Genomic DNA, 56,438 nt, shown 5'->3' with positions numbered 1-56,438 from the left:
GCCGTAGACGCAGGCCCGATAGAGGTGGGTGTGGACCAGGTCGTAGCCGCCGGAGCGGATGGTGCGCACCAGGGCGGCCAGCGCCCGCAGCTCGCCCGCGCGGCCGTCCAGGGGCAGGTGGGTGACCGGGATGCCGTCGGCGCGGATGCCGTGAGCGGTTGTGCCCGGTGCGGCGAGGGCGACCACGTCGCAGCGCACGGGCACATGGCGCAGCAGCAGCCGCAGTTGCTGCTCGGCGCCGCCCGCGCCGAGGCGGGAGATGATGTGCAGAACTCTCATCGGGCGACCCCGCCCCGTCCTCCGTCGTGCGGCCGTGGATTCGGTCGCGCGTTTTTCACGCGATCTCCGACCTTGCCAGAGGGCGGGATGTAAATCACGTAAGACGCGCGTTCATGGGCCATCAGGGTGGCTCTTTCGCGGCCCGTCAGCACCCGGTTCACCAGGGGCGCGCCGAAAATCCGATGTGCGCGATACCGACTCATCCGATTGTTACCTTCTCATCTCGCGCGATGACATGACGAATGTGGTCCGTTCGGGTCATCGCGGCGCGACATCCGGCTCCAAGTCAGCCGGTTTTCGAATGAACCCGGTTCCAGACAGCCCGCGGGAGTGCCCATGTCTGCACAGACCCCCGTCAGAGATTCGAAAAACGCACGAGACGCGCGTCGTGGAGTCGCCCCCGCCGCCGCGCGCACCGCCGGGCACGTCCCCGGGCGCGCCGCGGCACCCCCGCACGCGCGCCCCGCCCCGGATGCCGCGCACTCCCGCCCGGCCGCGGTGTACGAGTACGAGCGGTACAGCGAGCTGGCGGGCCCGCTGACCGAGCCGCCCGCCGGCCGCCCGTACCGGGTGCGCAGCCGCAGCCTGCTGGCGCGGGAGCCGCACCGGTTCCGGGCGGCGCTGCTGCTGTGCGGGGCGCCGGTGTGCTCGGCGCTGCTGCTGCTGTGGCTGCTGCGGCCGGACCACTGGGCGGCGCGCCCCTATGTGACGGCGTGGGAGACCGCGGCGGATGTCGTGATGCTGGTGTCGATCGCGCTGATCGAGACGTTCCGGCTGGTCACGGTCGTCTCCAACGCGCACGCGACGCTGATGGCCAGGGATCCGGTGCCGGTGACGGCCGAGCCCGGCACCCGGGTGGCGTTCCTGACCAGTTTCGTGCCCGGCAAGGAGCCGATCGCGATGGTCCGGGCCACGCTGGAGGGCGCGGTGCGCATCCGGCACCAGGGGACGCTGGACGTCTGGCTGCTGGACGAGGGGGACGACGCGGAGGTCAAGGAGCTGTGCGCACGGCTCGGCGTACACCACTTCTCCCGCAGGGGAATCGAGAAGTGGAACCAGCGAGAGGGCGCTTTCCGGGCGAGGACGAAGCACGGGAATTACAACGCCTGGCTGGACGCGCACGGCGACGATTACGAATTCATGGCGTGTGTGGACACCGACCATGTGCCGCTGCCCAACTTCCTGGAGCGCATGCTGGGTTACTTCCGCGATCCGGACGTGTCCTTCGTGGTGGGCCCGCAGGTGTACGGAAACTACGACACCGCCGTCACCAAGGCCGCCGAAAGCCAGCAGTTCCTGTTCCACGCGCTGATCCAGCGGGCCGGGAACGCCTACGGCAGCCCGATGTTCGTGGGCACCAACAACGCGGTGCGGATCAGCGCGCTGCGCTCCATCGGCGGGCTGTACGACTCGATCACCGAGGACATGGCCACCGGCTTCGAGCTGCACCGCCACCGCAACCCGGCCACCGGCAGGAAGTGGCGCTCGGTCTACACCCCGGACGTGCTCGCGGTCGGCGAGGGGCCCAGCTCCTGGACGGACTTCTTCACCCAGCAGATGCGGTGGAGCCGGGGCACCTACGAGACGGTGCTGGGGCAGTTCTGGAAGGCCCCGTTCACGCTGTCGCCGGGGAAGCTGCTCAACTACACGCTGCTGATCACGTACTACCCGATGACGGCGGTCAACTGGGTCCTCTCGGCGCTGTCCTGCACGCTGTTCCTGATGCTGGGCGCGGCCGGGCTCGACATTCCGGCCGAGCTGTGGATGATGCTCTACGGCGACGCCGCCATGCTCCAGATCGGGCTGTACATCTGGAACCGCCGCCACAACGTCTCCCCGCATGAGCCCGAGGGGTCGGGCGGGCTCGCCGGAATGCTGCTCTCCGCGCTGTCCGCGCCGATCTACGCCAAGGCGCTGTTCGACGCGGCGCTGCGGCGGAAGAGCCGGTTCGTGGTCACGCCCAAGGGCGACTCGTCCAGCCCGGACCGGCTCTCCACGTTCCGCATCCATCTGCTGTGGGGCGCCCTCTTCGGCGCCTCGCTCGCGGCCTCGTTCTTCCTGGGGCACACGCACGCGGCGATGCGGGCGTGGGCCGTCCTGGCGCTCGCGCTGTGCCTGGCGCCGGTGGCCATCTGGTACGGCGGGGTGGTGCGGGACCGGCGCCGCCCGGTGGCGGCGCCGGCCGTGCCGACCGCGCGTGCGGACAGCCCGGGCCCGTGCGCCCCGGCGAAGGACGCGGACGCGGTGTGCGCCCTGTGATACCGCCCAGCGGCGTGCCTCAGTGGTGGCCCGGGCCGTGGGCGTTCCGGGCCAGGCCGAGCGCGTACTCGGGCCACCAGCGGCCCGCCGGGGGCCCGCCGTTGCACGTCCCGTCGGATTCGCCGGGCCGCTTGATCCACAGGTACGCGTCCACCAGCCGGTCCCCGGTGCGGGTGCTCGGCGGATGGCCCAGCGCCCGGCCCGGCGGGTTGCACCAGGCCTTCTCCGTGCGGGGCTCGTGCCGGGCCGCGCCGCCGCGCCGCAGCGGGCCGTTGCCGTTGCGGCTGGTGTCGATGACGAAGTGCGCTCCGCCGACCGCGCGGGACAGCCGGTGGCCGTACGCCTTGGTGCGGCCGGTGCGCTGGAAGTTGGCGACGTTCAGGGAGAAGCCGTCCGCCTGCTCGATGCCGCTCTTGAGCAGCGGCGCCATCAGCCGGGCGGGGTTGGTGATCCAGCCCGCGTTCCCGGCGTCCAGGTACACCCGTACGCGGGGCAGCGCGGCGAACGCGGCGACCGCGTCGCGCAGCAGCGCCAGCCGGGGGCCGACCGCGCGGCGGGGCACACAGCGGTCGACGACCTGCGCCACCGCGTCGGGCTCCAGCACGACGATCGCCTCGCGGTCGCCGATGCCGAGGGCGATCTGCTCGATCCACCCGCGGTAGGACGCGCCGTTCGCCGCGCCGCCGGCCGAGTGCCCGCCGCAGTCCCGGTGGGGGATGTTGTAGGCGACCAGCACCGGGGTGGTGCCGGTCCGGGCCGCGGACTCGGTGATCAAGCGCACCCGTTCGCGAGGGGGCTGCGGGCCGAGCCATTCGGCGACCGGCTGCTGTGCGATCCGCCGGATCAGCTCGGCGTCGTTGTTCCTCGCTCCGTTCTTTCCCTCTTCCTCCCGCGCACGGACGTGCCGGGCGGCCGGGCCGTTCGGGTTCACCCAGAGCCCGCTCCGGCGCGGCGGAGGGTCGGACAGCTGGCATCCGCTCAGCGGTGCCACGGCCACGGCACCGCATGCGACGACCGTCAGCAATCGGCGCACAACGGACTTAACCGGATATCTTTCGCGCATGCGAGGCATCATGGCACCGCGTGCCGTCGGTTCAGCGGACGTCGCGTTCGCTGTCGCCGTTCCGGTCGCCGTCGCCGCCGCCCTCCGTACGCGGGTCCTCCGTACGCGGGCCCTCCGTACGCCACAGCGGATGCTCGCGGGCCGCCCACCGCGGGTCGACCCGCCCGGTGCGCATCCCGCGCCGCGCCTCCGGATCGGCGAGCGCCTTACCGATGTGCCCGATCACCACGATGCCGACGGCCAGCGCCAGCCAGTCGTGGACGAACGTGGCGCTGGTGCGCCACATGAGCGGGGCGAGTCCGGTGAACCACATCAGCGATCCGGTGGCCGCCATCACCAGCACCGCGCCCGCGGTCCAGGCGGCGTACACCTTCTGGCCCGCGTTGAACTTGCCCGCCGGGCGCTCCGCCCGGCTGTGGTCGCGGCGCAGCGCGGCCCGCAGCCAGCGGCGGTCGTGCGGTCCGAAGCGGTTGAGGCGGCCCAGGTCGGCCCGGAAGGCGCGGGAGGCGAGACCGAGGAGGGCCGGTACGGGCGTCAGGACGCCGGTCCACTCGTGGACGGTGACCACCAGCGCGCGGCGGCCGACGAGTTCGGCCAGGGCGGGGAGGTACAGACAGGCCGCGCTGACCACGCACGCCCCCAGGAGCGCGGCCGTGGTGCGGTGGATCCAGCGCTCGGCGGACGTGAAGCGGCGCACCCGGCGCTCGGTGGCGGCCGGGGCCGCGGCGGTCTCGGGCAGGGGTGTCTCAGGCAGTGGGGTCATCGTCGCGTCCGTTCGATCTGCCGACCCAGGCGTCCACGTCGTATCCCCGGTCCTCCCAGTAGCCGGGGCGCACCTCGTCGGTGACGGTGATGCCGGACAGCCACTTCGCCGACTTGTAGAAGTACATGGGCGCGACATAGAGCCGGACCGGGCCGCCGTGCGCGTGGCCCAGCGGCTCGTCCCGCATGCGCAGCGCCACCAGGACGTCCGGGCGGCGCGCCTGGTCGAGGGTGAGGCTCTCGGAGTACGCGCCGTCGAAGCAGGTGAACCGGACCGCCCTGGCGCGCGGGCTCACCCCGGCGGCGTCCAGCAGCGTCGACAGCCGCACCCCCTCGAACGGCGTCCCCGGCACCCGCCATCCGGTGACGCACTGGACGTCCCGGACGAGCCGGACCTGCGGGAGCGCGCGCAGCTCGGCGAGCCGGTAGTCGGCGGGCCGGTCGACGAGCCCGCCCACGGTGAGGCGGTAGCTCGTGGCGTCCTTGTGCGGGACGGAGGACGTCACGGAGTAGTACCGGAACCCGCCGCCGTTGGGCAGCAGCCCGGTCACCCCGGTGGGGTCCTTGCCGGACACCGCGCCGAGCGTGTTCTCCAGCCCGCGCTGCGCCCAGGGAGCGACGGCCATGCCGGCGGCGCCGAGGCCGAGCATGCCGAGCAGGATGCGGCGGCCGACGGGTGCGCCGCGCTCGTCGTAGCGCGCGCCGTCCCTGTGCCCGTCGTCGCCGGGGGTTGCGTCCATGTGCTGATGACACCACCGGGCGGGGCGGCGCGCCATCGTCTGTGGGTTTTCGTCAGACTTCCGTCAGGTCTGAACGCCCGGCGCGGTGCGCGGGGAGGTGTTACGACACCGCCTTGGCCGCCGCGCGCCCCGCCGTCCGCCCCGAGAAGAGGCAGCCGCCCAGGAAGGTGCCCTCCAGGGACCGGTAGCCGTGCACGCCCCCGCCGCCGAAGCCCGCCGCCTCGCCCGCCGCGTAGACGCCCGGCAGCGGCTCCCCGCCGTCGGTCAGCACCCGCGACGACAGATCCGTCTCCAGCCCGCCCAGCGTCTTGCGGGTGAGGATGTTCAGCCGCACGGCGATCAGCGGGCCCGCCCCGGGATCGAGGATGCGGTGCGGGGCGGCGGTGCGGATGAGGCGGTCGGCGAGGTACTTACGGGTCCCGCGCAGGGCGGTGATCTGGAGGTCCTTGGTGTAGGGGTTGGCGATCTCGCGGTCCCGGGCGACGATCTCGCGGCGCAGCTCGGCCTCGTCGATGAGCGGGTCCTCGGTCAGTTCGTTCATCCGCCGCACGAGGGCGGGCAGCGAACGCTCGACGATGAAGTCCGCGCCGTGGTCCATGAACGCCTGGACCGGGCCCGGCGCCCCGGCCCGCCCGCGCCCGAGCACATCGCGGACGCTCTTGCCCGTCAGGTCCGGGTTCTGCTCGGAGCCGGAGAGCGCGAACTCCTTCTCGATGATCTTCCGGGTGAGGACGAACCAGGTGTAGTCGTAGCCGGTCCGCATGATGTGTTCGAGGGTGCCGAGGGTGTCGAAGCCGGGGAAGAGCGGGACCGGGAGCCGCCGTCCGCGGGCGTCGAACCAGAGCGACGAGGGGCCGGGCAGGATGCGGATGCCGTGCCGGGGCCAGATCGGGTTCCAGTTCTCGATGCCCTCGGTGTAGTGCCACATCCGGTCGCGGTTGATGAGGCGGCCGCCGGCCGCCTCCGCGACGCCGAGCATCTTGCCGTCCACGTGCGCGGGGACACCGGAGATCATCCGCTCGGGCGGGGAGCCCAGCCGCTCGGGCCAGTTGGCGCGGACGAGGTCGTGGTTGCCGCCGATGCCGCCGGAGGTGATGATCACGGCCTGGGCGCGCAGCTCGAAGGAGCCGGTCACCTCGCGGCTGCTGGCCGTGCCCCGCTCGGCGCGGCTGGGCTCCAGCACCTCGCCGGTGACGGTGTCGACGGCGCCCGCGCTCCGGACAAGCCCGGTGACCCGGTGCCGGAAGCGCAAGGAGACCAGGCCGCGGGCGGCCGCGGCGCGCACCCGGCGCTCGAAGGGGGCGACGACGCCGGGACCGGTGCCCCAGGTGATGTGGAAGCGGGGTACGGAGTTGCCGTGCCCGGTCGCGTCGTAGCCGCCGCGCTCGGCCCAGCCGACGAGGGGGAACAGCCGCAGCCCCTGGGCGTACAGCCAGGACCGCTTCTCGCCCGCCGCGAAGTCCACGTACGCCTCGGCCCAGCGGCGCGGCCAGTGGTCCTCCTCGCGGTCAAAACCGGCCGTGCCGAGCCAGTCCTGCCAGGCGAGTTCGCGGCTGTCGCGGACGCGCAGCCGGCGCTGCTCGGGCGAGTCGACGAGGAAGAGACCGCCGAAGGACCAGTGGGCCTGGCCGCCGAGCGACTGCTCGGGCTCCTGGTCGAGCAGGATGACCTTGCGGCCCGCGTCGGCCAGCTCGGCGGTGGCCGCGAGGCCCGCCAGGCCCGCCCCGACCACGATCACATCCGCGTCGTACGCCATGGTTGGTGGTATCCCGTCCTCGTCAGCCGGTCGACGCCGGTCGTCGGATGCCGATCCTGCCTACCGGCCAGTACGGCGTCAACTGGTCCGGGAGCCAGGGGTGAGAGCGCTTTCCGGACACCGTCACCCTCCAGGCTATAGCTCTCTTGTGCAGCAAAAGGGAACAATCCCTCACCTCTATTGGACAGGGTTCAACCAAAGCGGCATCATCAACGACCATGGCTGACCGCTCCGTTGAGCAACCCGGGCCGCCGTACCAGGCGGACAAGCGCATCGTGAATCCGACACTTGTCACCCCCGGTCCCCAGCCCATCGAGGCCGGTGACTCCCCCGTCACCCCGCACATCCTCCAGGGCGAGATCATCGGCCCCCGGCACGCCCGCCGCCGCCGCATCGATCCGCGGCACAAGGCGGCCGCCGGGGCGATCCTGCTGTCGGCCACCGGCGCCGCCACCGCGCTGTTCATGCTCATGGGCAAGGACGCGCGCCAGGCGCAGGCCGCCCCGGGGCCCGACGCCTCGTCCACCGCCCCCGACCAGCCGGAGCCGAAGGCCGCCGCGTTCGGCGGCTCGGCCGTCGGCGACGAGCCGCTGCGCGGTTCGCGCACCACCGAGCCCGCGGCCCCCGCGCCCGCCGCCAAGCCGGTGACGCGAGCCCCGGCCACCCCCGCCGCCGAGCCCCGCACCCCGTCCTCCGGTCAGCAGACCAAGCCCTCCGCTTCCTGGCCGTCCGGGGCCGAGCAGTGGCGGAAGCGGGCCGAGGCGTGGCGGCAGTGGGCCGAGCAGGCCCGGCAGCAGGCGGAACAGCAGGACGGTCAGGGGCAAGGCGATCAAGGCCAGGGCCAGGGCGGCTGGGGGAACGGCCAGGGGAACGGCGGCTACCCGGGCGGCGGCTCCGGTCCGTACGACCAGGGGCAGGGGCCCGACGGCCAGGGCTCCGGATCCGGCCCGTACGGCGGCGGGCAGGGCGGCCCCTACGGCGGTGGCCCCTCGCGCTGACCCGGGCGCCATCTGCTTGTATGGCCACATGCCTGATCAGGAGCCGCTTTCCGCCGACGAACTGCTGGACATCGTGGACGAGCGGGACCGGGTGATAAGCCAGGCCCGTCGCGGTGACGCCACCGCCCACCGGCTGCGCCACCGATGCGTCTTCGTCCTCGCGCGCGACCCCCAGGGCCGCGTCTTCGTCCACCGCCGCACCGACCGGAAGCTGGTCTTCCCCTCGCTGTACGACATGTTCGTCGGCGGGGTCGTCGCGGCGGGCGAGACCTACGACGAGGCGGCACTGCGGGAGGCGGAGGAGGAACTGGGCGTCCAGGGGCTCCCCGCGCCCGTGCCGCTGTTCTCCTTCCTCTACGACACCCCCGAGCACACCTGGTGGTCCCGGGTCTACGAGGTCCGCTGCGACCTCCCCGTCGCGCCGCAGGCCGACGAGATCGCCTGGCACACCTTCCTCACCGACGAGGAGCTGGAGCGGCGGCTCACCGAGTGGGAGTGGGTCCCGGACGGCGCGGAGGCGTACCGGCGGCTGAAGGAATGGCGCCGCGAGAGGCTCACCCCGTGACCGGAGGCAGACTCGGGGCCGCCGTGGCGGGCGTCCGGCTGTGGTTCGCGCCCGAACGGCTCCGCGAGGAGGGCGACACCCCCGACTACCGCTTCTCGCTCGCCAACGAACGCACCTTCCTGGCCTGGCTGCGCACCGCGATGGCCCTGGTGGGCGGCGGTTTCGCGGTCGACCAGTTCCTGCCGGACACCGGCCGCCCGCTCCGGCTGGCCCTCGCGCTCGTCCTGCTCGCGGGCGGCGCGGTGTGCGCCCTGCGCGCCATCAACCACTGGATCCGCTGCGAGCGGGCCATGCGGCGCGGCGAGGACCTGCCGGTGTCGCGCTTCCCGGTGACGCTGGGGCTGGCCGTCGGGGTGGTCGCGCTGCTGATGGTGATCGTCGTCGCCGTGGGGTGGGGCGGGTGACCCAGTCGGCGCGGGACCCCGGGCTGCAGCCGGAGCGCACCCGGCTGGCGTGGCGGCGTACGACGCTGGCCTGCGCCGTGGCCGCCTCGCTCGCCGGGCGGCAGACCCTGCACGCGGGGCTGGGCCCGCTCTCGGCCCTCGCCCTGTCGCTGGTCGTCCTGTCCTGGCTGGCCTTCCTGGCCGTGGCGCACCGCCGTATCCGCCATCTGGGTGCCTCGCGCCCGCCCCTGCTGACCCCGCGCGCCGCGGCCGCCGCGGTGGTCTGCGTGATGGGCGCGGCGGTGTGCGGTGCGGCGATGCTGCGCTAATCGACCGTGATGACGATCTTGCCGCGGGTGTGGCCCTCCGCGCTGCGCGCCTGCGCCTCCGCCGTCCGCTCCAGCGGGTACGTCGCCGACACCTCGACCCCCAGCGCGCCGCGCTCGGCGAGGTCGGTCAGGTCCTGGAGGTCCTCGGGGTCGGGGTGGACGAAGACATAAGCGCCGCCGGCGCCGAGGACCGCCGGATCGGCGATGGACGCCAGCCGGCCGCCGGGGGCCAGCACCTGAGCGGAGGCGGTGAGGGCGTCGCCGCCGACCAGGTCGAACGCGGCCTGCACCCCGTCGGGGGCGAGTTCCCGCACCCGCTCGGCGAGCCCCTCCCCGTACACGGTCGGCTCGGCGCCCAGCGTCCGCAGATAGTCGTGGTTGTGCTCACCGGCGGTCCCGATGACGCGGGCGCCCAGATGCCGGGCCAGCTGCACCGCCATCGAGCCGACGCCCCCGGCGGCCGCGTGCACCAGCACCGTGTCGCCCTCGCCGACCCGCAGCGCGCCGACCAGCGACTGGTAGGCCGTCAGCCCGGCCAGTGGAATGCCCGCGGCCTGCTCGAAGGTGAGGTTCCGCGGTTTGCGGGCGATCGTGCGCAGGGGCGCGGCCACGTACTCGGCGCAGGTGCCGCGGGACAGGAAGTCCTCGCGCACGTACCCGATCACCTCGTCCCCGGCCCGGAACCCGGTCACCGCCGGTCCGGTCCGTTCCACCACTCCGGCGACGTCCCAGCCCGGGATGACCGGGAAGACGGCGTCCAGGACGGGGTCGAGATATCCGGCCTGCGCCTTCCAGTCGACGGGGTTCACGGCGGCGGCCCTGACCCGGATCAGCACCGAGTCGGGCCCGACCTTGGGGTCCCGGACCTCGCCGAATTCGAGAACCTCGGGACCGCCGTAGCGGCGGTAGCTGATGGCCTTCATGGTGGCTGCTCCTCGCGGTTCCTGGTGTCGCCGGGCGCTTCCCCCTACCGACGCTCCTGCTCGGGAACCGGCACCGCAAGTCCAGCCCGCGCGGGTTCGGGCCGGAACGCGCCCTCGCCCTCCCCGCACCTCGGCAGCGCGAGGAACCGGTGACGGCCGCGCACTGGACTACATACCGACTGGTCGGCATCATGAGGTGGACATGGAGTGAACCCTACGCCGCCCGCCTCCCAGGGAAGAAGAGATTCGATGAACGCAGGCAATCCGCCGGGACTCGATCTGACGCGGCTCCGCGCCCATCTCGACCACGAGCGGCCGGGGCTGGTGGGCGGTCCGCTGAGCGCGGAGCTGATCGAGGGCGGCCGGTCGAATCTCACGTACGCCGTCACCGACGGCGCCTCCCGCTGGGTGGTCCGCCGGCCGCCGCTGGGGCATGTGCTGGCCACCGCCCATGACATGCGGCGCGAACACCGGGTCATCAGCGCGCTGTACCCGACCAGCGTGCCGGTGCCGGAGCCGGTGCTGCTGTGCGAGGACGAGGCGGTGGCCGGGGCGCCGTTCTACGTCATGGAGTTCGTGGAGGGACTTCCGTACCGTACGGCCGAGCAGCTGGCCGCGATCGGTCCGGAGCGCACCCGGGGGGTGGTGCTGTCCCTGGTGGACACCCTCGTCGCGCTGCACTCCGTCGATCCCGCCGAGGTCGGGCTCGGTGACTTCGGGCGGCCGGAGGGCTTCCTGGAGCGGCAGCTGCGGCGCTGGGGCAAGCAGCTGGAGGCCTCGCGCAGCCGTGAGCTGCCCGGCATCGACGAGCTGCACACCCGGCTCGCCAAGACACTGCCCGCCTCCCCCGCGCCCACCGTGGTGCACGGCGACTACCGCCTGGACAACGTCCTGGTGGGTGCCGACGACCGGATCAAGGCGATCCTCGACTGGGAGATGTCCACGCTCGGCGATCCGCTGACCGACCTCGGACTGATCGTGATGTACAGCGAGCACCCCACCCTGGACGACGCACCCATCTCCTCCACCCAGGGCGCCCCCGGCCACCCGGCGACGGACGAGCTGATCCAGCGGTACGCCGAGGGCTCGGGCCGGGACGTCGGCGGCATCGCCTGGTACACCGCCTTCGCCTACTTCAAGCTCGCGGTGATCTTGGAGGGCATCCACTACCGCTTCACCCTCGGACAGACCCTGGGCACGGGCTTCGACCGCATCGGCGCGATCGTCCCGGCCTTCATCGACAACGGCCTCACCACCCTCCAGGAGAACTGAGACACCCCATGGACTTCGCATTCGACGCCCGCACCGAAGAACTCCGCGCCAAGCTCCTGACCTTCATGGACGAGCACGTCTACCCGGCCGAGGCGGTCGTGGGCGAGCAGCGCGCCAAGCTCGGCTCGCCCTGGGAGACCCCGGCCGTCGTGGCGGAGCTGAAGGCCGAGGCCCGCAAGCAGGGGCTGTGGAACCTGTTCCTGCCGGACGCCGAGTACGGGGCGGGGCTGACCAACCTCCAGTACGCCCCGCTCGCCGAGATCACCGGCCGCAGCCCCCAGCTCGCCCCCACCGCCCTCAACTGTGCCGCGCCGGACACCGGCAACATGGAGGTGCTCGCCCAGTTCGGAACTGAGCAGCAGCGCGAGCAGTGGCTGGAGCCGCTGCTCGCGGGCGAGATCCGGTCGGCCTTCGCGATGACCGAGCCGGAGGTGGCCTCGTCCGACGCCACCAACATCGAGACCCGGATCGAGCGGGACGGCGACGATTACGTCATCACCGGGCGCAAGTGGTACATCTCCGGGGCGATGAACCCCGACTGCAAGATCTTCATCGTGATGGGCAAGACCGACCCGGAGGGCGCGGACGTGCGCCGCCAGCAGTCGATGGTGCTGGTGCCGCGCGATACGCCCGGGGTCGAGGTGCGGCGGGCGATGACGGTGTACGGCTACGAGGACCACTACCACGGCGGCCACGCCGAGGTCGTCTTCGACCGGGCCCGGGTCCCGGCCGCGAACCTCGTCGGCGAGGAGGGCGGCGGCTTCGCCATCGCCCAGGCCCGGCTGGGCCCCGGCCGTATCCACCACTGCATGCGGCTGATCGGCATGGCCGAGCGGGCGATCGAGCTGATGTGCCGCCGGGCGGTGGCCCGGCAGGCGTTCGGCAAGGCGCTCGCCCAGCAGGGCCAGGTCCACGAGTGGATCGCGGACGCCCGGGTGGCGGTCGAGCAGCTGCGGCTGCTGGTCCTCAAGACGGCCTGGATGATGGACACGGTGGGCAACCGGGAGGCGCACACCGAGATCCAGGCCATCAAGATCGCCACACCGCGGACGGTGGTGGGGATCCTCGACCAGGCGGTGCAGTTGCACGGCGCGGGCGGGGTCAGCCAGGACTTTCCGCTGGCGGAGCTGTGGGCGGCGGCCCGTACGCTGCGGTTGGCCGACGGGCCGGACGAGGTGCACCAGCGGTCGCTGGCGCGGCGGGAGTTGAAGCGGTACCTGTAGCCACGACGGCGAGCGGAGGGGGCGCCCACGGGGTGGGCGCCCCCTCCGCCGCGTTTCCTTTACGGCCGCAGCGCGCGCAACAGGAGGTCGGCCAGGTGGTCGGCCACCTGCTGCGGGCCGAGGGGGCCGCCGGGGCGGTACCAGGTGCCCAGGTGGTGCACGGAGCCGAAGTGGTAGTCGACCACCAGGTCCGCCGGGGTGTCGGCGGTGAAGACCCCGGTCCGCTGGCCCTCCTCGACGAGCGCGCGGAACCGCTCGTGGTAGCGGCGCCGCTCGGCCCGTACCTGCTTGTACTTCTCCGGGCTCAGCTGGTGCATCGACCGGAAGAAGATCGTGGTGTCGTCGAGGTTCTCGATGGTGGTCACCACGACGTCGGCCGCCGCGTCCCGCAGCCGCCGCTCCACGGGAGCGTCCGCGTCCGCGAAGGCGTCCAGCCGTTCCTGCTGGAGGCGGAGCACCCGGCCGTAGATCTCATGGAGCAGATCGTCCTTGGAGCCGAAGTAGTGGTACAGGGCTCCCTTGGTGACCCCCGCCGCCTCGACGATCTCCTGGACGGACGTCCGGTCGAACCCGCGCTCCGCGAAGAGGCGGGTCGCGGCGGCCAGCAGCCGCCGCGGCACCGGCTGTCCGTCACCGTTCGTCGTTCTGGCCATGGTCGCCACCCGCTTCTCTTTCCGTTCTCATCCTCGCAGTTCTCGTCGGAGGATCTTGCCACTGGTCGTCTTCGGGAGCTCGGGCAGGATGTCGACCTCCCGCGGGTACTTGTACGCGGCGAGCCGGTCCGCGCAGTACGCGGCCAGCTCGTCCGGCGTGGCCTCGGCCCCCGGCCGCAGGCTCACATACGCCTTGACCGTTTCGCCCCGGTAGGGGTGCGGCTTGCCGACGACGGCCGCCTCGCGGACGGCGGGGTGAGTGTAGAGCACGTCCTCGACCTCGCGCGGCCACACCTTGAACCCGGAGGCGTTGATCATGTCCTTCTTGCGGTCGACGACATACAGCCAGCCGCCCTCGTCCATGAAGCCGATGTCCCCGGTGCGCAGTTCGCCGCCGGGCATGCCGGCCTCGGTGGCGTCGGGGCGGCGCCAGTAGCCGGGGACGACCATGGGGCCGCTCACCACGATCTCGCCGGGCTCGCCGAACGGCAGGTCCTTGCCGTCGTCACCGGCGATCCGTACGACGGTGTCCGCGCCGGGCACGCCGACCGCCAGGGTGCCGGAGACCGGGTCGACGGGGGCCCGTACGCCGGGCGGGACGCTGGCGCAGGGGGCGGTGCACTCGGTGAGCCCGTAGCCGTTGTGCAGATACGGGCCGAGGGCCGATTCGAACCGGTCGACCAGCGCGGGCGGCAGCGGGGCGCCGCCGGAGGAGATGATCCGGAAGGACGAGAAGTGGTCACGGGTCGCCCGCGGATGGGCCATCAGCGCCATGAAGGCGGTGGAGGGGCCCACGGTGTACGCGGGGCGGGCTTCCGCGAACGCGTCCAGGACGACGCCGGTCTCGAAGCGGTACGCCAGCGCGAGCGTCCCGGCCCCGGCGAGGCTCGCGCCCAGTTCGCAGACCATGCCGGTGATGTGGAACAGCGGCGCCAGCGCGAAGATCACCGAGCCCGGGGGCAGCTCGTGGAGGAGGTGCTGCCGGTCGGCGTTGTAGGAGACATTGACATGGGTGTTGATGGCGCCCTTGGGGGTGCCGCTGGTCCCGGACGTGTAGCTGATCAGCGCGATGTCGCCGGGCGCGGGCTCGGGGACGGCGGGCGGCCGGGCTCCGGCGCGGGCGGCCGCGAGGAGGTCGTCGGTGTCCTCGGGCACGGGGACGCGCTCGTCGCGCAGCACCCGCTCGTCGTCGCGGGTCTGGAAGTCGTACGCGTCGGCGGTGAGCGCGATGCGCACCGGGGTGCCCGCGGCCGTGGCGCGTATGTACGCCTCCCAGCCGGTGCGGGCGCACACCAGCGCGGTGACCTCGGCGTCGTTCAGGATGTGGGCGAGTTCGGCGCCCTTGTACATGGGGTTGACGGGGACCACGGCCGCGCCCGCCTTCCACGCGCCGAGCAGCGCGATCACGAAGTGCGGGGTGTTCTGCAGCATGATCGCGAGCCGGTCGCCGGGGGCGAAGCCGCGCCCGGCGAGGTGGCCCGCGAGCCCGTCCGACAGCTCGTCCAGCTCCCGGTAGGTGACCCGGCCGTCGAAGTAGCGAAGCGCGGGGTGGTCAGGGGAGTCGCGCACGGCCTCCCGGAAGGCGTGCAGCACGCTCGGGCGCGGGGTGATCGGCCGGCGCTGCTTCTCGGTGAGCTGGGCGAGCCACGGCTGGTCCTGGTACGACGTCATCGGGGCGGCCTCTCTTCGGTCTCTTCCAGAGTGCGCTGGACGCGGTTCATGCCCCGCAGCCACCGCTCGGTGTCGGTGGCGCGGGTGGCGTAGTACTCGGCCACCTCCGGGTGCGGCAGGATCAGGAACCGGTTCTCGGCGATGCCCTTGAGCACGGCCTCGGCGACGTCCTCCGGTTCGATCGCGGTGGGCGCGAGCACCAGGTCTCCGGCGGTTCCGGTGTCCGCCAGCATGTTGGTGCGCACGCCCTGCGGGCACACGGCGTGCACCTGGACACCCCGGTGGCGGTAGGTGACGGAGAGCCATTCGGCGAACGCGAGCGCCGCGTGCTTGGAGACGCTGTACGGCGCCGAGCCGACCATGGTGAGCATCCCGGCCGCGGACACGGTGGACACGAAGCGCCCCTCCCCGCGCTCCAGCCAGTCGGGCAGCAGCGCGCGGGCGGCCCGGACATGGGCCATCACGTTGACGTCCCAGGACTGCGCCCACAGCTCCTCGTCGGCCTCGGGGCCGCCGCCGTGGCCGACGCCCGCGTTGGCGCAGAAGATGTCGATGGCGCCGCCCAGCGCGTCCTGGGCGGCGGGCACCACGCCGGAGGCGTCACCGGGGACCGCGGTGCCGCCGATCTCGGCGGCGACGGCCTCCGCCCCGGCCGCGTCGAGGTCGTTGACGACGACCCGCGCGCCCTCGGCGGCGAAGCGGCGGGCCAGGGCGGCGCCGATGCCGCCTCCCGCCCCGGTGACGACAACTCGCGCTCCACGCACGGTTTCCACGATTGAGACGCTCCTCGGGTGCGGCGCGGCCGTCGGCCCGGATCGGCCCGGCCTCACCGGCAGACTAACCAGTCGGTATGTGGAACGGAAGAGGGCGATCGGCCGACCGGTGGATGACCATCGGGGCGCGGCTCACCGGTCGCGCGGGCTCCGGGGGCGCTGGTCGCCGATGACCCGGCGCCAGCGGGCGTTCTCCCCCGCCAGGGCGTTCCACAGCACGTTGAGCGGATGGTGGTCGTCCTGCGCGGCGCGCTCCCCGGCCCGTACGAAGACCCCGACGAGCACTTCCAGCTCCGGCGCGATGTCATCGGCCAGCCGCAGCGTGCGCAGCCCGGCGCCGGTCCGCAGCCGCCCGTCGGCCACCGCGTCGCCGATCCCCTGGGTGACGAGCACCCCGCCGCGCAGCACGCCCGAGGAGAGCAGTTCGAGGCCGTAACTCACGGTGTCGATCTCGGCCGCGATGTGCAGCTCCTGGCGGTAGCGGCCGCCGAACCAGCCGCGCAGGAAGCCGGGGATGAGGCCGTCGGCGGAGACCGCGAGCGGCACCCCGGGCAGGGCGCTCACCGCGACGGCGGGGTCCGGCAGTTCGCCCGCGCCGAGGTTGGTGACCAGGGACAGGCCGCTGCGCCGCCACTGCATCACCTCGAAGTCCTCCAGCCCGCGGTTCCCGCTCCCGGTGGCCAGCACGCTGCCGCAGACCAGGTCGAGTTCCTTGGAGCCGAGCCGGTGGAGCAGGTCCCGGGTGCGGACGTGCTCGACCTTCAGCTCGACGCCGCGGCTCTCGAAGTCCGCGGTGACCACCTCCACGGCGTTCAGCAGAAAGCCGAGGGTGTAGCGGGTGGAGCCGACGGCCAGCCGGCCGCCGAGCCGGCGGCGGCAGTCGCGCAGTTCGTCCTGCCATCCGTCCAGCGTGCCGCGGGCGAGTTCGGCGAGGCTCTCGCCGGTGGCGGTGAAGAGCACATGCCGGCTGCGGCCCCGTTTGAGGACGAGCGGTTCTCCGCACAGGGTGCCGAAGTTCCGGTTCATCGTGTCGAGCTGTTTTTGAACGCTGGACTGCTCGCGGCCCAGGAGCCGGGCGGCGCCCAGCGCCGTACCGGTCTCATGGACCGCGAGCAGTGTGCGGAGTTGATCCATTGTGGTGTCCAGCAGCGCCGCGGGGTACTGCCACCGATCGCTTGAGGACATTTTCGGTCTTCTGCTCCCCCGTACAAGAAAACGCGTCCTGACGTTTCGAAGCATAGTGCAGCGTCTTCGGCGCTATTCCTGGTCCGGACCTGACAGGCATATTCCGGAATTCACGAGGGAAATCGCGAGAAGCACGGGAACTTCAGAGATGACCGGGCAGGTGTTCAGCGGTGGCGGGCGAACTCCACCACTTGTTGGAAGGTGGGACGGTTCTGCCAGCTGATCTTGTCGTGGGTCAGTCCGCCGACCGTGCGCTGGATGATGGAGTCGGCGCACCACTGGTCGCCCGCCGCGCAGTTGTCGTCGCCGGGGTAGACCTCGGTGGCGGGCTTGGCGGCGGCCTGCTTGAGGCCGGCGAGCAGGGCGTCACGGCAGGCGCCCAGGTCGCCGCCGCCGCAGTACGGCTTGGCGAGCGGCCCCTTGACGTCCTCGCCGAGGACCGCGCGCAGGTCCTTGTCGACGTAGGACCACCAGCCGTACTGGAAGGACGATCCGGCGTGCGAACCGGTCGGCCCGTGGCCCGCCGAGGGCGATTCGTCCACGCTCAGATTGGTGCGCAGCGCGTCGTACAGCTCGCCGCCGAGACCGGGCTTGAACTCGGCCTCGACCAGCAGCGGCCACCAGGCGTCCATGATGCGCACCGCGTCGGCGTGGCCGTAGGTGTGCGAGCCCGCGCTCGTCTCGCGGCGCTGTGCGCCGGCCGCCTGCCAGGACTCCAGCCGCTGCACGGCGGTGGTGAGCGCCGGGTCGTCGATCGGCTTGCTGCGCAGCACCTTCAGCAGCTCGGGCAGCACGTCCTCGCCGCGCAGGTCGGTGACGGCGGCCTCGCCCATCGCCCGGGCGAGCGCGGCGCGGGTCACCCCGCCCTTCTTGACCAGGGCGCGCACCCGGTCGTCGAGGAGGTTGCCGCGGTGCACGGAGCCGTTGCCGAAGCCCGCCGCGCTGTAGTCCTTGGCGAGCTTGTTGTTCCAGCTGATGTAGTAGTCCTGGTCGATGGACTGGGGGTGTTCGGCGGCCGGGGTGTACGCGGCGGTGTTGTCCGCCGGGTCGAAGTCCCGCCACTCGTACGCCTTCTCGGCCTTGACGGGCAGCGAGGGGTCGACGCCATCGGCGCGCCGCATGTTGAGCCCGCTGTTGTAGTAGGCGGCCTGCCGGGAGTCGGCGTAGAACCAGTTGAAGGTGTAGTTGATGTGCTGCGCGGCGCTCTGGAAGGACTTCGCGTCGGTCACGTAGCCCGGGTCGTTGAACATCTGGAAGCCGACGATCGAGTCGGCCTCGTGGCGGTAGGTGGCGCGCAGCGAGGTGTAGGCGACGGGTTTGCCGCCGACCGTGGCGCGATGGGTCACGAGCCCGTACTTGGTGCGGTAGACCTGCATCCGGTAGGAGCCCGCCGCGGTGGAGTCGGCGACGGTGGGCTTCCAGGCGTTGCGCCGCTCCAGCTTGTCCATGGGCAGGCAGTCGCCGTGGTAGCGGTAGTACGTCGCGTCCTTGCCCGGCGTGGAGCCGTCCGGTGAGCACAGCTCGACCGCGTAGGTGTCGGTGACGTCCTGCGCGGAGGTGGTGGCGCTCCACGCGTAGTCCTGGCCGCGCCCGAGCTGGACGTACATCCCGACGCCCGCGAAGGAGGCGCCGCGGGCGCTGATGCCGGGGCCCTGGATCTCCTGGAGCATCAGCAGCTGCGGGGCGAAGTAGCCGGTCTGCGGGCCGAAGACGGCGACGGGGTGGCCGCCGGCGGTGTACTTGCCGGAGACCACGAGCGCGTTGGACATGCCCTTCTTGCGGCTGAACAGGTCACGGGGCAGCACCCCGTCGTCGTAGATGCCGCGCAGCTTGTCGAGCTCGGCGGGCGCCTTGACCGCGGTGCGGTCCTCGGCCTTGGCCGGGGTGGCGCTGCCTTCGCGGTCGTACACCAGCTGTTCGGGGGTGACGGAGCCCGGGTCGGGCATCGCGGTGCCCTTGGGCGTAGCGGGCTTGTCCGCGTACGGGAAGCCCTTGCCGTCGTGGACGGTCAGCACGGCCTCGGGGTCGTTGCGCTGCCGGAAGGACTCCCAGACCCTGGTGCCCTCTTCGAGTCCGTACTTCTGCTGGGCGGCGAGCATCGACAGGGCGCCCTCCACCTCGCCGCCGCCGCCGTTGCCGAAGAGGGCGCCGACGACGGAGGCCAGCGCGATCAGGTCGGTGAGCTTGAACGGCTGGATCTCACCGGCGTTGGTGATCGCGTCGATGTGCCCGGTGAGCACGTACTCGCCGGGGAAGTTACGAGCGTCCTTCGCCTTCTTGGCGTAGGCGTTGATCCCGTCGACGTACGCCTGGGCGTCGGCCAGCGCCTGCTTCCCGCGCTCGCCGCCGGTGGCCAGGATGTAGTCGATCTGCGCCTGGTAGTCCGCCTCGGTGTACGGCGCCTGGCGGAAGAAGTCCTGTTCCAGGCCCTGGTTGGCGGGCGCGCCGCCGGCGAACGAGGTCAGCTCGCCGCGCCCCACGTGGCGGAACAGGTCCATCAGCCACAACCGGTCCTGGGCGGCGGCGTATCCGGCGCCGAATTCGGTGCCCTCGCGGGTGGAGCCCTGGATGTGCGGGACACCGGTCTTCTTGTCCCGGGTGATCGTGACGTCGTCGCGGGGCTTGGTGACCGACTCGACCTGGTCGGCCGGGACGCCGAACGACGAGTCGTTGAAGAAGGTGTTCAGCTTGTCGTCGGTGAGCGTCGGATAGCCCTGGGCCAGGTCGCCGTACGGGCCGAGCTGGTCGGCGCTGTGCGCGGGGTGGGTGCCGAACACCCGGTTGGCGAGGATGTCGGCCAGTGTCGCGTTGCCGGTCGCGCCGGGCGGCAGGATGTCGGAACACTGCCCCCCGCAGTAGTCGGTGGCGGCTTGCGCGGCGGGCGCCGCCTGGGCCTCTTGCGGCAGCGGGGCCGCGAACGTGGCGCCGAGCGCCAATACCGCGGCCGCGGCCACCGCGACACGGGTGAGCCTGCCGGTTCTGAAACGCATATCCGCTCCTCCCGGATGCAGTTGAGGGGGAGGTTACCGGCGGTACAACCACCCCGGAAGATGAGCGGCCGTCAACTTCCTTGTTCCGATTGCTTCGCGAGTTTCTGGAAACACGATGGATCCGGATCGCGCTGCGTTACGTCCATTCGACAACGAGTCGGGTCCGCACTCGCGGAGGTGGTAAGAAGTGGCCGGTTTCAGAGCACTCGCACGAGAGGTTCGCAATCCACGCAGACACGTCACCGCCCGGCGCACCTCGCTGCGCAAATGCCTGGAACGGTTCGCGCCGTACGGGCACCGGGCGACCTGGCACCATCTGTGCGCCAGGACCGGGATCATCCCGGAGGACCGTCAGCCTGAACCCACACGTTTGATCACGGCACTCGAAGAACTCGAGGAGGCCCGCACCCTGTGGCTCGCGTACGAGGCGGACTTCGCCGCCCGGCGCAGGCTGGAGAAACACCACGGCATCCGGCAGCCCAGCGCCGTCGACGACTGGCACCTGCGCACCTGGGGCGGCTGCGACATCATGCCGTGCGAATCGCCCTCGACCCACCCCGACGGCCGCCTCGCCGACGTCCTGCGGCGGCTGATCGTGGCCATGGAAGCGGGCCCGGGATCGGCCTGCCCGGTCTGCGCCCAGGAACGGCTGGTCTGGCGCGAGGACCTGCACCGCTATCCCGCGGCCGGACCGGTCTGCGAGGACTGCGGCATCGTGGTGCCGGTCCCGCTGCTCACCACCGAGGCGCTGGCGGCCTCCCGGCGCGCCGGCCGCGCGACGGTGACGCGGTACGCGGCGGCCTGAGGCCCGGCCCCGGGCCGGGGGCGCGCCCGCCGGGACCTGGCGGGCGCGCCGCGAACAGCGCCCCCAGCCTGTGAGGCCACACACAGCGCGTTGACAGGAGCCTGGCCACCCGAGCATGCTGAGCAGTCGCTTAGCCGCATCGCGAGTCGCCCGGAGGCAGCACACATGGCAGAGCCCAGGATCTTCACCTCGCCCGACGAACTGCGCGCCGCGGTCGGCGAGGAACTCGGCCCCACCGACTGGCTGGAGATCGAGCAGAAGCGGATCGACCAGTTCGCCGAGGCGACCGGCGACCACCAGTGGATCCACGTCGACGCCGAGAAGGCCGCCGCCGGCCCCTTCGGCACGACCATCGCCCACGGCTATCTGACCCTGTCCCTGCTGCCGTACTTCAGCCCGCAGCTGCTGCGCGTCGAGGGCGTGCGGATGGGCGTCAACTACGGCAGCAACAAGGTCCGCTTCCCCTCCCCCGTCCCGGTCGGCTCCCGGCTGCGCGCCACGGGCCGCATCGCCGAGGTGGCGGAGGTGAAGGACGGGATCCAGCTGACGCTCACGGTCACCGTCGAGCGCGAGGGCGGCACCAAACCGGCCTGCGTGGCGGAGACGGTGTCCCGCTTCTACCTCTAGGGAGCGCCTTCTACCTCTCGGGAGCGTCTTCTACCCCTGGGGAGCGTCTTCCGCGCCGACCATGCGCAGCACCAGCCCGGCGTAGAGGTCACCGACCTCGTCGGGGGTGCTGCGCCCGCGCGCGTTGAACCAGCGGGCGACGTCGATGCACAGCGACAGCACCGCCACCGTGGTGCCGCGTACATCCGGCACGTCGAAGTCCCCCATCCGCACCCCGTCCTCGATGATCGAGCGCACCGTCGCGTCCGTGTCCCGGCGCATGGCGATGACCTCGGCGTGGTGCTCCTCGCCGAGCGCGCCCAGCTCGTACTGCACGACCCGCGCGGTCGTATGGTGTTCCGCGTGCCACCGCACGAACCCCCGCACCGCGGCGGCCAGCCGCTCGGCGGGCGTCCCGCCCCCGTCCCGCGCCTCCTCCAGGATGTCCAGAGCGAGCCGGTGGCCGACCTTGCTGATCTGGTAGAGCAGTTCTTCCTTGGTCTTGTAGTGGATGTAGAGGGCGGCCGGGCTCATCCCGGCGCGCCCGGCGATGTCCCGCGTGGTGGTGGCGTGATAGCCCCGCTCGGCGAAGGCGTGCACGGCGGCACTCACCAGCCGCCGGGCCGCGTCCGGCGTAATGTCCCCCCACGCCTCGGCCCGTCCCCCGGCGTTCTTGCGCTCCACGTCCATGGCGGACACCCTACACGGAGGGTGAGCAAGCGCTTAGGGCATGGCTCCCGGGCGGGCGTTAGGATCCCCCGCATGTCATCTCAGGTCCAGGTCAACTACCGGAAGTACGACGGATCTCTGCACTGGAACACGCGCATGCGCAGACTGGGTGAGGACGAGTACGGGGTCTGGCTGGGGCTGCCCGCCCACTCGGTGACGCGCAAGGGGTACGGCCCCGAGGTGCCCGTCGAGTGCGCGCACGTGATCCTCCTCCCGCGCGGGACGTGGTGGACCGCGGTGTTCAACGCCCCGCCGCGCCCGACCGAGGTGTACTGCGACATCACCACTCCGGTGGAGTGGGTCTCCCCGGACGAGGTCACCATGGTCGACCTGGACCTGGACGTGCTGCGGAAGCGGGCCGACGGGGCGACGCTGCTGGTGGACGAGGACGAGTTCGCCGAGCACCAGGTGCGGTACGGGTATCCGGCGGACGTCATCGCGCGGGCGGAGGCGGCGGGGCGGTGGCTGATGGAGGCGGTCGGGGGCGGCGCCGAGCCGTTCGGGCAGGCGTACCGGCCGTGGCTGGCGATGGTGGACGGACAGACGGGTTAGAAGACGACCAGCGCCCGGCCTCCGCGTCCCGCGAGCATCGCGTCGAAGGCCGCCGGGATGCCGTCCAGGCCGATCCGCTCGGTCACCATGGCGGACAGGTCGAGCCGTCCCGCGCGGATGTGGCCGGCGAGGACGGGGAGGTCGCGGGCCGGGTCGCTGTTGCCGTAGACGCAGCCGGAGAGGGTGCGGCCGAAGTAGAACAGCTCCAGCGCCGAGAAGGTGACCTGCTGGTCCTTGCCACCGATGCCGACGACGGTCGTCCGGCCGCCGCGGCGGGTGGCGGACCAGGCGGTGCGGATGGTGTCGGCACGGCCGACGCATTCGATGGCGACGTCGGCGCCGTGGCCGCCGGTGAGGGCGCGGATCCGCTTGGCCGTGGCGGCGTCACGGTCGCCGTCACCGTCACCGGTGAGGACGAACTCGGTCGCGCCCGCCGCCCGGGCCAGTGCCTCCTTCTCCGGTGACACGTCCACCGCGACGATCGCCCCCGCGCCCGCGATGCGTGCCGCCTGGAGCGCGGCGAGGCCGACCCCGCCGGCGCCGAAGACGGCGACGGACTCGCCGGGGCGCACCCGCGCGCTGTGGTGGACGGCGCCGTACCCGGTGAGCACCGCGCACCCCAGCAGCGCGGCGTCGGTGAGCGGTACGCCGTCCGGCAGCGGGAGCACGGCGTGCGCCGGTACGACGGTCTCCTCGGCGAACGCGGCCGTGCCAAGACCCGGGTACAGCGCGCTGCCGTCGGCGGCGAGCGTGGCGTACGGCAGCGCCGCGGCGTCCCCGGCCTTGGCACACAGCCAGGGCTCGCCGAGCCCGCAGTAGTGGCATCCGCCGCAGGACGGTGCCCAGTTGAGGATCACTGCGTCGCCCGGGGCGATCCCCGTCACGCCGTCGCCGACCGCCGTGACGGTGCCCGAGCCCTCGTGGCCGAGGACGGCGGGGACGGGCTGGCGGAGCGTTCCGTCGGACAGCGACAGGTCCGAGTGGCACACCCCGGCCGCGGCGAGCCGCACCCGCACGTGTGCCGGTCCGGGGTCGGGGATGTCGATGTCCTGGACGCGGAGCGGCGTGCGGAGGAAGGGGAGGACGGCGGCGCGGGTCATGGTGTGGGCTCCTCGGGGTCGGTGCGGGCCGGGGTTTCCTGCCCCGGCCCGCCCCTCCCCGAAACCGCGCTGCGCCGCGCCCCGGGCCCGCACCCAGGGCCGCGCGCCGCCGGGAGGGTCGCCGCGCCGGGGGCCCGCCGCAGGGGCCGTACGGCTATCGCCGCCGAGGCGAGCAGCAGCACGCCGAGCATGACGAAGGGGGCGGCGGTGCCCGCGAGCCCGGCGAGCAGTCCGGCCGAGGCGGGCGCGGCGACCTGGCCGAGGCGGTTGCCGGTGAGCCGCAGCGCGAGGGCGGTGCTGCGCGCCTGGTCGGGCGCGGCCTGGACGACGGTGGTCATGGACAGCGGCTGGCCGACGCCGAGGCAGAAGCCGAGCGCGGCGAGCAGCACGCCGAGCGCCCAGGCGGGCACCGGCAGGGCGACGGCCGCGCACAGCAGCCCGGCGCCCAGACAGCTGACGGTCATCAGCACGGTGCGGCCCAGCACCCGGATCATCGGGGTCATCACCAGGCGGCAGGCGACGGTGGCGGCGGCCCGCAGGCTGAGCAGCAGGCCGACGACGGCGGGCGGGATGGCGCGCTGTTCGCCGACGACGGGCAGATAAGCGGTGAGGACATCGGTGGCGGACAGCACGGCGAGGCTGATGAAGATGCCGGAGGCGACCCCGCGGGTGCGCAGGATGCGGAACACCGGCACCCGCCGGGCGGGGGACGCCTCGGCGGGCTCCTTCGCCCATCCCGCCGCTCTGTCGAGGCGATGGTGCTCGATCCGCCACAGCGAGCTGAACGAACAGGCCGCGACGACGGCGGCGACGAAGAGCGCGGCGGCGCTGGTACGGGCCAGCGCGCCGTCGTGGCCGGAGACGAGCTGCCCGGCGGCGATCGGGCCGATCAACTGGCCGAGCGAGGCGCCGACGGTGAAGTGGCCGAAGTTGCGGTCCTGGTCGGCCGGGGCGCTCTGACGGGCGACGAGTGACTGCGCACCGATGACGAATGACAGATGACCAAGTCCCATCACCCCACTCCACGCGGCCATGGCGGTCAGCGAGTCCGCCGTACCGCTGAGCCCGCATCCGGCGGCGATGAGCACCACGCCGACCGGCAGCAGCGGAGCGCACCGGCCGTGGTCGGTGCGCCGCCCGAGCGGTACGGCGGCGAACAGCGGCAGCAGCGCGTAGACGCCCGCGATCACCCCGACCGCGCGGGCGTCGGCGCCCAGCGCGAGAGCCCGGTAGGAGACGGCCGGTCTCGCCATGTTCACCGCCCCCTGCGCGAAGGAGAAGGCGATGACCAGGCGCAGCAGCCAGCCCCTACCGGGCTCCGAAATCGTCACGGTCAGATGATGCCGAACGCCAGTCCGGCGGCCAGCACCACCAGGGAGGTGAGCACCGCCCACTTCACCGTGAACCGGGTGTGGTCGCCGAATTCGACCTTGGCCATGCCGACGAGCACGTAGACGGCGGGGACCAGCGGGCTCGACATGTGCAGGGCCTGGCCGACGAGCGAGGCGCGGGCGATCTCCAGTGCGCCGACGCCGTGGGCGTGACCGGCCTCGGCGAGGATCGGCACGATGCCGAAGTAGAAGCCGTCGTTGGACATGAAGTACGTGAGCGGGATGGACAACAGCCCGGTGACCAGGCCCATCTGCGGGCCCATGGCGTCGGGGACGCCGTCCACCAGCCAGCGGGCCATGTGCTCGACCATGCCGGTGCCGGTGAGGACGCCGGTGAAGACGGCCGCGGCGAAGACCATGCCGGAGACGTTGACGACGTTCTCGGCGTGGGCGGCGATCCGGGCCTTCTGGTCGGCGATGCGCGGGAAGTTGACGGTGAGCGCGACCGCGGCGGCCAGCAGGAAGAGGACCGGGATGTCCAGCGTCTCGGTGATCATCAGGACCAGCAGGGTGACGGTGAGCGCCGCGTTGAACCAGTAGAGCTTGGGGCGCAGGGTGGCGCGGTTCGGGTCGAGGCCCTTGAACTCGTCGTCGCCCTCGGCCGGGCCGCTCGCGGGGGCCTCGGCGTCCGTACCGCCCCCGGCGCCGCCGGTGCGCTTGCCCAGGCTGACGCGCTTGCCCGTGCCCTTGCCGCCCTCGGCTCCGGCTCCCGCACCCGCGCCGACGAGCACCGTCTCCGGGTCGCCCGCGGTGACCTCGTCGAGGGTCAGCACGCCGAGGCGCTTGCGCTCGCGCAGCCCGAGGCCGTACGAGAGGGCGAAGACGAAGAGCAGACCGACCGCGAGGGCGGAGATCATCGGGACGAAGATGTCGCTGGCGTCGACCTTGAGCGCGGCGGCGGCGCGGGCGGTGGGACCGCCCCAGGGAAGCGTGTTCATGACACCGTTGGCCATGGCGGCGACACCGGTCATCACGACCAGGCTCATCTTCAGCTTCCGGTAGAGCGGCACCATGGCCGACACCGTGATCATGAAGGTGGTGGAACCGTCGCCGTCGAGGGAGACGATCGCCGCGAGCACCGCGGTGCCGACCACGACCCGCATCGGGTCCGCTTTGCAGAACCGCAGGATGACGCGGACGATCGGGTCGAAGAGGCCGACGTCGATCATCACCCCGAAGTAGATGATCGCGAACATCAGCATGGCCGCGGTGGGCGCCAGATCCCCGACGCCGTCGAGGACGTAGTCCCCGAGGTGCGCCCCCTTCCCGACGAGGACGCAGAAGAGCGCCGGGATGAGCACCAGCGCGCCCATCGGGGACATCTTTTTCATCATGATCAAAACAAGGAATGTTGCGATCATGACGAAACCGAGGATTGTCAGCATGTGGCTACCTCACGTTCGCCTTTGAACTCCCCCAGATTTGGCGGTCGGGGCGACGTTAGGTGGCGCAACTTGGCGTTAACAAGGTCTTGACGTGTGAGCAATAAGCGCAAAACCCCAGGTCAGTCCCCTTGGGCGGCCGGCGCGGCGTAAGCGTGAGGAAAGCGATGACAGTATCGGGGCATGGCTGAGCAGATCATCGCCGCGTGTGACGGGGCGTCGAAGGGGAACCCCGGGCCCGCGGCCTGGGCATGGGTCATCGCCGGGAACGGAAGCGAGGTGGAGCGCTGGGAGGCCGGCCCCCTGGGCACCGCCACCAACAACGTGGCCGAACTGACCGCGCTGCGGGAGCTGCTGGAGGCCACCGACCCGGCCGCGCCGCTGCAGGTGCGGATGGACTCCCAGTACGCGATGAAGGCCGTCACCACCTGGCTGCCCGGGTGGCGGAGGAAGGGCTGGAAGACCGCCTCCGGCTCACCGGTGGCCAACCGGGACCTCGTGGTGCGCATCGACGAACTACTGGACGGCCGCACCGTCGATTTCGTCTACGTTCCCGCGCACCAGGTCGACGGCGACCCCTTCAACGCCGCCGCGGACGCGGCCGCCAGCCACACGGCCCGCACGCAAGCGGCCGCCGGAACCTCGCTCGGCTCCGCCCTGCCCCCGCCGGAGCCTCAGACGGCCCCCCGATCGGCGAGCCGCGGCCGCCCCTCGCGGCCGCGGGCCGCCCGCTCGGGCGGTGGTTCGATCAAGGCCAAGTTCCCCGGCCGCTGCCGCTGCGGCCAGCCGTACGCCAAGGGCGAGCTCATCGCGAAGAACCCCGACGGCTGGGGCCACCCCGCCTGCGCGACGGGAGCCAAGACGGCCGGATAGGCACCGGGCAGGACGCTAGCTTGATCTTTAAGGCGTGTTGCGAAAGGAGCGCCGTCCGCCCGGAGGGCGGGCCCCGCGGCGTCTGGTGCGTGCGATCGCAAGGCGGAGGGTCGTCCTCGTAGTGGGCTACTCGGACGATCCCGACAACGCAGCGAGCGTGCGTGCCAGGCGTCGCGGGGCAGGCGGGACGTTCGAAACACGCCCTAGTCCAGCACGCGCGCCAGATACGCCCGCAGCAGTTCCTTCGTCTCGGCCACGACCACCGGGTCGCCTTCCGGGTCGACCCGGAAGGCGACCCGGAGCAGGGCGTCGGCCGTCTCGACCGCGAGCAGGAAGGCGACCCGCAGGCGCTCGTCGGCCTCGGCGGTGCCGTCGATGCCGAGGGGTTCGGCGAGAATGGCGCGGAGGCGGTCGGCCACCAGGTGGTTGGGCTGGTCGGGCAGGCCGGTCGCCGGGACCGGCCTGCCGAACTCGACGAGCGCGAAGCCCGGCGCGCCGCGCTTCATCTCCAGGTACTCGTCCACGACGACGTCCATCGCCGCGCGCCAGTCGCCTTCGCCGGGCCCCACCCCGGCCAGCCGGCGGGTGATGCGCGCGGTGTACTCGTCGAGGTTGCGGTGGGCCAGGGCCTCGGCCATCGCCCGTTTGTTGGAGAAGAAGCGGTAGACGGAGCCGATGGGCACCTGGGCGCGTTCGGCTACCGCGCGGGTGCTCAGCTGCTCATAGCTCATCTCGTCGAGCAGCTCGGCGCAGGCGTCGAGGATCCGGCCGAGGCGTTCGGCGCTGCGGCGCTGGACCGGTGGGCGGCGGAGAGGCGGTATGGGCACGCCACCATCCTGCCCGATCATTGACGTAACCCCTCTTCGATTCCTATGGTCGGACAGAGGATTCGTACGTCAGCGTCGGGAGCACGCCATGGGCGAGGGCACGGGGATCGAGCGAGCGCGCAAGGCGGCCGAGGAGCTGGGCCCTTCCTCATGGTCTTCCGGGTTCGGCAATGAGCACAGCAGCGAGGCGGTCCCCGGCGCGCTGCCCGTCGGCCGCAATTCACCCCAGCGCGCCCCGCTCGGGCTGTACGCGGAGCAGCTGAGCGGCACCGCCTTCACCGAGCCCCGCGCCCACAACCGCCGCTCCTGGCTGTACCGCATCCGCCCCTCGGCCGCGCATCCGCGGTTCGTCCGCGTCGACAACGGCACCCTGGGCGGCGCCCCCTTCACCGACTCCACCCCCGACCCCAACCGGCTGCGCTGGGACCCGCTGCCGGAGCCCGCCGCCCCCACCGACTTCCTCTCCGGCCTGTGGACACTGGGCGGCAACGGGGACGCCGCGCAGCGCACCGGCATGGCGATCCACCTCTACGTCGCCAACGCGCCCATGACCGACCGGGTCTTCAGCGACGCGGACGGCGAGCTGCTGATCGTGCCCGAGCGCGGCGGGCTGCTGCTCCGCACCGAGCTGGGGCTGCTGCGCGCCGAGCCGGGCCACGTGGCGCTCATCCCGCGCGGGGTGCGGTTCCGGGTCGAGCCGCTGGACCGTTGCGTCCGCGGATATGTCTGCGAGAACTACGGCCGCCCCTTCGTCCTCCCCGACCTCGGCCCGATCGGCGCCAACGGGCTGGCCAACGCCCGCGACTTCCTGGCCCCGGTCGCCGCGTACGAGGACGTGGAGCGGCCGGTGGAGGTGGTCAGCAAGTTCTGCGGCAACCTGTGGGCCGCGACGTACGACCACTCCCCGCTCGATGTCGTCGCCTGGCACGGCAACCATGTGCCGTACGTCTACGACCTGCGGCGTTTCAACGTCATGGGCACCATCAGCTACGACCACCCCGACCCGTCCATCTTCACGGTGCTCACCTCGCCGTCCGACACCCCCGGGCTCGCGGGCGTCGACTTCGTGGTCTTCGCACCGCGCTGGCTGGTCGGCGAGGACACCTTCCGGCCGCCGTACTTCCACCGCAATGTGATGAGCGAGTACATGGGCCTGATCGAGGGCGCCTACGACGCCAAGACGGCCGGCCCGGGCGGCTTCGTACCGGGCGGCGGCTCGCTGCACAACATGATGTCGGCGCACGGCCCCGACCGCGACACCTTCGAGGCGGCGAGCGCGGCCGAGCTGACGCCCCGGAAGCTGGACGACGGGCTGGCCTTCATGTTCGAGACGCGGTGGCCGGTGACGGCCACCCGGCAGGCGCTGGAGTCGGACCGGCTCCAGGGGGCGTACGACGCGGTGTGGCAGGGTCTGGAGCGCCACTTCCGCGCGTGATGCCGTCAGGCCCGCTGTGACCGTTACCGGAGAGCCGCGTCGTGACCACCTTCGCCCCCGACTCCCTCGCCCTCAACCGCAAGCTGCCGCTGTGGTACCAGGTCTCGCAGTCGCTGCGCGCCTCCATACTCGGCCGCGGGCCCGATGAACCGCTGCGGCTGCCGACCGAGGACCGGCTCGCCGAGCACTACGGCGTCAGCGTCCTCACCATGCGGCAGGCGCTGAAGGAGCTGGAGTCGGAGGGCCTGATCAGCCGCCACCGGCGGCGCGGCACCTTCATCGAACCGAGCGCGCGGCGCGGCACCCCGGTGCGGCTGCTGGGCTCGGTGGACGCGATCGTGGCCCAGCAGTCCGGCGAGCGGACCACGGTGCTGGAGCACGGCCCGGCGCCGGTCCCGGCGGAGCTGGCCGGGTATTTCCCCGGCCTGGAGGAGGCCGCCTCCTACCGCAGGCTGCGCCGGGACGAGCGCGACGACGAGCCCACGAACTGGGCCGAGAACCTGGTGCGCCCCGAACTCGCCGCCCGCATCGACCTCGCCGACCTGGCGCGCTGGCCGATGACGAAGGTGCTGCGGGACGCGGTGGGGGTACGGATCAGCCGCATCACCGACACCGTGGAAGCGCGCCTGGCCGACCCGGAGACCGCCCGCCTCCTCCAGATCCCGCTGCTCAGCCCGATCCTCCACTACACGGGGGTGACGTACGACGACACGGGCCGCGTGGTCGACGTGGCCCGCATCCACTACCGCGGCGACCGCTTCTCGTTCTCGGTGACGGTCCACGCCGACTGACCGCGGCATGCGGCACGGCGGACCGAGCTCCCGAAGACACAGCTACGATGCGTTGGCTGACCGACGTACGTGCCGGGTGAAAGGCGGCAGGGTGACGGCTACCCGAGACGCATCGCCGCTGGCGGATCTCATGCCCTGGTCCGTGCGGCCGCCACGGTTCGGGCGGGGCTGGGTCGTGGGGCCGGACGCGGGGGCGCTGCGGGCCCGCTGGGCGCGGCTGGTCGGCGCCGGGGACGAGGCGGAGCGGGCGGCGCTGTTCCGGCCGAGCCGCGCCCGTACGCTGCACACCTCCGTGAGCCAGCTGCCCGGCCAGGCCACCTCGACCATCCGGCTGGCCCGTGAGGACGGGCCGTGTCCGGAGCCGGTGCGGATCGGGCACGGACCGTTCGACCAGCTGTGGCTGATACCGGATCACCGGCTGCTCGACGCCGCGCGCCCCGAGCTGTGGCGGGTCGCGGACGATCGGCAGATCCACGTGGTGGAGGCGGGCGGGCCCGGCCCCGACCCGGCGCTGACCTTCTCGGCGCTGCTGCCGGACGGCCACTCTCCCGCCGGGCGCCCCGGGCGCATCCGCCCGCTGTACCGCCGCCCCGGCGGACGCGAGCCCAATCTCGCGCCGGGGCTGCTCGAACACCTCGGTGAGCGGCTCGGGCGGCCGGTCGCCGCCGAGGACTTCCTCGCCTGGGCCGCCGCCGCGCACCGGGGCGCGCCGTGCGCCGTACCGCTGACCGCCGATCCCGAGACCTGGGAGACGGGCGTGGAGCTGGGCCGCCGTGCGCTGTGGCTGCATACGCGCGGGGCGCACAGTGGTGAGCGCCCGCGCATGCCGGGTGGCCAGCGCCCGTATGTGCGCGCCGCGCTGCCCGAGCGCGGAATGCCGGACACGATCGGTTACGACCCGGACGAGGCGGCCCTGCGTCTGGGCGCGGGGCGCGTCTCCCCCGTACCGCGGGCCGCGTGGGAGGCGCACGCGGGCGGGGTGCGGGTGCTGGAGGCATGGTTCGGGCGGCGTACGGCGCCTGCCGAGCCGGGCACGCTGGAAGCGGTCGGCGCACCGGCCGGGTGGCCACGGGCCTGGACGTCCGAGCTGCTGGAGCTGATCACCGTGCTGGCGCTGCTCGCCGAGCTGCGCCGGGACCGGGAGGCGCTGGCCGACCGGGTGGACGGAGGGCCGCTGGTCGGGCCGGAGGAGCTGCGCGCCGCCGGGGTGCTGCCGGTGCCCGCCGCGGCCCGCCGCCCGGCGTCGGTGCTGGATCACCAGGAGGAGGGGCCCGAGGGCCAGTTCGCGCTGCTGTGACCACCGCTACGACGCGGGGCGCCGCGCATCCCGGGAAGCCGGCGGGGTGCCGTGCCTCACAGCACGGAGCACCGGCTGGAGCGGGCCGGTGCGTTCCGGTGCCTGCCCGGGACGCGGATGCGCCGGGGCGCGCGGGTGTGACGCGCCTGGCAGGGGCGGTCGGGCGCGGTGGGTCGGGCGCGGTGGGTCAGGCGTGGTTGCCGAACAGCGAACGCCGCAGCCGGCGCAGCGGCGCGAACAGCGACACCCGGGCGCCCCGGCTGTTCTTCGCGCGTGCGTGATCGCGCGCGATCAGCTCCTGCATCAGCACCGTCGCGCCCTCGGCCTCCCGCTCGGGGACGGCCGGGCCGCCCAGCACCGCGAGATGGCGGTCGAGGCGCGCGCTGGACGCTCCGCTCCCGCAATGAATGGCAGGCACTCGAGGCCTGCTGCGTACCGTTATCTGCTCCATTGTCACTCCCCACCCGTACGAGGGCACCCGCCCCGGGCAGAGTAACCCTACCTCCCCGAGCCGTCACCCGCGCATCCCCGGTCGCTGATTCACCACCACGTCAAGGGTGTTGACGCTCATACAGTGAAGATCGGCCCCGGTGGGAGCCCCTTTGCGTTTCGTGACAAATTACAGAACGCGCCAAGCCATTCGGCCCTCCGCCCCGAATAGCCGCATGAAGGAACATCCGGCAAGGTGCGAAGGACCGACACGATGACCGCATTCACCAGGAGCCTGGCCGGGCTCGTCTGCTGCTCGCTGGCCGCGGGCGGGCTCACGGCCGTCGGCGTGGCGGCGCTGCGGCCGCAGACAGCCGAAGCCTCCAGCCACCGCGAGGCGCCGCTGATCTCGGGGCAGCCGCAGTACGACGCGACGGACGTGTACGCGTTCCAAAGCCCCGATAAGCCGGACAGGACCACCCTGATCACGAACTTCCTGCCGTTCCAGGACCCGGCCGGCGGCCCGAACTTCTACAAGTTCGGCACGGACGCCCGATACGACCTGCACATCGACAACGACGGCGACGGCCAGGGCGATCTGCTCTTCCGCTGGACGTTCAAGGACCATCTGAAGAACGGGGACACGTTCCTCTACAACACCGGCCCGGTCGACTCGCTCGACGACCCGGACCTCAACTTCACCCAGAGCTATGACCTCGAGGTCTTCAAGCTGAAGAACCAGCGGGCCGTCGCCCGGGCCAAGCTCGCCGACGACCTGCCGGTCGCCCCGTCGAACGTCGGCAAGGCGTCCATGCCGGACTACAAGAAGCTCCGCGACCAGGCGGTGCAGGAGATCGGCTACAGCGGCGGCTCGACCAGCTTCGCCGGTCAGGCCGACGACCCCTTCTTCGCCGATCTGCGGGTCTTCGACCTGCTCTACGGCGGCGACATGTCCGAGATCGGCAACGACACCCTCAAGGGATACAACGTCCAGTCCCTCGCCCTGGAGGTGCCGACCAAGGCGCTGGTCGAGTCCAAGGACCAGCCGGTGATCGGCGTGTGGTCCACCGTCCACCGCAAGACCGCGCGCGGCGGCTGGGCGCAGGTCTCCCGGCTCGGCAACCCGCTGGTCAACGAGGTCGTCATCCCGCGCAAGGACAAGGACAAGTTCAACGCCTCGGCGCCGTGGGACGACGCGCAGTTCGCCGGCTCCGTCAAGGACCCCGAGCTGCCCAAGCTGATCGAGCAGATCTACAAGATCGAGGCCCCGGACACCCCCCGTGACGACCTCGTGCAGGTCTTCCTCACCGGTGTGCCCAAGCTCAACCAGCCGCCGCACGTCCGACCCTCGGAGATGCTGCGGCTCAACACCTCCGTCGCGCCCGCCAAGGACCCCAAGCGGCTGGGCGTGCTCGACGGTGACAACGCCGGGTTCCCCAACGGGCGGCGGCCGCTCGACGACGTCCTGGACATCTCGCTGCAGGCCGTGGAGGGCGAGCTGCTGGGCAAGAAGAACGACCTGGGCGACGCGGTCGACAAGAACGACCAGGAGTTCTACGGCGCCTTCCCGTTCCTCGCGCTGCCCAGCTCCGGTTCGGACGCCAAGGCCGTCTCGAAGAGCGCCGGTTCGTCCCTGCTGGAGGGCGGCTCGGGCCTCGGTGGGTCCTCCGAGGACACGATGATGCTCGCCGGGTCCGCGGCGGCCGGCGGTGGCGCCGTACTGCTGCTGGGGCTCGGCCTGCTCTGGATGCGCAAGTCGCGCCGCCCCGCCCGCGCGCGCCGGCGCTGACCGGCGCCCGCCGCCACTCACACCACCCCGCGGGCGCGGTCCCGCCCCCATCGCACGCTCCCAGCCGTGTGGACCGCGCCCCCTCTCCACCGTCCCGGCGAAAGGCAGCTGTCACCCATGGCTCTCCGGCCACCCCTCCCCCGCACGGTCCGCACGGCGGCCGTCGTCTGCACCCTCGCGGTGGGTCTGACCGCCGCCTCGTCCGTACTCGACGGGACGCCGGGCGACCGGCCCGCCGGACCGGTGTCGCTGAGCGCCGCCGGGGCGCCGGCAGCGCTCCAGCAGGTCTCGGCGGACGGCCTCGCAGGCCGGATCAGCGCCCTGCAGAAGCATCTGCGCGCCCAGCCGAAGGACGCCTCCGGCTGGTCCGGGCTGGGTGCCGCCTACATCGAACAGGCCCGCGGCACCGGCGACCCCACCCGCTATCCGCAGGCGGAGAAGACCTTCGCCCGCTCGCTCGCCGTCCAGCCGCGCGACAACGACGAGGCGCTCGCCGGGCGCGCCTCCCTCGCCGCCGCCCGGCACGACTTCACGAGCGCGCTGCGGGACGCCGACAAGGCGCTGAAGATCAACTCCTACGGCCAGGCGGCGATGGCCGTCCGGATCGACGCCCTGGTGGAGCTGGGCCGCTACAAGGACGCCCACGCCGCCGCCGAGCACGCCGACGCGGTGCGGCCCGGCATCCCCGTCTTCACCCGGCTCGCCTACGTCATGGAGCTGCGCGGCGATCCGAAGGGGGCGCGCGAGGTCCTGGAGCGCGCGCGGGAGTCCGCGACCTCGCCCAGCGACATCGCCTACGTCTCCACCTCGATCGGCCAACTCGCCTGGGGCCAGGGCCGGTACGACACCGCGCGGCGCGCCTTCGGCACCGCCCTGCGCTCCGTACCCGGCTATCTCCCGGCCCTGGAGTACCGCGGCCGCACGGCGGTCGCGCAGGGCCGTGTGAGCGCCGGTATACGCGATCTCGAGGAGGTCGTACGGCGCTCTCCACTGCCCGCCCAGCTGGCCGCGCTGGGCGAGGCGTACGAGGCGCGTGGTGACGCGGCGAAGGCGAAGCAGCAGTACGCGGTGGTCGACACCTGGATCACCCTGGCCCGCGCGAACGGGGTGGCGACCGACCTCGACAGCGCCCTCGTCGCGGCCGACCACGGCGACGTCAAGGAGGCCCTGAAGGCGGCCCGCGCCGAATGGGGCCGGCGGCGGACGGTGCACACCGCCGACGCGCTGGCCTGGGCGCTGCACCGCAACGGCAAGGACCGCGAGGCCCTGGACGCCGCCGAGCGGGCGGCCGGACCGGGCTACCGCAATGCGGCGTTCCTCTACCACCGGGGCATGATCGAGAAGTCCCTGGGCGATGAGAAGGCCGCCCGTGGCCACCTCGCCGACGCCCTCGATCTCAACCCGGGGTTCTCGCCGACGGGCGCTCGTGACGCGAAGGCGGCGCTGAAGCGGCTGGGTGGTGCGCGATGACCTCTCCCCGCCCCGCCCCTTCCCGGTCCGGGGGCAAGACCCCGGCCGCCCACGACGGCGGCTCCGCCCCCACACCCCCACCGGGGCCCGGGCCCCGGCCCCCGGCCCGGCGGCGCTCGCGGCGGCTCGCGGCGGCCGGCGTGCTGGCGGGAGCCGTGGCGGCGGTGCTGGTGCCCGCCGGGAGCGCCGAGGCGCATCCGCTCGGCAACTTCACCGTCAACCGCTACGACGGCCTGGTCATCGCGCGGGACGCCGTCCGCGTCGACCACGTCGAGGACCTGGCCGAGATCCCGTCCGCGCAGGCGAAGGCACAGATCGACCGGAACGGCGACGACGCGCTCTCCCGGAGCGAGCTGGCCGCCTGGGCCGAGACCCGCTGCGCGACCGCCGCGGACAAGGCCCGGCTGACCGTCGACGGCCGCGAGACCGACGTACGCGTCCAGCGCGCCGCGGCCCGCGACCGGCCCGGCCAGGCCGGGCTGCCCACGCTGCGGGTGAGCTGCCGGCTGACGGCGAAGCTGACGCCCGCGCGCGAGGCGGCCATCGGCTACCGCCCCCACGACGTCGGCACCGGCCCCGGCTGGCGCGAGCTGACGGCCCGGGGCGACCGGATGACGCTCACCGAATCCACCGCCCCCGCCCGTTCGGTCTCCCACCGGCTGACCAGCTACCCCAAGGGCCAGCTCTCCTCGCCGCTGGACCAGCGCACGGCCACCCTCCGGGTGGAGCCGGGCGGCCCTGCGCTCGCCGCGACGACCCCGGCGTCCGACCGGGACGACGCGGTGGGTTCGTCGGTGCTGCCGCGCGGCGCGGACCGCTGGACGCAGGCGCTCACCTCGATGGTGGCGCGGCACGACATCACTTTCGGTTTCGCGCTCACCGCCTTCGGCATCGCGGTCCTGCTGGGCGCGATGCACGCGCTCGCCCCGGGCCACGGGAAGACGATGATGGCGGCGGCCGCCGCGGCCGGCGGGCGCAGCGCGCTGCGCGATGTGCTGGCGCTGGGCGCGTCGGTGACGGTCACCCACACGATGGGGGTGTTCGCCCTGGGGCTGCTGGTGACGGCGGGTTCGGCGGCCGCGCCCTCGGTGATCTCCTGGCTGGGCATCGCGAGCGGGGCGCTGGTCGCGCTGACGGGCGCGGGGCTGCTGCGCAAGGCGGTGCGCAGACATCGGCATGTGAAGGCCCACCAGCACGAACACCACCACCATGACCATGATCATGGGCATACGCACGACCACCCGCACGGGCACACGCACGCCCACGACCACACCCACGACCACGGGGACGGCCACACCCACACCCATGAGCTGCGCCCCACCCTCCGCGGCACCCTCCTGATGGGCTTCGCGGGCGGCATGGTCCCCAGCCCCTCCGCCGTCGTCGTGCTCGTCGGCGCGGCCGCGCTCGGCCAGGCGTGGTTCGGGGTCGTGCTGGTGGTGGCGTACGGGATCGGGCTGGCGCTGACCCTCACGGCGGCCGGGTTCACGGCGGTACGCGTGGGCCAGGAGGCGGCCGAACGGCTGATGGCCCGCCGGGAGCGGGCGGGCCGGGGCCACAGGCTCCTGGGCGTGCTGCACCGCGCGTCGCCGTTCGGGACGGCCGCCGTCGTCCTCGCGCTCGGCTGCGGATTGGTGCTCAGGGGGGCGGCAACAACGCTCGGTTGAGGTACATTCAGCCCGAATTGCTCGGTTGGGGGGGAGGGCTCGGCCATGAGCGAAGAGGGTTTCGGCCGACGGGGTGAGCAGCTGGCCGGGGGGCGTTACCGCCTCCTCGGCGAACTGGGCCGCGGCGGCATGGGCGTGGTGTGGCGGGCGTACGACGATGCGCTGGGCCGCGAAGTGGCCATCAAGGAGGTGCGGGCCCCGGCCGGGCTCGGCGACCGCGACACCGACCGGCTGTACGCCCGGCTGGAACGGGAGGGCCGGGCGGCGGCGCGGCTCTCGCACCGCAACGTGGTCACGGTGTACGACGTGGCGATGGAGGGCGGCCGCCCGTGGATCGTCATGGAGCTGGTGCGCGGACTGTCCTTCGCGGACGTGCTGGAGGCGGAGGGCTCGGTGCCGCCCGCGCGGGCCGCGTCCGTGGGCGCCGAGGTGCTGGCGGCGCTGCGGGCCGCGCACGCGGTGGGCGTTCCGCACCGGGCCGTGAAGCCCGGCAACGTCCTGCTGGGGAACGACGGCCGTGTGGTGCTCTCCGACTTCGGGATCACCCTGGTGGAGGGCGACGCGGCGGTGACGCCGGCCGGGGAGCTGATCGGCTCGCCGGAATTCCTCGCCCCGGAGCGGGCGCTCGGGCAGCCGCCGGGCCCGGAGGCGGATCTGTGGTCGCTGGGCGTGATGCTGTACGCGGCGGTGGAGGGCTTCTCGCCGTTCCGGCAGGACACGCCGCTGTCGACGCTGCGGGCCGTGGTGGACGCGTCGTTACCGCCGCCCCGCTGGGCCGGGCCGCTGAGGCCCGTACTGGAGGGGCTGTTGCGGAAGGACCCGCGGCAGCGGACGCCGGCCGCGGAGGCGGAGCGGCAACTGCGACTGGTGGCCGCGGGCGGCACGCCCGGCGGCGTACGGCCGCCATCGGACACCGGCCGCACGGCACCCACGGCACCCACGCGGCCGCCGGTGACGTCCGCCCCGTCGAGCGGCTGTCCGGCCGCTCCCACCCCCGCCGGACCCGCCGGTCCCGTCGGTCCCGCGGACGATCAGCCCCGGCCGGAGTATCCCCGGCGGGCGGTGGCCGCGGTCGCGGCGGGAGCGCTGCTGGGCGTGCTGGCGCTGGCCGGGCTGACCTGGGCGCTGCTGGACGACGACGGCCAGGACGGCAAGAACCGCGGCACCGGCGGTGGCACGGCCGTCACCGGCACGCACCGTACGGACGCCACCGGGAACACCCCCCGCACCGCGACCACCATCACGGTCGTCATCAGGGCCGAGCGCGACACCTACGGGGGAGCCTGCCCGCCGCCGCCCGACAAGGCGCCCTCGTTCACCGCCACGCTCACCGTGAACCACGCTCCCGCGACGGTCGAATACCGCTGGATCACCGGCAGCGGCCGGGTCTCGGACGGCGGCTGGAAGTCGGCCCGCTTCGACGGCGGCCACACGGCACACACCGTGCGCCACACCGAGCCGTCGTATCAGGCGGGCGGCCGCCACGAGGACTGGATCGCCGTGGAGACGAAGGGCCCGGAGGGCGTGACGTCCTCGCACGTCGGCTTCACCACGACGTGCGAGGAGGCCCCGGCGGACGGGGCCTCCTCCGATGCGCGGATCAGCCGGATCAAGCAGCGGAGGTGAACACGGGGAGGTAGCCACCCAACTGGCCGGCGGCGGTCGGGTGGTAGGACTCCTCGATGGGGAGGGTGACGCTGTTCAGCCAGGCGCTGCCGGAGCAGATCTCATGGCCGGTGAAGGTCGTGGTGACGTCGCCGAAGGTGAAGCCGTGGTCGGCGGCGCGCTTGGCGGTCTCGGAGTTGAGGAGGTCGGCGGCGTTGTTGATGGCGGTGCGCGATGCCTCGCTGAGGCCCAGGAGGCAGGAGCCGTTCAGCTGGTAGAAGCGCGGGTAGCCGAGGACGACGACATGGGCGGACGGGGCCTTGGCGCTGATGGCGTCGTACACCTGGTCGAGCTTGCCGGGCAGGGTGCTCTGGGCATACGTACGGGCGTTGGCCACGGCGGTGAGACAGGCGCTCTCGCCCTGCAGCGCACAGGTGGTCATCACGCTCGCGAACCCGGCGTCGTTGCCGCCTATGCTGATGCTGACCAGCCCGGTCGAGGAGTTGAGCGGTCCGAGCTGACCGCTGAGCACATCGCCGGTCTTGGCGCCCGAGCAGGCGGTGAAGGCGAAGCTGGAGGGGGAGTGGGCGGCGGCCCAGAGCGCGGGGTACGCCTTGGTGCTGCGCTTGCAGGCGCCGCTGGCGCTGTCGTAGCTGCCCGCGCCGACCCCGGACGAGTAGGAGTCGCCGAGCGCCACATAGGCGGGCCCGGCGCTCTGCCCGGTGGCGTGGGCGGCGCCGGCCCCGGTGAGGACGAGGACGGCGCCGACGACGAACGACCCTAAGGCCGCCGTGAGTCTGGACAGTTTCATTCGAATCTCCCTAGCAGGATCACTCCTGTGCCGATGTGAGGCGCGACTGCCCCGAAACGGGGCCGTCGCGTTCGAAACCGTCAATCACGCCACCGTGCGGAGATCGGCGGTGTGACATGACTACGTCATGCCGCCGAAAATCATGATCTATGCGTGGAACTGTCCAAAAACTTTCGTTCACTCAAAAAGGTGAATCCTGCGCGCAGTCCCCGCGAACACCCCATTCCGGTGGGCTTCTTCGGAACGGCTTGGTAAACGGCCGTAAACCCCGGTGCGCCGACGCCCCTCGTGCTGGATCATGGGGCCGGGTGCGCCGACCGCCGCACCGGACCGCTCGCTCAGGAGGCAGACCCTGCCCGCTACACCCGCCGAACAGTCCCTTCCGATCCGGCTGAACGTCGATGACAGTGATTCGCCGTCGGATGTCGTCGACGCGCTCTTTCTCGGCCGGTTCGCGACCGGAGAGCAGCCGTATGCCCGCAGCCACTCCGTCGACCGGGTGAAGTCGGGCGCCACGCTGCTGCCGCCCGCCGCGACCGTGCTGCGCGCGGCCCGCGACGACGACCGCAGCGCCACGCTCGCCGAGGGCGACGGCTGGACCCTGCTGGTGTCCCGATGGAACCGGGGCGCGGACGTGACGGTGACCGCCGTCCGGGACGACCTCGCCGAAACGGTGCTGCGGCAGACGGTCGACGGCGCCGAGGACGAGCCCGAGCCGCAGCCGGAGAACGTGTCGATGGGCTTCTGGTACGTCTCACCGCGCCGCGGCCCGCACCGCACCACCCGTCAGATCGCGGCCGGGACCTGGGGGGAGATCCGCGACAACTACACGGCGCCGGTCGCCGAGGCCATGGACGGGCTGATGAAGGTCACCCCGGACGACATCGCGGGCCGCCTCCTGCTGCTGCACGGCCCGCCCGGCACCGGCAAGACCTCCGCGCTGCGCACCCTCGCCCGCTCCTGGCGCGACTGGTGCCAGGTGGACTGCGTCCTGGACCCGGAGCGCCTGTTCACCGACGTCGGCTATCTGATGGACATCGCCATCGGCGAGGACGACGGCTCGGCCAAGGGCCGCTGGCGGCTGCTGCTCCTGGAGGACTGCGACGAGCTGATCCGCGGCGAGGCCAAGCACACCGCGGGCCAGGCGCTGTCCCGGCTGCTCAACCTGACGGACGGTCTGCTGGGCCAGGGGCGCAACGTCCTGGTCGGGGTGACCACCAACGAGGACCTGGAGCGGCTGCACCCGGCGGTGGTCCGCCCCGGCCGCTGCCTCGCCCGCATCGAGGTCGGCAAGCTGAACCGCAAGGAGGCGGTCAACTGGCTCGGCACGGAGGAGGGCATCGGCCGGGACGGCGCGACGCTCGCGGAGCTGTTCGCGCTGCGCCGCGGCACCCGCCCCGCCTCGGTCCCCCTCCAGCCGGGCGAGACGGACGCGGGGCTGTACCTGTAGCCCCCGTAGCCCCCGTCCGGCTTATCCGTACAGCTCCCGCAGCCGCACCGACAGGCAGGTCACACAGCCCTCCATCTTCTCGAACTCGCCGATGTCCACCGGCACCGGCTCATACCCGAGGTCGGCGAAGAGCGCCGCGCTGCGCGGCGCGCTCGCCGCCATCAGCAGCCTGCCGCCGCCCAGCAGCACCACATGCGCGCCCGACTCCTCGGGCACCGGGAGGAAGCGCGGAAAGACGGCCGGGGCGTCGACGAGCGGCGGATACCCGATCACGGTCCCGTCCGGCAGCGCCGTGACCGCCGACTTCAGGTGCAGCACCTTGCTGACCGGTACGGCCACCACCCGCGCCCCCAACGGCTCGAACGCGGCACGCACCTGCCGCACCCCCTCGCCGTTCGTGCGGCCGCCGCGCCCGACGTACACCGTGTCGCCGATCTTCAGCACATCGCCGCCCTCCAGCGTCCCCGGCTCCCGCACCCGGTTGACCGAGCAGCCGAGCGCGGTCACGGCGGCCTCGGCGGCCGCGGTCTCCGGACGGCGGGACTCCGCACCCGGGCGCGAGATCAGCGCGACGTTCCGGTAGAGGACCATCGTGTCCTCGACGAAGACCCCGTCCGGGCACGCGTCGACCGGATCCGCCTCCACCGTCTCCCAGCCGTGCGTCCGCAGGACGGCGACGTACGCCTCCCACTGCCGCAGCGCGAGCGCGGCGTCGACCGGCTTGCGGTCGATGTGCGTGACGAGCCCGTCGGCGAGACGCGGGCTCGGGCGGCGGACCAGGGCGATGCGGCTGGTGGTCATGGCTTCCCCTCTTCTCGGGTCACTCACCGTACGCCGCCCGCAGCGCCTCCTCGACGGCGGCGAGCGCCGCCGCGCGGTCCAGGCCGAGCCGCCGGGCCCGCTGGGCGTACGTCTGCGCCGCCTCGGCCGCCCGGCGCCCGGCCGCGTCCCCGGCCGCCGCGACGAACGTGCCGTGGCGGCCACGGGTCTCGATCACCCCGTCCGACTCCAGCGCGCGGTACGCCTTGGCGACGGTGTTCGCCGCCAGCCCCAGCTCCTCGGCGAAGCCGCGTACGGTCGGCAGCTTGTAGCCCACGGGCAGCCGCCCGGACCGGGCCTGCTCGGCGATCTGCGCGCGGATCTGCTCGAAGGGGGCGGTCGCCGCGTCGGGGTCGATGGTGATCTGCAAGGCCACGGGGGCTCCTGGGGGTGCGTACAGGCTTTGTCGCACCCATTGTGTGCCGCCCCGGGCCCGTCCGGAAATGCGCGTCGGCGACATGCGGAGGCGGGCCGGGCGGGCGGGCCGTCGCCGAGGCGGACGGCCGGGTGGTGGGCTGCGCCGGGCGCGTGCGGCGGGGTGCGCCGAGGCGTTCACGGGCAACGACAGCGAGAACGGCCCGATGCCGGCGATCAACGCCCGGCTCGGCTACGCCGTGGCCTCAGTGGAGCGGCGTTGCGTGCGCCGACCGCGCCCCTGAGCGGTCACCGCACCGGCCGCCGGCCCGACGCCTCCAGCACCACCAGCCGGTCCGGGCCGTCCGGGGCGAACGCGATGGCGTCCCCCGGTTCGTGCCAGTGCACGGCGAACCGCTCCCCCGCCCGGTACGCCTCCACGCCCGCCCTGCAGTACGCCACCATGTCCTCCGGCAGGGCGTCCAGCGCGAACCACCCGATCTCCGAGCACTTGTCGGGCTCCCGGTTCACCGGCTGCGGCGCGCCGTCCGCCGGCTCCGCCTCGAAGAACCAGCCCGTACGGGCCGCGCCGGTGGGCGACTTGTGCTGCATGACGAGGGCCACCCGCACCTCGTCCGGGGTGAGCCGGACGCCGATCTCCTCGGCCGCCTCGCGGATCACCGCGGTCCGCACGTCCTCTCCGTCCTCCACGTGGCCGGACGGCGCGTGCAGCAGCCCGTCCGCGTATCCCGTGCCCGCGCGGCGCGCGAGCAGGATCTCGCCGCCGCGCCGCAGCAGCAGATGGACGTCGACGATCTCGGCGTGCCGCCGGGGCGGGGCGAGGTGCGCGCGCAGCACATAGCGCTCGTCGCGCACCGGCCGCCCCCACAGCTCCGTGTCCGCCGCCAGCTGTTCGACATGCGTACGGGACGCCAGCGGCTCGACCATGCGCAGCAGGTCACCGGCCGTCAGCCCGACCGGGTCCGACTCGCCCCACCGCCCCTCGACCAGCACCAGCGCCCCGCCCGGCCGCAGCAGCCGGGCCCACCGCCGCAGCACCGCCTCCTGATCCGGCAGCAGCCACAGCAGATGGCGCGCCAGGACGACGTCGAAGCCGCCCTCCCCCACCGGCGGCGCCGCCGCGTCCCCGACGAGCACGGTGGCGTCCGTGCCGGCGAGCTTGGCGCGGGCGCGCTCGGCCATCCGGGGCGACCGGTCGACGCCCGTCACCCGGTGGCCCTGCTCGGCCGCGAGGCGGGCCAGGCTGCCCGTGCCGCAGCCGAGGTCGAGCACATCGCAGGGGTGCTCGGGCAGCCAGTCGCGCAATCGCCGGGCCCATGCCTCCCGCACGGCCGGATCGCGCAGCCCGTGATCGGGCTCGTCGTCGAATCCGGCCGCGGCGGCGTCCCAGTAGTCGGCGGTGTGGTCCACGGTCCTGTGATCGGCGGTCGCTCCCTCAGCACACATACGGCGCATCGTCGCACCCGCCACCGACACAACGCCCGCTGCCGACCGCCGGATCGACGCACACGCTGACAGCGCCCGGCGCGCGGGGGACCATGGGGGCATGTCCTCGTCGCCGCACGCCGCCCTCGCCTCGTCGTTCAACGCCGTCGCCGCGCAGTACGCGTCGGCCCGCCCCGGGTATCCGGCCGCGCTGTTCGAGGCGGTGGAGGAGGTCACGGGCCGGGCGCTGGCCGGGGCGGAGGTGCTGGACGTGGGGGCGGGCACGGGCATCGCGACCCGGCTGCTGGCCGCGCGCGGCGCGCGCGTCACCGCCGTCGAGCCGGGCGAGGGCATGGCGGCGCAGCTGCGCGCCGTCGCCCCGGACGTCCCGCTCGTACGGGGCGACGGCGACGCCCTGCCCTTCCGCGACGGGGCCGCCGACCTGATCACCTACGCCCAGTCCTGGCACTGGACCGATCCGCGGCACTCCGTCCCCGAGGCGCTGCGGGTGCTGCGCCCCGGCGGGGCGCTGGCGATGTGGTGGAACCAGCCGGACCTCGACGTCCCCTGGGTGGCGCGGCAGGAGGAGCGGCTTGCCGCCCGCTGCCCGGCCCACCGGCCGCCGGGTTTCCCGGGCACCGTGGCCGGGCGGCTCGCGCCGTTCGGGGTGCGGACGACGGGCCGCAGGGTCCGCTGGTCGCGGAGCATCACCGTCGAGGGCCGGTTGCGTTCCCTGAGCAGCCACTCCTATCTGGCGGTGCTGGACGCCGGGGAGGCCGAGGCGGTGCTGGACGCGGAGCGCGCGGAGCTGCTCGCGCTGTTCCCGGACGGGCTGCTCACCGAGCCGTACGTCGTGGATCTCGTCGTGGGGTGGGGCGCCGCGGCGGGCTGAACCAGCCGGGATACGTCGGCGGCGGGTGTCTTGACGACGGAAATGTTAGCGGTAACACTCCCCTCGTGGACACTGCGGACCAGCACACGGGCCAGGCCCCATCCCCTCCCGGACCACCGCTGTTCAGCCGGGCCGCGGTGGTCGCGTCGTGCGCCGGCTTCATCCTCATCGGCGCGCTGCAGGCCCTCTACGGCCCGGCGATCCCCGCCTTCCGCGACGACCACGGGCTGTCGCCGTCGGCCGCCGGACTGGCCCTGAGCGCGCACTTCGTCGGCGGCGTCGCGGGGGTCCTCGGCTTCGACCGGCTCTTCGGCCGGGTCGGCAACCGCACGCTGCTCGGCTCCTCGTATCTGCTCATGGCGGGCGGCGCGGCCGGGTTCGCGCTGGCCCCCCACTGGCCGCTCGCGCTGGCTCTGGCGCTGGTCGCGGGGCTCGGCTTCGGCGGTATCGACTACGGGCTCAACCAGCTGTTCGCGATCGGCTTCGGGCGGCGCAGCGCCGCCATGCTCAACGTCCTCAACGCCCATTTCGGCATCGGCGCGATCCTCGGCCCGGCCCTCATCGGCCTGGTCGGGGCCGAGCACTACACCGTGGTGTTCCTGGGCTTCGCCGCGCTGAACTTGCCGTTGGCGCTGTGCCTGACCGGGGTGCGGGACAAGGCACCGGCGCGCGGCGGCGCCGGGGCGGACACCGCCGGCGAGGGCGCCCGTCACCGCGGCCTCGTCACGGTCCTGGGCGCGTTCGTGCTGCTGTACGTCCTCCATGTCGGCGTCGAGTCCGGGGTCGGGGGCTGGGAGCCCACGCATCTGGAGACGGTCGGGTACGGCGCGACCGCCGCCGCCTCCGCGACCTCCGTGTACTGGCTGATGATGACCGCCGGCCGCTTCCTGGCCGTCCCGCTCGCGCTGCGCCGGCCCGCCCCGGTGATCATCGCGGTCAGCTGTGCGGGCATGACCGTCTGTCTGCTGCTCGCCACGATCCCGGCCGCGGCCCCGTACGCGTACGCGGGCGTCGGCCTGTTCATCGCGCCGGTCTTCCCCACCGGTCTGCCCTGGCTGGCCCAGGCGGCGCCGCGCGCCCGCCGGGCGGGGGCGCTGGTGATCGCCGCCTCGATGGTCGGCGGGGTGGCCGCGGGGCCCGTGCTCGGCAAGGCGATCGAACTGTCGGGCATCCGTGCCGTACCGCTCGTCCTGGGCGGCGTATCGGCCGTCTGCCTGATCACCACCGGCTGGCTGATCCGCGCCACGTCCTCGTCCGTATCCCCTGCGAACACCACTCCCGCCGCACCCGCTCCCGCCCGTGCGGCCGAAAGGACTTCCGGCACATGCCCGCCCTGACGCTCACCCATGACGGCTTCCAGCTCCACGGCAAGCCCTTCCGGATCCTCTCCGGCGGCTTCCACTACTTCCGCACCCACCCCGACCAGTGGGCCGACCGGCTGCGCAAGGCCCGGCTGCTGGGGCTCAACACGGTCGAGACGTACGTCCCCTGGAATCTGCACCAGCCCACCCCGGACGGCCCGCTCGACCTCGACGGCCTGCTCGACCTCCCCCGATTCCTGGAACTGGCCCAAGCCGAGGGGCTGTACGTGCTGCTGCGCCCCGGCCCGTACATCTGCGCCGAGTGGGAGGGTGGCGGGCTGCCCTTCTGGCTGACGGCGGATGCGAACATCCGGCAGCGCAGCAGCGATCCGCGCTTCACCGGCGCCGTGGACGCGTACCTCGATCTGCTGCTGCCGCCGCTCGCCCCGTACATGGCGGCGTCCGGCGGCCCGGTCATCGCGGTCCAGGTGGAGAACGAGTACGGCGCGTACGGCGAGAACCGCGCCTATCTCGCGCATCTGGCCGACGCCCTGCGCAAACGCGGCGTCGAGGAGCTGCTGTTCACCTGCGACCAGGCCGACAAGGCCATGCTGGCGGCCGGAAGCCTGCCCGGGGTGCTCTCCACCGGCACCTTCGGCAGCCGGGTCGGCGAGGCGCTGGAGACGCTGCGCGCCCACCAGGAGAGCGGGCCGCTGATGTGCTCGGAGTTCTGGATCGGCTGGTTCGACCACTGGGGCGAGCCGCACCATGTGCGGGCGGCGGACGACGCGGCCGCCGATCTGGACGCGCTGCTGTCGGCGGGCGCGTCGGTGAACATCTACATGTTCCACGGCGGCACCAACTTCGCCTTCACCAGCGGCGCGAACCACGACCACGCCTACGCTCCCGCCGTCACCTCCTACGACTACGACGCGGTGCTGACCGAATGCGGTGACCCGGGCCCCAAGTACGCGGCGTTCCGCGAGGTCATCGCCCGTCACACGGCCGTACCGGACGAACCGCTTCCAAAGCCGTCGCCCAAGCTGCCGCCCGCCGAGGTCCGGCTGACCGCCTCGGCGAACGCCCTGGTCTGCGCCGAGTTCCTGTCCCCGGCGGAGCACTTCACCGATCCGCCCGCCATGGAGGCGCTGGGCCAGGGGTACGGTTTTGTCCTCTACGGCACCGAGCTGCCCGCCATCGGTGACCATGTGCTGCACTTCACGGGCGGGGTCGGCGACCGGGCGCAGGTGTTCGTGAACGGCGCCCCGGCCGGTGTCATCGAGCGCGAGCGCCACGAGGACAGCCTGCACATACGCAGCCCCGAATACGGTGCCCGGCTGGACGTCCTGGTCGAGAACATGGGCCGCGCCAACTACGGCCCCCGCATCGGCGACCCCAAGGGCATCACCGGCCCGGTCACCCTCGACGGCGAGCCGCTGGAGAACTGGACCTGCCACCGCCTCCCCCTGGACGAGCTTCCCGCCCTGCCCTTGCGCACCACGGACACCCCGGTCGCGGGCCCGGGCTTCCACCGCGGCACCTTCACGGTGGACACCCCCGCCGACGCGTATCTCGCCCTGCCGGGCTGGACCAAGGGGGTGGCCTGGGTCAACGGATTCAGCCTGGGCCGCTACTGGTCGCGCGGCCCGCAGCGGCGGCTGTACGTGCCGTGGCCGGTCCTGAAGGCGGGCGAGAACGAGCTGACCCTGCTGGAGCTACAGTCGGCGACGACCCGGGTGGCACACCTCGTCGACGCACCGGACCTGGGCTGGACCGCGAGGGACTGACCCCGAAAGCCCCGGGCGCGGGCGGCGGCCCGCACCCGGGGTGCACGCACACCAAGGAGCCGAAACCACATGGCGGAGCCACACCGCGCCCCCACCAGGCGCCGCCGCCCCACCACCGGCGGCAAGGTGGTCATGGCGGATGTCGCCCGGCTGGCCGGGGTCTCCGGCCAGACCGTCTCCCGCGTCCTCAACGACCACCCCCGGGTCCGTGCCGAGACCCGCGAACGCGTCCGCGCCGCCATGCGCGAGCTGGGCTACCGCCCCACGGCCAGCGCCCGCACCCTGGCCAGCGGCCGCAGCCGCACCCTCGGCGTGATCTCCTTCGACGCGGCCCGCTTCGGCCCGGCCGCCACGCTCGCCGGGATCAACGAGGCGGCGCAGGCGGCCGGTTACCTCGTCAGCACGATCGCCCTCACCGCCGCCGACCAGGCCGACGTCACCGGCGCGGTGGACCGCCTGCTCGGCCAGGGCGCGGACGGCATCATCGCCATCGCGCCCCAGCGCTCGGTCGGCCAGGCCCTGGTCGAGGCGGAGCACGGCGTCCCCATGGTCACCCTGGACAAGAGCTTCGGCGCGCACATCCCGGTCGTCGCGGGCGACTCCGCCTCCGGCGCCCGCCAGGCCACCGAACACCTCCTCGGCCTCGGCCACCGCACCGTCCGCCACATCGCGGGCCCCACCGGCTGGATCGCCGCCGAGGCCCGCGTCGACGGCTGGCGCGCCGCCCTCCACGCCGCGGGCGCCGAGGTCCACGAGCCGCTGCCGGGCGACTGGAGCGCGGACTCCGGCTACGACCTGGGCCGCCGCGTCGCCCGGCAGCCGGGCCTGACCGCGCTGTTCGTCTCCAACGACCAGATGGCCGTCGGCGTCCTGCGCGCCCTCCACGAGGCGGGCCGCCGGGTCCCCGAGGACGTCAGCGTGGTCGGCTACGACGACATCCCCGAAGCCGCCCATCTGCTTCCGCCGCTCACCACGGTCCGCACCGACTTCACCGAGATCGGCCGCCGCTGCCTGACCCTGATGCTCGACCAGCTCGACCGCTCCCCGGAGCCCGATGTGCGCGTGACCATCCCCACCGAGCTGGTCGTCCGCCACAGCACGGGCCCCGCCCGCGCGTAGCGCTCGGCGAGGTCGCCGACGGCCTCCCCGGCATCGGCCGGCGGAACACCGTTCCGGCGCACATCCATGGCATCCGTCGTCGCCACGTCCGCGGACGGCTGACGTCAGGTCATCCGCCCAGGTAGTGGAAGCCCGGCTTCGGGTGCATGAGGAAGTCGTGGTGCGAGATGTTCCAGGCGTACGCGCCCGCCAGCGCGAAGGCGACGCGGTCGCCGGCCCGTAGCTCGGCGACCGGGACGCCGCGGGCCAGGACGTCCTTGGGGGTGCACAGCTGACCGGCCAGGGTGACCGGTTCGTCGCGGGCGGCGGGGCGGGGCCAGTCCCGGTCCCAGTCGGCGGTGGGGAGCACCTGGAAGGGGTGGTCGTGCTGTTTGGCGGCCGGGGTGCGCAGGTGGTGGGTGCCGCCGCGGAGGACCGCGAACGCCTCGCCGCGGCTGTGCTTGAGGTCCAGCACCTCCGTGACATACCAGCCGCAGTAGGCGGTCAGCGCCCGGCCCGGCTCGATCCGCAGGGTCAGGCCGGGGTGCCGGCCGGCGACATCGGCCAGGCCCTCGCCGTACGCCTTCCAGTCGAAGCGGGTGCCGGGGCGGGTGTAGTCGACGCCCATGCCGCCGCCCACATTGACCTCGGTGAGGTCCAGGCCGTGGCGGGCGGACAGCGCGCGAGTCCAGTCGGCGATCCGGGCGGCCACGGCGGTCTGGGCGGGGGCGTCGAGGCCGCTCGCGAGGTGGGCGTGGATGCCGCGCAGCCGGAGCGGGCCGTCCGGGGTGAGGAGCGGCAGGCAGTCTTCGACCCGGTCGGGGTCGAGGCCGAAGGGGCTGGGGCGGCCGCCCATGGCGAGCGCCGCGCCGCCCAGCGCCGCCTCGGTCAGGGGGAGGTTGACGCGGAGCAGGACGTCCACGGGGCGGTCGCCCGCGAGGGACGCCAGCAGCCGCAGTTCGTGCTCGCTCTCCACATGGAACCGCTCCGCCCCCAGCTCCAGCGCCCGCCGCAGCTCCGCCTCCGTCTTGCCCGGTCCGCCGAAGGCGAGCGGCCGCTGGGGCACGGCCTCGCGGACGTGCGCCAACTCGCCGCCCGAGGCGACCTCGTAGCCGGTGACGTACGGGGCGAGGCTGCGCAGGACCGGCGGTGCCGGGTTGGCCTTCGCCGCGTAGTACAGCTCGATGTCCGGCGGGAGCGCGGCCCGGATCTCCCGGGCGTGGTCGGCGAGGGCGGTGAGGTCGTAGACGTACGCGGGGAGGTCGTCCCCGCTCAGGTGCCCGGCGAGGGCGGCGACGGGGGCGGTGGTCGGCAGGGTGTTCAACGGGCGCTCCCGGGGGCGTTGACGCGGGCCGCCTCGGACAGCAGGTCGGAGGCGAGCGGGCTGGCGATACGGACGTAACCGGCGTCGCGGTCGGCCTTGCGGCCCCAGCGGGTCAGCAGGTTGGCCTTGGCGGGCAGGGGGACGCCCGCCACCAGGGCGCGCAGCGCGGGCGGGTCGTCGTGGGCCGCGGAGCGGGCCCACAGGACGCGGCGGACCGCCGACCACAGGCCGGGCTCCAGGCGGGGGTGGCGGTCGGCGAGCGCGGCGACCATCTCGGCGAGGTGGTTGACCAGCAGGCAGTACACCACCCTCTCCCAGCCGCGCTCACGCCCGTACGTCATGGGGCGGGCCACCGCCTCGGGCAGCGCGGCGAGCGCGGCGGCGTGGTGGCCGGGGACCAGCTTGGTGCCCTCCAGGTCGCGGAAGAGCACCTGGCGCGGGGTGCCGGCGCTGTCCACGCCGATGACCACGTTCTGCAGATGCGGTTCGAGGACCACGCCGTGGTCGAACCAGGCGGCCAGGACGGGCGGTACGAGGAGGTCGAGATACGCCTGCCACCAGGCGAGCGCGTGCTCGGGCCCGGTGCCGCCGAGGAGGTGGGAGAGCTGGGCGCCGCTCGTCGGGTACTCGTCGGCGACGGCCGCCGCCAGCAGCCCGGTCAGCCCCGGCCGCAGCCGGGCGGCCAGCCCCTCGCGGACGATCACGCCGAAGCCCTCGGTCAGGTGGCGGTCGTCGAGGTCGAGGGTGCGGTAGCCGGGCTCGCGCAGCAGGTCGGCGCCGGGGAAGCGGGCGGCGAGGTCGGCGGCGACGGGCTCCAGCAGCCGGGTGAGGGCGACGGCGCCGGACAGCTCGTAGTCGGCGTTCTTGCGGAGGCAGTTGGTGATGCGCACGTTCAGGCTGAACTTGAGGAAGTCCCGGCCGTCGTAGAGCGTGCGGACCGAGGCGGTCGGCGCGAAGTCCGGTCCGCCGGGCCCCAGGTCGAGAACGTCGCCGCGGTCGAGCGCCGCCCGCAGTACCCGGTGCTCGCGGAGCATCGCGTACTGCCAGGGGTGGGCGGGCAGCAGCCGGTAGCCGTCCGGGACCGGCCGCTGGCGGTCCAGCGGCGCCAGGGCCCCGGCGTACGCGGTCTCCTCCCGTACGCACTCCCGGCGCACGGCGAGGTGGTGCAGCGGGAAACGGGCGCCGGCCTCGGGCGCGAACAGCGACCAGGAGGCGGGGCTTCCGGTGCGGGCCTTGGGGGTGGGGTGGAAGCGGTGGCCGAAGAAGAGGGACTGCTCGGAGGCCAGATAGGCGTCCGGGGCCGGGCCCTGTGTGGCCTTCTCCCGCGCCTCCAGGGCCGCCCGCCCCTCCAGGGCGGCCGTCATGCCCGCGTGGCTGGAGGCGACCTGCGCCAGGAACTCGTCGTTCCGGACCCCGGTGCGCAGGTGGAGTTCCCGGTGGATGCGCTCGGCCAGGCCGCGCCAGGAGACCTCCGCCCAGGTGCCGTCGCGCTGTTCGCTGACCGGTCCGGTGAACCGGTGCGCGCCGATCAGCGACGTACGGCGCAGCCCCACCCGCAGCAGGACCCCGCTGCGGGGCAGCCGCAGCCGCAGCCGGCCGTCGGCCACGACGGTCTGGTGTTCCGGTCCCGACACCTCGCGCAGCAGACAGTTGAGCAGGGTGTGGGCGGTCGCGTGGTCGGCGGAGACCAATGGTGTGGTGGGCGAGGAGGTCGTTGGCATGGAGCGGCTCCAGCGGGTGCGGAGAGGCGGGAGGCGGAGGGATCAGGGGGTGGGGAGCGCGGCCGTCATCTGCCGCGCCCCCGCAGGAGGTAGTTGGGCCCGGTCACGTAGTGCTTGTTGACGTCGGCGGCGCCCGACCGGGCCTTGGTGAACAGCGTGCCCGCGGTCACCATCGCCTTGACCGGCAGCCGGTCCGCCTCCAGCACCCGGGCGCGCAGCAGGGCGGCGGCCGCCCCGGGGCGGGCCGCGCCGAGCCGGTCGACGGCCTCGGTCAGCCGGTCGCGCACCTGCCGCAGCAGCACGTCCAGGGGCGCGCGGCCGAGGGCGGCCAGTTCGAAGGCGAGCGCGGCGGCGCACAGATGGACGGTGATGGTGGTGAACACGTCCGCCACCGGGCCGTCGCCGCCGGTCAGGATGCGGCGGTCGTCGAATCCGCACAGGTCCGCGGCGTCGGCCCCGCCGATCATCGCGGCGAGCCGTACGGCGTGGACGCGCGGCCCGTCGTGGTCCTTGATCAGCAGCCGCAGCCGTGGGGCGGCGGCCGGGGCGCCGGTGTCGTCGAAGACGAGGGAGGTGTTCTGCTGATGCGATTCCAGGGCGATGCCGTAGGCGAAGAGGGTGGTGTGGAAGTCGAAGAGGAGGGTGAGGTACGCGTCGAACAGGGCGAGCAGGTTCCCGCCGTAGTGGCGCTCGGCGAGCGCGTCCGCCACCAGCCCGCCGTCCGGGGTGCGGGCCAGCAGCCCGGCCAGCGGCACGACCTGGGTGTTCTCCAGCCCCGGCGGATAGCGGCGGATCAGCGTGGCCAGCAGCTCGTGCCCGGCGTGGAGGTGGGTCGTCTCGTCGGCGGGCAGCACGGTGTCCGCGAACCGCGGCTCGCGCGCGATCACCGCCTCCACCAGGCGCTGCGCCACCTCGCCGTCGACGAGCGTGCCCGGTTTGACGGTCCGCCGGTTGCGCAGCCCCAGGGTCGCGGTGGTGAGCGGCAGCTTGAGGTGGGTCAGCGGATCGTCGGTGACGGCGACGGTCCGCATCGACAGCGTGGGCCGCACCTCCAGCCACGGCCGCTCGGCGAGCCGCGCCCGCCCGCGCAGCCCGGCCGCGTCGAGGGCGGCGTCGAGGGGACGGCCGGCGGTGAGCGGATGCACGGGGAACGCGAGGTGGTCGGCGTCGAGCCGCCCGGGCAGCCCCAGCTCCCCCGGCCTCGGCCACCACGCGGGCAGCCGCCCCGGATCGCCGCCGACCGCCGCGCGCGGGAGCGCGAGCCAGCGCAGCGCGAAGCCGGGCGCGAACTCGGGGGCGTGGGCGCGCAGGGCGTCCTCGCCGAACACGGACCGGCCGCGGCTGGTCGGGTAGACGGGGTGGTCGCGGAAGGCGGCCAGCGTGTCGTACGCGACGGCCCCGCCCATCCCGGCCCACTCCCCGGTCTCCCCGTACCGCGCGGTCAGCTGCCGGACGACGCCGGGCCGGATGCGGTGGTGCAGCCGGATGGCGTCCAGCGCCTGGTGGCACTCGTCGACGAAGGCGTCGTACAACTCCCGGTCCTCGTCCGCCACGACCTCCCGCAACCGCCCGAGCACGGCCTTGAGCCCCCGCAGCACGACGCCCCCGGCCGGGGGCCACGGCTGCTCGTGCTCCAGGGTTACCGGCCGGCGGGCGCGGATTTCGCACTGGAAGCCTTCCGGTTCCACCGGCAGCAGCACGCTTCCGCCCTCCCTCAGCACGATGCGCAGCCGGTCGCCGTCGGGGCGGCGCACGGTGCGGGCGCCGCTGCGCAGCCGGTACGCGTCCTCCCGGAGCAGGGTGTCGAGCACCCGGCCGAGAAGTTCCTCCTCCGCGTCTTCCCCCTCCGTAGGGCTCATGACGCGATCTCCCAGCGGTGGGCGGCCAGGAACTCCGTCACGGCCGCGTCGATCCGGCGCTGGTCGGTGCCGGTCGCGCGCAGGACGCCGAGGAAGTCGCGGTTGGTGCGGTAGAGGGGGTGTTCCTCGCCGATGTCGCGCAGCGGGCGGTAGTCGAGCCGTACGCCGTCGCGTTCGGTCAGGCTCGCCGCCGGGGCGGCGACAAGGCGGCCGGGGCGGTCGGCCGTGACGTACTCCATGCGGACCCGGCCGTCCGTGCGGGCGCCGAGGTCGGCCGGGAGCGGTTCGCCGAGGTGGGTGCGGAGGATGTGCTCGAAGAGCGGGATGCCGAGGAGTTCCGCGAGCACCAGGTCGCACTGGTCGCCGATGGCGCGGTAGTTGACCTCGATGAGGCGGGCCCGGTCGCCCTGGACGACGTATTCCGTGTGGCAGGCGCCGAATCCCACGCCCAGCGCCCGGAGCTGGGCCAGCACCTGATCGGTGTGGGGCTGCGGGGGCGGGGCGGGCAGGAGGCGCAGCCGTTCCTCGATGAAGTGCGGGGGTGGGGAGATGTCGGTGCGGAAGGCGCCGAGGACGTGGAGGGTGTGGCCGTCGCCGAGGGTTTCGAGGGTGCGCAGTTCGCCGTCCAGGTACTCCTCGATCACCAGCGCCGCGCCGGGCCGGTGGGCGCGTATGCCATGGCAGCCGCGGACGAGTGCGGCCGTGTCGGCGACGAGGACGACGTCCTCGCTGGCCACGCCCTCGCGCGGCTTGACGACGCAGGGGAAGGGCGCGTCGAGGGCGGCGAGGGTGGACGGGTCGTCGCCGGTGCCGAGTTCGGTGGACCAGAGGGTGTCGGCACCGGCCGCGGCGAGGGCGCGGCGCAGCTCGGCCTTGTTCTTGGTGCGGAGGGCGGCGCGCCAGTCCTTGCCGGGGAGGCCGAAGTAGGCGGCTGCGAGGGCGGCCTGGGTCTGGAGGTGGTCGCTGTTGGTGAAGACCGCTCGGGGCCGCCGTCCGTCGGGGGCGGCGGCGATCCGGCTGATGACCTCGCGGAAGTCCCGTACGTCGCAGGGCGCGATGTCGAGCGTGGCGGGGAGCCGCCCGCCGCGGGCCGCGTGGCGGGCGTACGCGCGCTCGTGCGCCTCGGGCTGGTCCGTGAGGAGGGTGACGGCGAGTCCGAGGCGGGCGGCGGCGGGGAGGAAGCCTTCGGTGACGGAGTCGGTGGGGTTGAGGGCGAGCAGGTGGATCGGCGCGGGGTGGGCAGGGGTGGGGGACGGCCGGGGTGCCGTGTCGAGATCATTCTCGTTCACGAGCCGAGATTAGGTTAGGCATGCCTAAGACTGCCAATTCGGCTGCCGAGTACGCCCGTTTGGCCCTGTTGCGCCGTCAACTCGACACCCCGATCCGGCGGTGCCGGGCCCGGCGGGCGGCGAGCCGCTCCTCGCGGTCCTGGGCGCGCAGGGCGGCGAGTTCGGCGCCGAGGATGTGCCCGAGACGCTCCAGGAACCCCTCCCCGTCGCCCTCCTCCACGACGCGGTCGACGATGCCGCCCGCCAGCAGGTCGGCGGAGCGCACCCCCTGCCGGTCGGCGACCTCGTACGCCCGCTCGGTGGTGCGGTGGAGGATGGCCGACGCGCCCTCGGGGGGCAGCGGCGACAGCCAGGCGTGCCGCGCCGCCACGACCCGGTCGGCGGGCAGCAGCGCGAGCGCGGCCCCGCCCGCGCCCTGGCCGAGCAGCAGGCAGAGGGTGGGCGCGGGCAGCGTCACCATGTCCGCGAGACACCGGGCGATCTCCCCCGCCAGTCCACCCTCCTCGGCCTCGCGGCTGAGCGCCGCCCCGGCGGTGTCGATGACGGTGAGCAGCGGCAGCCCCAGCTCGGCCGCGATGCGCATCCCGCGCCGGGCGGTACGCAGTCCGGCGGGCCCGAGCGGCTGGTCCTGGGCCGAGGCGCGCCCACCACCGCCCCGCCGCCCGCCCCGGTTGTGCCCGAGCACCACGCAGGGCACGCCGCCGACCCGCGCGAGGGCGAGCAGCAGCCCGGGGTCGTGCTCCCCGGCGCCCGTCCCGCTGAGCGGGCTCACATCCTGCGCGGCGACCCGCAGCAGATCCCGCACCCCGGGCCGGTCCCCGCGCCGCGAGGCCCGGATCGACTCCTCGGTCGAGGGCCCCACCGCCGTGGCTCCCCCGCTCCCGGCGCCGGGCCCGGCCGCGCCGTCCGCGGACGTCCCGGCGCCCCGCCCCACCGGGGGTTCGGCGGCTGGCCGAAAACCATCCCCCGAGGGCCGGGGCGGCGGGCCCTGGTCTTTGCACAGGACCCGCAGCACCCTCGCCGCCACCTCCGCGAGGCGGCTCGTCGGGAGCACCGCGTCGATCAGGCCGTGGTTCATCAGGTTCTCGGCGACCTGCACGCCCGCCGGGAACTCCTCGCCGTACAGGGCCTCGTGCACCCGCGGGCCCATGAAGCCGATGAGGGCGCCCGGTTCGGCGGCGGTGACGTGGCCCAGGGAGCCCCAGGAGGCGAGGACGCCGCCGGTGGTGGGGTGGCGTACATGCACCAGGTACGGCAGGCCCGCGGTCTTGTGGTCCGTTATCGCCGCCGCCACCTTCACCATCTGCAGGAAGGCGACCGTGCCCTCCTGCATGCGGGTCCCGCCCGAGGCGGGGGCGGCCAGCAGCGGGAGCCGTTCCGCGGTGGCGCGCTCGACGGCGCGGACCAGCCGCTCCCCCGCCGCGACCCCGATCGAGCCGGCGAGGAAGCGGAATTCGCAGGCCACATAGGCCACGCGGCGCCCGTCGAGGCGCCCCTCGCCCGTGATCACCGATTCGTCGAGCCCGGTGCGCTCGCGGGCCCGCTCCAGGTCGGCCCGGTAGTCGGGATCGGCGGTCGTGATCTCGACCGGCTCGTCCCAGCCGCGCCGGCTGCCGGGGTCGAGGAGGGTCTCGACCAGGTCGATGGCGGACATGCGGGCGCCCGCGCGGGGATGGTTTCCGGTCATGCCTGACACCTTCCACCCACCCGGCACA

Annotated in this window: 49 protein-coding genes (1 of these 49 cut by a window edge); 23 read left to right on the top strand and 26 right to left on the bottom strand. The window is 73.4% G+C overall.

The window, feature by feature from the left end; translation table 11 throughout:
* On the bottom strand, window positions 1-279 hold the start of the coding sequence (locus tag ASC60_RS21170; RefSeq protein WP_055553309.1) for a glycosyltransferase. The gene continues 921 nt to the left of window position 1, outside the view; 279 of the gene's 1,200 nt are visible here — the first part of the coding sequence; the start codon lies at window positions 277-279; the stop codon falls past the left edge of the window.
* A gap of 336 nt (window positions 280-615) precedes the next feature.
* Between ASC60_RS21170 and ASC60_RS21165 the strand changes: the two genes are divergently transcribed.
* On the top strand, window positions 616-2,538 hold the full coding sequence (locus tag ASC60_RS21165) for a glycosyltransferase family 2 protein (RefSeq protein WP_055553307.1): 1,923 nt from the start codon (window positions 616-618) through the stop codon (window positions 2,536-2,538).
* Between the two features lie 19 nt (window positions 2,539-2,557).
* On the opposite strand, the gene ASC60_RS21160 is transcribed toward ASC60_RS21165, so the two are convergent.
* From ASC60_RS21160 to ASC60_RS21145, 4 genes are all read right to left on the bottom strand, one after another.
* Window positions 2,558-3,601, bottom strand: coding sequence for a glycoside hydrolase family 6 protein (locus ASC60_RS21160; RefSeq protein ID WP_055553306.1), 1,044 nt, complete (start codon window positions 3,599-3,601; stop codon window positions 2,558-2,560).
* Window positions 3,602-3,632: 31 nt separating this feature from the next.
* Entirely contained in the window at window positions 3,633-4,364 is a 732-nt protein-coding gene (locus ASC60_RS21155) for a cytochrome b/b6 domain-containing protein (RefSeq protein ID WP_055553304.1), read from the bottom strand.
* Entirely contained in the window at window positions 4,348-5,103 is a 756-nt protein-coding gene (locus tag ASC60_RS21150; protein ID WP_055553302.1) for a molybdopterin-dependent oxidoreductase, read from the bottom strand. The genes ASC60_RS21155 and ASC60_RS21150 overlap by 17 nt, the downstream gene beginning before the upstream one ends.
* Before the next feature lie 100 nt (window positions 5,104-5,203).
* Window positions 5,204-6,859, bottom strand: a complete 1,656-nt coding sequence (locus ASC60_RS21145; RefSeq protein ID WP_055553300.1) for an FAD-binding dehydrogenase — start codon at window positions 6,857-6,859, stop codon at window positions 5,204-5,206.
* A 218-nt stretch (window positions 6,860-7,077) separates the two neighbouring features.
* Here ASC60_RS21145 and ASC60_RS21140 point away from each other — a divergent pair, with 218 nt between their 5' ends.
* From ASC60_RS21140 to ASC60_RS21125, 4 genes are read left to right on the top strand one after another with little or no spacing between them, the layout of a single operon-like run.
* Complete coding sequence (locus ASC60_RS21140; protein ID WP_055553298.1) at window positions 7,078-7,857, top strand: hypothetical protein; 780 nt, start codon at window positions 7,078-7,080, stop codon at window positions 7,855-7,857.
* 28 nt (window positions 7,858-7,885) lie between these two features.
* Window positions 7,886-8,422: an NUDIX domain-containing protein gene (locus tag ASC60_RS21135; RefSeq protein ID WP_055553296.1), complete on the top strand. Its 537-nt coding sequence runs from the start codon at window positions 7,886-7,888 to the stop codon at window positions 8,420-8,422.
* Window positions 8,395-8,826, top strand: coding sequence for a DUF202 domain-containing protein (locus ASC60_RS21130; RefSeq protein WP_055553294.1), 432 nt, complete (start codon window positions 8,395-8,397; stop codon window positions 8,824-8,826). Before ASC60_RS21135 ends, ASC60_RS21130 begins: the two co-directional genes overlap by 28 nt.
* Window positions 8,814-9,134, top strand: coding sequence for a DUF202 domain-containing protein (locus ASC60_RS21125; RefSeq protein WP_107097132.1), 321 nt, complete (start codon window positions 8,814-8,816; stop codon window positions 9,132-9,134). The genes ASC60_RS21130 and ASC60_RS21125 overlap by 13 nt, the downstream gene beginning before the upstream one ends.
* On the opposite strand, the gene ASC60_RS21120 is transcribed toward ASC60_RS21125, so the two are convergent.
* The gene (locus ASC60_RS21120; protein WP_055553292.1) at window positions 9,131-10,057 is read right to left on the bottom strand and encodes an NADP-dependent oxidoreductase; all 927 of its coding nucleotides are present in this window, start codon (window positions 10,055-10,057) and stop codon (window positions 9,131-9,133) included. The two genes, ASC60_RS21125 and ASC60_RS21120, sit on opposite strands and share 4 nt — an antisense overlap.
* 249 nt (window positions 10,058-10,306) lie before the next feature.
* On the opposite strand from ASC60_RS21120, the gene ASC60_RS21115 reads away from it, so the two are divergent.
* Window positions 10,307-11,329, top strand: a complete 1,023-nt coding sequence (locus tag ASC60_RS21115) for a phosphotransferase family protein (protein ID WP_055553290.1) — start codon at window positions 10,307-10,309, stop codon at window positions 11,327-11,329.
* Window positions 11,330-11,337: 8 nt separating this feature from the next.
* Window positions 11,338-12,552, top strand: coding sequence for an acyl-CoA dehydrogenase family protein (locus tag ASC60_RS21110; protein WP_055553288.1), 1,215 nt, complete (start codon window positions 11,338-11,340; stop codon window positions 12,550-12,552).
* A gap of 59 nt (window positions 12,553-12,611) precedes the next feature.
* Here ASC60_RS21110 and ASC60_RS21105 read toward each other — a convergent pair whose 3' ends face one another.
* The 5 genes from ASC60_RS21105 to ASC60_RS21085 all read right to left on the bottom strand — a co-directional run bounded on the left by ASC60_RS21105 (window position 12,612) and on the right by ASC60_RS21085 (window position 19,824).
* Window positions 12,612-13,214 carry a TetR/AcrR family transcriptional regulator gene (locus tag ASC60_RS21105; RefSeq protein ID WP_079038517.1) on the bottom strand — a complete coding sequence of 201 codons (603 nt, stop codon included), beginning with the start codon at window positions 13,212-13,214 and terminating at the stop codon, window positions 12,612-12,614.
* Between the two features lie 18 nt (window positions 13,215-13,232).
* Window positions 13,233-14,876, bottom strand: a complete 1,644-nt coding sequence (locus tag ASC60_RS21100) for a class I adenylate-forming enzyme family protein (protein WP_055553286.1) — start codon at window positions 14,874-14,876, stop codon at window positions 13,233-13,235.
* Window positions 14,873-15,649 carry an SDR family oxidoreductase gene (locus ASC60_RS21095; RefSeq protein WP_055553284.1) on the bottom strand — a complete coding sequence of 259 codons (777 nt, stop codon included), beginning with the start codon at window positions 15,647-15,649 and terminating at the stop codon, window positions 14,873-14,875. Before ASC60_RS21095 ends, ASC60_RS21100 begins: the two co-directional genes overlap by 4 nt.
* Window positions 15,650-15,781: 132 nt before the next feature.
* On the bottom strand, window positions 15,782-16,834 hold the full coding sequence (locus tag ASC60_RS21090) for a LysR family transcriptional regulator (RefSeq protein ID WP_055553282.1): 1,053 nt from the start codon (window positions 16,832-16,834) through the stop codon (window positions 15,782-15,784).
* A 164-nt stretch (window positions 16,835-16,998) separates the two neighbouring features.
* Window positions 16,999-19,824, bottom strand: a complete 2,826-nt coding sequence (locus ASC60_RS21085) for a penicillin acylase family protein (RefSeq protein WP_055553280.1) — start codon at window positions 19,822-19,824, stop codon at window positions 16,999-17,001.
* Window positions 19,825-20,011: 187 nt separating this feature from the next.
* On the opposite strand from ASC60_RS21085, the gene ASC60_RS21080 reads away from it, so the two are divergent.
* Both ASC60_RS21080 and ASC60_RS21075 read left to right on the top strand, forming a co-directional pair.
* The gene (locus ASC60_RS21080) at window positions 20,012-20,629 is read left to right on the top strand and encodes a hypothetical protein (RefSeq protein ID WP_055553278.1); all 618 of its coding nucleotides are present in this window, start codon (window positions 20,012-20,014) and stop codon (window positions 20,627-20,629) included.
* A 165-nt stretch (window positions 20,630-20,794) separates the two neighbouring features.
* Window positions 20,795-21,256, top strand: a complete 462-nt coding sequence (locus tag ASC60_RS21075; RefSeq protein WP_055553276.1) for a MaoC family dehydratase — start codon at window positions 20,795-20,797, stop codon at window positions 21,254-21,256.
* A gap of 30 nt (window positions 21,257-21,286) precedes the next feature.
* Here ASC60_RS21075 and ASC60_RS21070 read toward each other — a convergent pair whose 3' ends face one another.
* Complete coding sequence (locus tag ASC60_RS21070) at window positions 21,287-21,925, bottom strand: TetR/AcrR family transcriptional regulator (protein ID WP_055553274.1); 639 nt, start codon at window positions 21,923-21,925, stop codon at window positions 21,287-21,289.
* Between the two features lie 72 nt (window positions 21,926-21,997).
* Here ASC60_RS21070 and ASC60_RS21065 point away from each other — a divergent pair, with 72 nt between their 5' ends.
* Complete coding sequence (locus tag ASC60_RS21065; protein WP_055553272.1) at window positions 21,998-22,516, top strand: DUF402 domain-containing protein; 519 nt, start codon at window positions 21,998-22,000, stop codon at window positions 22,514-22,516.
* On the opposite strand, the gene ASC60_RS21060 is transcribed toward ASC60_RS21065, so the two are convergent.
* The 3 genes from ASC60_RS21060 to ASC60_RS21050 form a co-directional block, all read right to left on the bottom strand.
* Entirely contained in the window at window positions 22,513-23,616 is a 1,104-nt protein-coding gene (locus ASC60_RS21060; RefSeq protein ID WP_055553270.1) for a Zn-dependent alcohol dehydrogenase, read from the bottom strand. The genes ASC60_RS21065 and ASC60_RS21060 overlap by 4 nt on opposite strands.
* Window positions 23,613-24,869 (bottom strand): MFS transporter, encoded by a 1,257-nt coding sequence (locus tag ASC60_RS21055; protein WP_370592951.1) that lies wholly within the window; start codon window positions 24,867-24,869, stop codon window positions 23,613-23,615. Before ASC60_RS21055 ends, ASC60_RS21060 begins: the two co-directional genes overlap by 4 nt.
* A gap of 80 nt (window positions 24,870-24,949) precedes the next feature.
* A complete protein-coding gene (locus tag ASC60_RS21050) occupies window positions 24,950-26,392 on the bottom strand; it encodes a CitMHS family transporter (protein WP_055553267.1) in 1,443 nt (480 codons plus the stop codon).
* A 180-nt stretch (window positions 26,393-26,572) separates the two neighbouring features.
* Between ASC60_RS21050 and ASC60_RS21045 the strand changes: the two genes are divergently transcribed.
* Window positions 26,573-27,262: a ribonuclease H gene (locus tag ASC60_RS21045; RefSeq protein WP_055553265.1), complete on the top strand. Its 690-nt coding sequence runs from the start codon at window positions 26,573-26,575 to the stop codon at window positions 27,260-27,262.
* Window positions 27,263-27,465: 203 nt separating this feature from the next.
* Here the strand turns inward: ASC60_RS21045 and ASC60_RS21040 are convergent, their stop codons facing one another.
* Complete coding sequence (locus tag ASC60_RS21040; RefSeq protein WP_055553264.1) at window positions 27,466-28,110, bottom strand: TetR/AcrR family transcriptional regulator; 645 nt, start codon at window positions 28,108-28,110, stop codon at window positions 27,466-27,468.
* A gap of 67 nt (window positions 28,111-28,177) precedes the next feature.
* On the opposite strand from ASC60_RS21040, the gene hmgA reads away from it, so the two are divergent.
* The 3 genes from hmgA (at window position 28,178) to ASC60_RS21025 (ending at window position 31,612) form a co-directional block, all read left to right on the top strand.
* Window positions 28,178-29,524 (top strand): homogentisate 1,2-dioxygenase, encoded by a 1,347-nt coding sequence (gene hmgA / locus ASC60_RS21035; protein ID WP_055553262.1) that lies wholly within the window; start codon window positions 28,178-28,180, stop codon window positions 29,522-29,524.
* Between the two features lie 41 nt (window positions 29,525-29,565).
* Complete coding sequence (locus ASC60_RS21030) at window positions 29,566-30,315, top strand: GntR family transcriptional regulator (protein ID WP_055553260.1); 750 nt, start codon at window positions 29,566-29,568, stop codon at window positions 30,313-30,315.
* A gap of 91 nt (window positions 30,316-30,406) precedes the next feature.
* The gene (locus ASC60_RS21025; RefSeq protein WP_370592950.1) at window positions 30,407-31,612 is read left to right on the top strand and encodes a type ISP restriction/modification enzyme; all 1,206 of its coding nucleotides are present in this window, start codon (window positions 30,407-30,409) and stop codon (window positions 31,610-31,612) included.
* A gap of 187 nt (window positions 31,613-31,799) precedes the next feature.
* Here the strand turns inward: ASC60_RS21025 and ASC60_RS21020 are convergent, their stop codons facing one another.
* Window positions 31,800-32,063, bottom strand: coding sequence for a hypothetical protein (locus ASC60_RS21020; RefSeq protein ID WP_055553256.1), 264 nt, complete (start codon window positions 32,061-32,063; stop codon window positions 31,800-31,802).
* 252 nt (window positions 32,064-32,315) lie between these two features.
* Here ASC60_RS21020 and ASC60_RS21015 point away from each other — a divergent pair, with 252 nt between their 5' ends.
* The 4 genes from ASC60_RS21015 to ASC60_RS21000 all read left to right on the top strand — a co-directional run bounded on the left by ASC60_RS21015 (window position 32,316) and on the right by ASC60_RS21000 (window position 38,593).
* The gene (locus ASC60_RS21015) at window positions 32,316-33,830 is read left to right on the top strand and encodes a DUF4331 domain-containing protein (protein WP_055553254.1); all 1,515 of its coding nucleotides are present in this window, start codon (window positions 32,316-32,318) and stop codon (window positions 33,828-33,830) included.
* Between the two features lie 117 nt (window positions 33,831-33,947).
* Window positions 33,948-35,300, top strand: a complete 1,353-nt coding sequence (locus tag ASC60_RS21010) for a lipopolysaccharide assembly protein LapB (RefSeq protein ID WP_055553253.1) — start codon at window positions 33,948-33,950, stop codon at window positions 35,298-35,300.
* Window positions 35,297-36,967: a nickel transporter gene (locus ASC60_RS21005; RefSeq protein ID WP_079038515.1), complete on the top strand. Its 1,671-nt coding sequence runs from the start codon at window positions 35,297-35,299 to the stop codon at window positions 36,965-36,967. The genes ASC60_RS21010 and ASC60_RS21005 overlap by 4 nt, the downstream gene beginning before the upstream one ends.
* Window positions 36,968-37,012: 45 nt before the next feature.
* A complete protein-coding gene (locus ASC60_RS21000; RefSeq protein WP_055553252.1) occupies window positions 37,013-38,593 on the top strand; it encodes a serine/threonine-protein kinase in 1,581 nt (526 codons plus the stop codon).
* Here ASC60_RS21000 and ASC60_RS20995 read toward each other — a convergent pair.
* Window positions 38,577-39,383, bottom strand: coding sequence for an SGNH/GDSL hydrolase family protein (locus ASC60_RS20995; RefSeq protein ID WP_055553251.1), 807 nt, complete (start codon window positions 39,381-39,383; stop codon window positions 38,577-38,579). The two genes, ASC60_RS21000 and ASC60_RS20995, sit on opposite strands and share 17 nt — an antisense overlap.
* 298 nt (window positions 39,384-39,681) lie before the next feature.
* Here ASC60_RS20995 and ASC60_RS20990 point away from each other — a divergent pair, with 298 nt between their 5' ends.
* Complete coding sequence (locus tag ASC60_RS20990) at window positions 39,682-40,833, top strand: DUF5925 domain-containing protein (RefSeq protein WP_370592949.1); 1,152 nt, start codon at window positions 39,682-39,684, stop codon at window positions 40,831-40,833.
* Between the two features lie 21 nt (window positions 40,834-40,854).
* On the opposite strand, the gene ddaH is transcribed toward ASC60_RS20990, so the two are convergent.
* From ddaH to ASC60_RS20975, 3 genes are all read right to left on the bottom strand, one after another.
* Window positions 40,855-41,634: a dimethylargininase gene (ddaH, locus tag ASC60_RS20985; protein WP_055553250.1), complete on the bottom strand. Its 780-nt coding sequence runs from the start codon at window positions 41,632-41,634 to the stop codon at window positions 40,855-40,857.
* 19 nt (window positions 41,635-41,653) lie between these two features.
* Window positions 41,654-42,028 carry a GntR family transcriptional regulator gene (locus tag ASC60_RS20980; protein ID WP_055553249.1) on the bottom strand — a complete coding sequence of 125 codons (375 nt, stop codon included), beginning with the start codon at window positions 42,026-42,028 and terminating at the stop codon, window positions 41,654-41,656.
* Window positions 42,029-42,315: 287 nt separating this feature from the next.
* Entirely contained in the window at window positions 42,316-43,473 is a 1,158-nt protein-coding gene (locus tag ASC60_RS20975; RefSeq protein WP_055553247.1) for a methyltransferase domain-containing protein, read from the bottom strand.
* Between the two features lie 100 nt (window positions 43,474-43,573).
* On the opposite strand from ASC60_RS20975, the gene ASC60_RS20970 reads away from it, so the two are divergent.
* The 4 genes from ASC60_RS20970 (at window position 43,574) to ASC60_RS20955 (ending at window position 48,551) form a co-directional block, all read left to right on the top strand.
* On the top strand, window positions 43,574-44,344 hold the full coding sequence (locus ASC60_RS20970; RefSeq protein WP_055553245.1) for a class I SAM-dependent methyltransferase: 771 nt from the start codon (window positions 43,574-43,576) through the stop codon (window positions 44,342-44,344).
* A 65-nt stretch (window positions 44,345-44,409) separates the two neighbouring features.
* A complete protein-coding gene (locus ASC60_RS20965) occupies window positions 44,410-45,681 on the top strand; it encodes a sugar MFS transporter (protein ID WP_055553244.1) in 1,272 nt (423 codons plus the stop codon).
* On the top strand, window positions 45,669-47,432 hold the full coding sequence (locus tag ASC60_RS20960; protein WP_055553242.1) for a beta-galactosidase: 1,764 nt from the start codon (window positions 45,669-45,671) through the stop codon (window positions 47,430-47,432). Before ASC60_RS20965 ends, ASC60_RS20960 begins: the two co-directional genes overlap by 13 nt.
* 69 nt (window positions 47,433-47,501) lie before the next feature.
* Window positions 47,502-48,551 (top strand): LacI family DNA-binding transcriptional regulator, encoded by a 1,050-nt coding sequence (locus tag ASC60_RS20955; RefSeq protein WP_055553239.1) that lies wholly within the window; start codon window positions 47,502-47,504, stop codon window positions 48,549-48,551.
* 109 nt (window positions 48,552-48,660) lie between these two features.
* Here the strand turns inward: ASC60_RS20955 and ASC60_RS20950 are convergent, their stop codons facing one another.
* The 5 genes from ASC60_RS20950 to ASC60_RS20930 form a co-directional block, all read right to left on the bottom strand.
* Window positions 48,661-49,854 carry a type III PLP-dependent enzyme gene (locus ASC60_RS20950; RefSeq protein ID WP_055553238.1) on the bottom strand — a complete coding sequence of 398 codons (1,194 nt, stop codon included), beginning with the start codon at window positions 49,852-49,854 and terminating at the stop codon, window positions 48,661-48,663.
* On the bottom strand, window positions 49,851-51,575 hold the full coding sequence (locus ASC60_RS20945; protein ID WP_055553236.1) for an IucA/IucC family siderophore biosynthesis protein: 1,725 nt from the start codon (window positions 51,573-51,575) through the stop codon (window positions 49,851-49,853). The genes ASC60_RS20950 and ASC60_RS20945 overlap by 4 nt, the downstream gene beginning before the upstream one ends.
* 65 nt (window positions 51,576-51,640) lie before the next feature.
* The gene (locus ASC60_RS20940) at window positions 51,641-53,434 is read right to left on the bottom strand and encodes an IucA/IucC family protein (protein ID WP_055553234.1); all 1,794 of its coding nucleotides are present in this window, start codon (window positions 53,432-53,434) and stop codon (window positions 51,641-51,643) included.
* Window positions 53,431-54,660, bottom strand: coding sequence for an acetyl-CoA carboxylase biotin carboxylase subunit family protein (locus tag ASC60_RS20935; protein ID WP_055553567.1), 1,230 nt, complete (start codon window positions 54,658-54,660; stop codon window positions 53,431-53,433). The genes ASC60_RS20940 and ASC60_RS20935 overlap by 4 nt, the downstream gene beginning before the upstream one ends.
* A gap of 139 nt (window positions 54,661-54,799) precedes the next feature.
* Window positions 54,800-56,410, bottom strand: coding sequence for a carboxyl transferase domain-containing protein (locus ASC60_RS20930; protein WP_055553233.1), 1,611 nt, complete (start codon window positions 56,408-56,410; stop codon window positions 54,800-54,802).
* Window positions 56,411-56,438: the final 28 nt, after the last annotated feature.

The organism is Streptomyces sp. NBRC 110028, from assembly GCF_001417735.1.
Classification (GTDB): Bacteria; Actinomycetota; Actinomycetes; order Streptomycetales; family Streptomycetaceae; genus Streptomyces.
The sequence above is the reverse complement of the archived record's forward strand: the minus strand, read 5'-3'. Positions and strand labels throughout refer to the sequence as shown.

Coding starts and splice junctions, on each gene's coding strand:
- ASC60_RS21000 (WP_055553252.1), top strand. CDS start 37,013: ATGAGCGAAGAGGGTTTCGGCCGACGGGGTGAGCAGCTGGCCGGGGGG.
- ASC60_RS21155 (WP_055553304.1), bottom strand. CDS start 4,364: ATGACCCCACTGCCTGAGACACCCCTGCCCGAGACCGCCGCGGCCCCG.
- ASC60_RS21060 (WP_055553270.1), bottom strand. CDS start 23,616: ATGACCCGCGCCGCCGTCCTCCCCTTCCTCCGCACGCCGCTCCGCGTC.
- ASC60_RS21070 (WP_055553274.1), bottom strand. CDS start 21,925: ATGGACGTGGAGCGCAAGAACGCCGGGGGACGGGCCGAGGCGTGGGGG.
- ASC60_RS21050 (WP_055553267.1), bottom strand. CDS start 26,392: ATGCTGACAATCCTCGGTTTCGTCATGATCGCAACATTCCTTGTTTTG.
- ASC60_RS21160 (WP_055553306.1), bottom strand. CDS start 3,601: ATGCGCGAAAGATATCCGGTTAAGTCCGTTGTGCGCCGATTGCTGACG.
- ASC60_RS21120 (WP_055553292.1), bottom strand. CDS start 10,057: ATGAAGGCCATCAGCTACCGCCGCTACGGCGGTCCCGAGGTTCTCGAA.
- hmgA (WP_055553262.1), top strand. CDS start 28,178: ATGGGCGAGGGCACGGGGATCGAGCGAGCGCGCAAGGCGGCCGAGGAG.
- ASC60_RS21055 (WP_370592951.1), bottom strand. CDS start 24,869: ATGGCGAGACCGGCCGTCTCCTACCGGGCTCTCGCGCTGGGCGCCGAC.
- ASC60_RS21015 (WP_055553254.1), top strand. CDS start 32,316: ATGACCGCATTCACCAGGAGCCTGGCCGGGCTCGTCTGCTGCTCGCTG.
- ASC60_RS21020 (WP_055553256.1), bottom strand. CDS start 32,063: ATGGAGCAGATAACGGTACGCAGCAGGCCTCGAGTGCCTGCCATTCAT.
- ASC60_RS21090 (WP_055553282.1), bottom strand. CDS start 16,834: ATGTCCTCAAGCGATCGGTGGCAGTACCCCGCGGCGCTGCTGGACACC.
- ASC60_RS20975 (WP_055553247.1), bottom strand. CDS start 43,473: ATGTGTGCTGAGGGAGCGACCGCCGATCACAGGACCGTGGACCACACC.
- ASC60_RS20930 (WP_055553233.1), bottom strand. CDS start 56,410: ATGACCGGAAACCATCCCCGCGCGGGCGCCCGCATGTCCGCCATCGAC.
- ASC60_RS21150 (WP_055553302.1), bottom strand. CDS start 5,103: ATGGACGCAACCCCCGGCGACGACGGGCACAGGGACGGCGCGCGCTAC.
- ASC60_RS20970 (WP_055553245.1), top strand. CDS start 43,574: ATGTCCTCGTCGCCGCACGCCGCCCTCGCCTCGTCGTTCAACGCCGTC.
- ASC60_RS21145 (WP_055553300.1), bottom strand. CDS start 6,859: ATGGCGTACGACGCGGATGTGATCGTGGTCGGGGCGGGCCTGGCGGGC.
- ASC60_RS20940 (WP_055553234.1), bottom strand. CDS start 53,434: ATGAGCCCTACGGAGGGGGAAGACGCGGAGGAGGAACTTCTCGGCCGG.
- ASC60_RS21045 (WP_055553265.1), top strand. CDS start 26,573: ATGGCTGAGCAGATCATCGCCGCGTGTGACGGGGCGTCGAAGGGGAAC.
- ASC60_RS21100 (WP_055553286.1), bottom strand. CDS start 14,876: ATGACGTCGTACCAGGACCAGCCGTGGCTCGCCCAGCTCACCGAGAAG.
- ddaH (WP_055553250.1), bottom strand. CDS start 41,634: ATGACCACCAGCCGCATCGCCCTGGTCCGCCGCCCGAGCCCGCGTCTC.
- ASC60_RS20945 (WP_055553236.1), bottom strand. CDS start 51,575: ATGCCAACGACCTCCTCGCCCACCACACCATTGGTCTCCGCCGACCAC.
- ASC60_RS21140 (WP_055553298.1), top strand. CDS start 7,078: ATGGCTGACCGCTCCGTTGAGCAACCCGGGCCGCCGTACCAGGCGGAC.
- ASC60_RS21115 (WP_055553290.1), top strand. CDS start 10,307: ATGAACGCAGGCAATCCGCCGGGACTCGATCTGACGCGGCTCCGCGCC.
- ASC60_RS21110 (WP_055553288.1), top strand. CDS start 11,338: ATGGACTTCGCATTCGACGCCCGCACCGAAGAACTCCGCGCCAAGCTC.
- ASC60_RS21130 (WP_055553294.1), top strand. CDS start 8,395: ATGGCGCCGCGAGAGGCTCACCCCGTGACCGGAGGCAGACTCGGGGCC.
- ASC60_RS20990 (WP_370592949.1), top strand. CDS start 39,682: ATGGGGCCGGGTGCGCCGACCGCCGCACCGGACCGCTCGCTCAGGAGG.
- ASC60_RS21135 (WP_055553296.1), top strand. CDS start 7,886: ATGCCTGATCAGGAGCCGCTTTCCGCCGACGAACTGCTGGACATCGTG.
- ASC60_RS21165 (WP_055553307.1), top strand. CDS start 616: ATGTCTGCACAGACCCCCGTCAGAGATTCGAAAAACGCACGAGACGCG.
- ASC60_RS20995 (WP_055553251.1), bottom strand. CDS start 39,383: ATGAAACTGTCCAGACTCACGGCGGCCTTAGGGTCGTTCGTCGTCGGC.
- ASC60_RS20955 (WP_055553239.1), top strand. CDS start 47,502: ATGGCGGAGCCACACCGCGCCCCCACCAGGCGCCGCCGCCCCACCACC.
- ASC60_RS20960 (WP_055553242.1), top strand. CDS start 45,669: ATGCCCGCCCTGACGCTCACCCATGACGGCTTCCAGCTCCACGGCAAG.
- ASC60_RS21005 (WP_079038515.1), top strand. CDS start 35,297: ATGACCTCTCCCCGCCCCGCCCCTTCCCGGTCCGGGGGCAAGACCCCG.
- ASC60_RS21085 (WP_055553280.1), bottom strand. CDS start 19,824: ATGCGTTTCAGAACCGGCAGGCTCACCCGTGTCGCGGTGGCCGCGGCC.
- ASC60_RS21040 (WP_055553264.1), bottom strand. CDS start 28,110: ATGATCGGGCAGGATGGTGGCGTGCCCATACCGCCTCTCCGCCGCCCA.
- ASC60_RS21010 (WP_055553253.1), top strand. CDS start 33,948: ATGGCTCTCCGGCCACCCCTCCCCCGCACGGTCCGCACGGCGGCCGTC.
- ASC60_RS21065 (WP_055553272.1), top strand. CDS start 21,998: ATGTCATCTCAGGTCCAGGTCAACTACCGGAAGTACGACGGATCTCTG.
- ASC60_RS21075 (WP_055553276.1), top strand. CDS start 20,795: ATGGCAGAGCCCAGGATCTTCACCTCGCCCGACGAACTGCGCGCCGCG.